At 51.5% G+C, this 57,671-nt stretch carries 48 protein-coding genes and 3 tRNA genes (2 of these 51 only partly in view); 18 read left to right on the forward strand and 33 right to left on the reverse strand.

Features of this window, described 5'->3' with window-relative positions; translation table 11 throughout:
- The 3 genes from HV352_RS14285 to HV352_RS14295 form a co-directional block, all read left to right on the forward strand.
- On the forward strand, positions 1 to 243 hold the 3' end of the coding sequence (locus HV352_RS14285) for an acyltransferase family protein (protein WP_181634825.1). 822 nt of this gene lie to the left of the window's left edge; 243 of the gene's 1,065 nt are visible here — the last part of the coding sequence; its start codon lies beyond the left edge, outside the window; the stop codon is at positions 241 to 243.
- Positions 244 to 360: 117 nt separating this feature from the next.
- On the forward strand, positions 361 to 3,807 hold the full coding sequence (gene mfd, locus HV352_RS14290) for a transcription-repair coupling factor (RefSeq protein ID WP_181634826.1): 3,447 nt from the start codon (positions 361 to 363) through the stop codon (positions 3,805 to 3,807).
- Positions 3,808 to 3,955: 148 nt separating this feature from the next.
- Positions 3,956 to 4,921: a L,D-transpeptidase family protein gene (locus tag HV352_RS14295; protein WP_016156209.1), complete on the forward strand. Its 966-nt coding sequence runs from the start codon at positions 3,956 to 3,958 to the stop codon at positions 4,919 to 4,921.
- A gap of 84 nt (positions 4,922 to 5,005) precedes the next feature.
- On the opposite strand, the gene bhsA is transcribed toward HV352_RS14295, so the two are convergent.
- Entirely contained in the window at positions 5,006 to 5,263 is a 258-nt protein-coding gene (gene bhsA, locus HV352_RS14300; RefSeq protein WP_029139491.1) for a multiple stress resistance protein BhsA, read from the reverse strand.
- Positions 5,264 to 5,506: 243 nt separating this feature from the next.
- Here bhsA and comR point away from each other — a divergent pair, with 243 nt between their 5' ends.
- A complete protein-coding gene (gene comR, locus HV352_RS14305) occupies positions 5,507 to 6,142 on the forward strand; it encodes a TetR family copper-responsive transcriptional repressor ComR (protein ID WP_016156207.1) in 636 nt (211 codons plus the stop codon).
- Between the two features lie 254 nt (positions 6,143 to 6,396).
- Positions 6,397 to 8,577, forward strand: coding sequence for a TonB-dependent siderophore receptor (locus HV352_RS14310; RefSeq protein ID WP_019076496.1), 2,181 nt, complete (start codon positions 6,397 to 6,399; stop codon positions 8,575 to 8,577).
- Between the two features lie 57 nt (positions 8,578 to 8,634).
- On the opposite strand, the gene HV352_RS14315 is transcribed toward HV352_RS14310, so the two are convergent.
- The 8 genes from HV352_RS14315 to hinT form a co-directional block, all read right to left on the reverse strand.
- Positions 8,635 to 9,174 carry a glycine zipper 2TM domain-containing protein gene (locus HV352_RS14315; protein WP_003030814.1) on the reverse strand — a complete coding sequence of 180 codons (540 nt, stop codon included), beginning with the start codon at positions 9,172 to 9,174 and terminating at the stop codon, positions 8,635 to 8,637.
- A 167-nt stretch (positions 9,175 to 9,341) separates the two neighbouring features.
- Entirely contained in the window at positions 9,342 to 10,646 is a 1,305-nt protein-coding gene (gene ndh / locus HV352_RS14320; RefSeq protein WP_016152676.1) for an NADH-quinone dehydrogenase, read from the reverse strand.
- 236 nt (positions 10,647 to 10,882) lie between these two features.
- Positions 10,883 to 11,425, reverse strand: a complete 543-nt coding sequence (gene ycfP, locus HV352_RS14325; protein ID WP_003030817.1) for an alpha/beta hydrolase YcfP — start codon at positions 11,423 to 11,425, stop codon at positions 10,883 to 10,885.
- A gap of 21 nt (positions 11,426 to 11,446) precedes the next feature.
- Positions 11,447 to 12,472, reverse strand: a complete 1,026-nt coding sequence (gene nagZ / locus HV352_RS14330; RefSeq protein WP_016152675.1) for a beta-N-acetylhexosaminidase — start codon at positions 12,470 to 12,472, stop codon at positions 11,447 to 11,449.
- Positions 12,473 to 12,482: 10 nt separating this feature from the next.
- Positions 12,483 to 13,307, reverse strand: a complete 825-nt coding sequence (gene thiK / locus HV352_RS14335; RefSeq protein WP_181634827.1) for a thiamine kinase — start codon at positions 13,305 to 13,307, stop codon at positions 12,483 to 12,485.
- Positions 13,288 to 13,929 (reverse strand): penicillin-binding protein activator LpoB, encoded by a 642-nt coding sequence (gene lpoB / locus HV352_RS14340; protein WP_016152673.1) that lies wholly within the window; start codon positions 13,927 to 13,929, stop codon positions 13,288 to 13,290. Before lpoB ends, thiK begins: the two co-directional genes overlap by 20 nt.
- 13 nt (positions 13,930 to 13,942) lie before the next feature.
- Positions 13,943 to 14,317, reverse strand: coding sequence for a YcfL family protein (locus HV352_RS14345; RefSeq protein WP_019076489.1), 375 nt, complete (start codon positions 14,315 to 14,317; stop codon positions 13,943 to 13,945).
- Positions 14,318 to 14,319: 2 nt separating this feature from the next.
- Positions 14,320 to 14,679 (reverse strand): purine nucleoside phosphoramidase, encoded by a 360-nt coding sequence (gene hinT / locus HV352_RS14350; RefSeq protein ID WP_016156204.1) that lies wholly within the window; start codon positions 14,677 to 14,679, stop codon positions 14,320 to 14,322.
- A gap of 348 nt (positions 14,680 to 15,027) precedes the next feature.
- Here hinT and fhuE point away from each other — a divergent pair, with 348 nt between their 5' ends.
- Positions 15,028 to 17,214, forward strand: coding sequence for a ferric-rhodotorulic acid/ferric-coprogen receptor FhuE (gene fhuE, locus HV352_RS14355; RefSeq protein WP_181634828.1), 2,187 nt, complete (start codon positions 15,028 to 15,030; stop codon positions 17,212 to 17,214).
- 98 nt (positions 17,215 to 17,312) lie between these two features.
- Here the strand turns inward: fhuE and HV352_RS14360 are convergent.
- Positions 17,313 to 17,388 (reverse strand) — tRNA-Asn (locus HV352_RS14360).
- Positions 17,389 to 17,548: 160 nt separating this feature from the next.
- Here HV352_RS14360 and HV352_RS14365 point away from each other — a divergent pair.
- Both HV352_RS14365 and HV352_RS14370 read left to right on the forward strand, forming a co-directional pair.
- Entirely contained in the window at positions 17,549 to 19,036 is a 1,488-nt protein-coding gene (locus tag HV352_RS14365) for an EmmdR/YeeO family multidrug/toxin efflux MATE transporter (RefSeq protein WP_283842397.1), read from the forward strand.
- A gap of 99 nt (positions 19,037 to 19,135) precedes the next feature.
- Positions 19,136 to 19,211: transfer RNA gene (locus HV352_RS14370), tRNA-Asn, on the forward strand.
- Positions 19,212 to 19,283: 72 nt separating this feature from the next.
- Here HV352_RS14370 and HV352_RS14375 read toward each other — a convergent pair.
- Together HV352_RS14375 and HV352_RS14380 are read right to left on the reverse strand one after the other, a co-directional pair.
- Positions 19,284 to 19,616 (reverse strand): type II toxin-antitoxin system PemK/MazF family toxin, encoded by a 333-nt coding sequence (locus HV352_RS14375; protein WP_049041157.1) that lies wholly within the window; start codon positions 19,614 to 19,616, stop codon positions 19,284 to 19,286.
- Positions 19,617 to 19,874 carry an antitoxin gene (locus HV352_RS14380; RefSeq protein ID WP_049041154.1) on the reverse strand — a complete coding sequence of 86 codons (258 nt, stop codon included), beginning with the start codon at positions 19,872 to 19,874 and terminating at the stop codon, positions 19,617 to 19,619.
- Positions 19,875 to 20,485: 611 nt separating this feature from the next.
- On the opposite strand from HV352_RS14380, the gene HV352_RS14385 reads away from it, so the two are divergent.
- The 3 genes from HV352_RS14385 (at position 20,486) to HV352_RS14395 (ending at position 27,112) form a co-directional block, all read left to right on the forward strand.
- Positions 20,486 to 24,385: a hypothetical protein gene (locus tag HV352_RS14385; protein ID WP_109017714.1), complete on the forward strand. Its 3,900-nt coding sequence runs from the start codon at positions 20,486 to 20,488 to the stop codon at positions 24,383 to 24,385.
- Positions 24,386 to 24,389: 4 nt separating this feature from the next.
- Entirely contained in the window at positions 24,390 to 26,849 is a 2,460-nt protein-coding gene (locus HV352_RS14390) for a hypothetical protein (RefSeq protein WP_159137057.1), read from the forward strand.
- 131 nt (positions 26,850 to 26,980) lie between these two features.
- Positions 26,981 to 27,112 (forward strand): AAA family ATPase, encoded by a 132-nt coding sequence (locus tag HV352_RS14395; RefSeq protein WP_223870083.1) that lies wholly within the window; start codon positions 26,981 to 26,983, stop codon positions 27,110 to 27,112.
- Between the two features lie 178 nt (positions 27,113 to 27,290).
- On the opposite strand, the gene cbl is transcribed toward HV352_RS14395, so the two are convergent.
- Together cbl and nac are read right to left on the reverse strand one after the other, a co-directional pair.
- Complete coding sequence (gene cbl, locus HV352_RS14400) at positions 27,291 to 28,241, reverse strand: HTH-type transcriptional regulator Cbl (protein ID WP_016152661.1); 951 nt, start codon at positions 28,239 to 28,241, stop codon at positions 27,291 to 27,293.
- A 101-nt stretch (positions 28,242 to 28,342) separates the two neighbouring features.
- On the reverse strand, positions 28,343 to 29,260 hold the full coding sequence (gene nac, locus HV352_RS14405) for a nitrogen assimilation transcriptional regulator NAC (RefSeq protein ID WP_016156200.1): 918 nt from the start codon (positions 29,258 to 29,260) through the stop codon (positions 28,343 to 28,345).
- Positions 29,261 to 29,319: 59 nt separating this feature from the next.
- Between nac and HV352_RS14410 the strand changes: the two genes are divergently transcribed.
- The 5 genes from HV352_RS14410 (at position 29,320) to HV352_RS14430 (ending at position 34,558) form a co-directional block, all read left to right on the forward strand.
- Positions 29,320 to 29,472: a hypothetical protein gene (locus HV352_RS14410; protein WP_165500029.1), complete on the forward strand. Its 153-nt coding sequence runs from the start codon at positions 29,320 to 29,322 to the stop codon at positions 29,470 to 29,472.
- A 113-nt stretch (positions 29,473 to 29,585) separates the two neighbouring features.
- Positions 29,586 to 29,661, forward strand: a tRNA-Asn gene (locus HV352_RS14415).
- Positions 29,662 to 29,874: 213 nt separating this feature from the next.
- Positions 29,875 to 31,191 carry a shikimate transporter gene (gene shiA, locus HV352_RS14420; RefSeq protein WP_181634830.1) on the forward strand — a complete coding sequence of 439 codons (1,317 nt, stop codon included), beginning with the start codon at positions 29,875 to 29,877 and terminating at the stop codon, positions 31,189 to 31,191.
- Positions 31,192 to 31,309: 118 nt separating this feature from the next.
- A complete protein-coding gene (locus tag HV352_RS14425) occupies positions 31,310 to 32,764 on the forward strand; it encodes an AMP nucleosidase (RefSeq protein WP_019076482.1) in 1,455 nt (484 codons plus the stop codon).
- Positions 32,765 to 32,779: 15 nt separating this feature from the next.
- Complete coding sequence (locus tag HV352_RS14430) at positions 32,780 to 34,558, forward strand: aminopeptidase P family protein (protein ID WP_181634831.1); 1,779 nt, start codon at positions 32,780 to 32,782, stop codon at positions 34,556 to 34,558.
- Positions 34,559 to 34,613: 55 nt separating this feature from the next.
- Here HV352_RS14430 and ptsG read toward each other — a convergent pair whose 3' ends face one another.
- The 14 genes from ptsG to yceD all read right to left on the reverse strand — a co-directional run bounded on the left by ptsG (position 34,614) and on the right by yceD (position 47,106).
- Positions 34,614 to 36,047: a PTS glucose transporter subunit IIBC gene (gene ptsG, locus HV352_RS14435; RefSeq protein WP_016152655.1), complete on the reverse strand. Its 1,434-nt coding sequence runs from the start codon at positions 36,045 to 36,047 to the stop codon at positions 34,614 to 34,616.
- 293 nt (positions 36,048 to 36,340) lie between these two features.
- Positions 36,341 to 37,138 carry a metal-dependent hydrolase gene (locus HV352_RS14440; RefSeq protein ID WP_016152654.1) on the reverse strand — a complete coding sequence of 266 codons (798 nt, stop codon included), beginning with the start codon at positions 37,136 to 37,138 and terminating at the stop codon, positions 36,341 to 36,343.
- 10 nt (positions 37,139 to 37,148) lie between these two features.
- Positions 37,149 to 38,153 (reverse strand): DNA polymerase III subunit delta', encoded by a 1,005-nt coding sequence (gene holB, locus HV352_RS14445; RefSeq protein ID WP_016152653.1) that lies wholly within the window; start codon positions 38,151 to 38,153, stop codon positions 37,149 to 37,151.
- A complete protein-coding gene (tmk, locus tag HV352_RS14450; RefSeq protein ID WP_016156195.1) occupies positions 38,150 to 38,791 on the reverse strand; it encodes a dTMP kinase in 642 nt (213 codons plus the stop codon). The genes holB and tmk overlap by 4 nt, the downstream gene beginning before the upstream one ends.
- Entirely contained in the window at positions 38,781 to 39,803 is a 1,023-nt protein-coding gene (gene yceG / locus HV352_RS14455; RefSeq protein ID WP_016156194.1) for a cell division protein YceG, read from the reverse strand. Before yceG ends, tmk begins: the two co-directional genes overlap by 11 nt.
- Positions 39,800 to 40,615 (reverse strand): aminodeoxychorismate lyase, encoded by an 816-nt coding sequence (gene pabC, locus HV352_RS14460; RefSeq protein WP_181634832.1) that lies wholly within the window; start codon positions 40,613 to 40,615, stop codon positions 39,800 to 39,802. The genes yceG and pabC overlap by 4 nt, the downstream gene beginning before the upstream one ends.
- Positions 40,616 to 40,750: 135 nt before the next feature.
- A complete protein-coding gene (gene fabF, locus HV352_RS14465) occupies positions 40,751 to 41,992 on the reverse strand; it encodes a beta-ketoacyl-ACP synthase II (protein WP_003036260.1) in 1,242 nt (413 codons plus the stop codon).
- Positions 41,993 to 42,077: 85 nt separating this feature from the next.
- Entirely contained in the window at positions 42,078 to 42,314 is a 237-nt protein-coding gene (acpP, locus tag HV352_RS14470) for an acyl carrier protein (protein ID WP_000103754.1), read from the reverse strand.
- A gap of 155 nt (positions 42,315 to 42,469) precedes the next feature.
- Positions 42,470 to 43,204, reverse strand: a complete 735-nt coding sequence (fabG, locus tag HV352_RS14475; protein WP_016152641.1) for a 3-oxoacyl-ACP reductase FabG — start codon at positions 43,202 to 43,204, stop codon at positions 42,470 to 42,472.
- Positions 43,205 to 43,216: 12 nt separating this feature from the next.
- Positions 43,217 to 44,146: an ACP S-malonyltransferase gene (gene fabD, locus HV352_RS14480; protein ID WP_131405806.1), complete on the reverse strand. Its 930-nt coding sequence runs from the start codon at positions 44,144 to 44,146 to the stop codon at positions 43,217 to 43,219.
- 15 nt (positions 44,147 to 44,161) lie between these two features.
- Positions 44,162 to 45,115, reverse strand: a complete 954-nt coding sequence (gene fabH / locus HV352_RS14485) for a beta-ketoacyl-ACP synthase III (protein ID WP_016152639.1) — start codon at positions 45,113 to 45,115, stop codon at positions 44,162 to 44,164.
- Positions 45,116 to 45,192: 77 nt separating this feature from the next.
- On the reverse strand, positions 45,193 to 46,272 hold the full coding sequence (gene plsX, locus HV352_RS14490; RefSeq protein WP_071601761.1) for a phosphate acyltransferase PlsX: 1,080 nt from the start codon (positions 46,270 to 46,272) through the stop codon (positions 45,193 to 45,195).
- Between the two features lie 122 nt (positions 46,273 to 46,394).
- Positions 46,395 to 46,568: a 50S ribosomal protein L32 gene (gene rpmF, locus HV352_RS14495; RefSeq protein WP_003036242.1), complete on the reverse strand. Its 174-nt coding sequence runs from the start codon at positions 46,566 to 46,568 to the stop codon at positions 46,395 to 46,397.
- Between the two features lie 16 nt (positions 46,569 to 46,584).
- A complete protein-coding gene (yceD, locus tag HV352_RS14500) occupies positions 46,585 to 47,106 on the reverse strand; it encodes a 23S rRNA accumulation protein YceD (RefSeq protein WP_003036239.1) in 522 nt (173 codons plus the stop codon).
- Positions 47,107 to 47,303: 197 nt separating this feature from the next.
- Between yceD and HV352_RS14505 the strand changes: the two genes are divergently transcribed.
- Entirely contained in the window at positions 47,304 to 47,888 is a 585-nt protein-coding gene (locus HV352_RS14505) for a nucleoside triphosphate pyrophosphatase (RefSeq protein WP_016152637.1), read from the forward strand.
- Between the two features lie 91 nt (positions 47,889 to 47,979).
- On the opposite strand, the gene rluC is transcribed toward HV352_RS14505, so the two are convergent.
- On the reverse strand, positions 47,980 to 48,933 hold the full coding sequence (gene rluC / locus HV352_RS14510) for a 23S rRNA pseudouridine(955/2504/2580) synthase RluC (protein WP_049259723.1): 954 nt from the start codon (positions 48,931 to 48,933) through the stop codon (positions 47,980 to 47,982).
- A 698-nt stretch (positions 48,934 to 49,631) separates the two neighbouring features.
- Between rluC and rne the strand changes: the two genes are divergently transcribed.
- A complete protein-coding gene (gene rne / locus HV352_RS14515; protein WP_181634833.1) occupies positions 49,632 to 52,862 on the forward strand; it encodes a ribonuclease E in 3,231 nt (1,076 codons plus the stop codon).
- Positions 52,863 to 53,104: 242 nt separating this feature from the next.
- Here the strand turns inward: rne and flgL are convergent, their stop codons facing one another.
- The 4 genes from flgL to HV352_RS14535 form a co-directional block, all read right to left on the reverse strand.
- On the reverse strand, positions 53,105 to 54,058 hold the full coding sequence (gene flgL, locus HV352_RS14520) for a flagellar hook-associated protein FlgL (protein WP_094761485.1): 954 nt from the start codon (positions 54,056 to 54,058) through the stop codon (positions 53,105 to 53,107).
- Positions 54,059 to 54,072: 14 nt separating this feature from the next.
- Positions 54,073 to 55,731 (reverse strand): flagellar hook-associated protein FlgK, encoded by a 1,659-nt coding sequence (gene flgK, locus HV352_RS14525; RefSeq protein WP_046274758.1) that lies wholly within the window; start codon positions 55,729 to 55,731, stop codon positions 54,073 to 54,075.
- Positions 55,732 to 55,795: 64 nt separating this feature from the next.
- Positions 55,796 to 56,746: a flagellar assembly peptidoglycan hydrolase FlgJ gene (gene flgJ / locus HV352_RS14530; RefSeq protein ID WP_016152632.1), complete on the reverse strand. Its 951-nt coding sequence runs from the start codon at positions 56,744 to 56,746 to the stop codon at positions 55,796 to 55,798.
- Positions 56,746 to 57,671, reverse strand: partial view of a flagellar basal body P-ring protein FlgI gene (locus HV352_RS14535; RefSeq protein ID WP_019076467.1) — the 3' portion only. It continues 151 nt past the right edge of the window; 926 of the gene's 1,077 nt are visible here — the last part of the coding sequence; its start codon lies beyond the right edge, outside the window; the stop codon is at positions 56,746 to 56,748. Before HV352_RS14535 ends, flgJ begins: the two co-directional genes overlap by 1 nt.

The raw sequence follows: 57,671 nt of genomic DNA on the forward strand, positions 1-57,671 counted from the left end.
GCCAATACCATTGCCATCTACACCACACACCGTATTCTGGTTGAGCTGTTCAGCTTAACGCTTATCCCCAAAATCAATCATGCCGCCTGGCCTGCATACGCGGAGCTGGCCCTGCTACTGGTGTATCCGTTCGCCTGTCTGCTGCTGTGCACCCTGTTTGGCCTGCTGGTGCGTAAGATTTCACAAAAAACCGTGGCCGATCTGCTCTTTTCCCCACCCTCTTTATCGCCCGCCTCTCGCTAACCCCTTCGCGCTTTTGCCCCCATTCGGGGGCGAATCAATTTGCTTATGAGAAACGATCACGGATAATAAAGAACATTGCTTATCAGATGTATATCTAAACGAGATCCTGACAACCGAATGCCTGAACAACATCGTTACACGCTCCCAACGGGCGCTTCCGATCAGCGCCAGTTGGGTGAGCTTACAGGTGCCGCCTGCGCAACGCTGGTCGCCGAAATCGCCGAACGTCACGCGGGTCCAGTGGTGCTGATCGCGCCGGACATGCAAAATGCTTTGCGTCTGCATGATGAAATTCGTCAGTTTACTGACCAGATGGTGATGAACCTGCCCGACTGGGAAACGCTTCCCTATGACAGCTTTTCTCCCCATCAGGAGATTATCTCCTCACGGCTCTCCACGCTGTATCAACTGCCCTCCATGCAGCGCGGCGTACTGATCGTTCCGGTAAATACGCTGATGCAGCGTGTCTGTCCGCACAGCTATCTGCACGGTCATGCGCTGGTCATGAAAAAAGGCCAGCGGCTTTCGCGCGACGCCCTGCGCGAACAGCTGGACAGTGCTGGCTATCGCCATGTTGATCAGGTCATGGAACACGGCGAATACGCCACGCGTGGCGCATTGTTAGATCTGTTCCCGATGGGCAGCGAATTGCCTTATCGTCTGGATTTCTTTGATGACGAAATCGACAGCCTGCGTCTGTTTGATACTGACACTCAGCGCACGCTGGAAGAAGTCGATGCCATTAATTTGCTGCCCGCACACGAATTCCCGACTGACAAAACGGCCATCGAGCTGTTCCGTAGTCAGTGGCGCGATACGTTTGAGGTGAAACGCGACGCCGAGCATATTTATCAACAGGTCAGCAAAGGCACGTTACCTACGGGGATTGAATACTGGCAGCCGCTGTTTTTCAGCGAGCCGCTGCCGCCGCTGTTCAGCTACTTCCCCGCCAATACGTTGTTGGTAAATACCGGCGATATCGAGACCAGCGCAGCACGCTTCCAGGCCGATACCCTGTCACGCTTTGAGAATCGCGGCGTTGATCCGATGCGCCCGCTTCTGCCACCGGAATCGCTGTGGCTGCGGGTTGATGAGCTGTTTTCTGAACTTAAACGCTGGCCGCGTGTTCAGCTGAAAACCGAGAGTCTGCCGAAGAAAGCGGCGAATACCAACCTCGGGTTCCAGAAGCTGCCAGATATCGCCGTTCAGGCACAGCAAAAAGCACCGTTAGATGCATTACGTAAATTCCTTGAAGGCTTTACCGGTCCGGTAATTTTCTCGGTGGAAAGTGAAGGACGCCGGGAAGCACTAGGCGAACTGCTCGCCCGCATCAAAGTCGCGCCGAAGCGGATATTGCGACTCGACGAAGCCGTAGACAACGGTCGTTATCTGATGATTGGCTCAGCCGAGCACGGCTTCATCGATAGCAAACGCAATCTGGCGCTGATTTGTGAAAGCGATCTGCTCGGTGAACGTGTGGCGCGTCGCCGCCAGGATTCTCGTCGCACCATCAACCCGGACACGTTAATTCGTAACCTCGCGGAGCTGCATCCCGGTCAGCCAGTGGTGCATCTGGAGCACGGCGTGGGTCGCTATGCCGGTATGACCACGCTGGAAGCGGGCGGCATCACCGGTGAATACCTGATGCTCACCTATGCCAACGACGCCAAACTGTATGTGCCGGTGTCGTCGCTGCATCTGATAAGCCGCTACGCCGGCGGCGCGGAAGAGAATGCGCCGCTGCATAAACTGGGCGGTGATGCCTGGTCACGCGCCCGACAGAAAGCCGCTGAGAAAGTCCGCGATGTCGCGGCTGAGCTGCTGGATATTTATGCCCAGCGCGCAGCGAAAGAAGGCTTTGCCTTTAAGCATGACCGTGAACAGTATCAGCTGTTTTGCGACAGCTTCCCATTTGAAACCACGCCGGACCAGGCGCAGGCGATCAACGCGGTACTCAGCGATATGTGTCAACCGCTGGCCATGGACCGCCTGGTGTGTGGCGATGTCGGCTTTGGTAAAACCGAAGTCGCGATGCGTGCCGCCTTCCTCGCCGTAGAGAATCACAAGCAGGTTGCCGTGTTGGTACCGACCACCCTGCTCGCTCAGCAGCACTTCGACAACTTCCGCGACCGCTTTGCCAACTGGCCGGTACGCATTGAGATGCTGTCCCGTTTCCGTAGCGCCAAAGAGCAAGCGCAGATTCTGGAGCAGGTTGCCGAAGGTAAAATCGATATTCTCATCGGCACTCACAAACTGCTGCAAGCGGATGTGAAGCTAAAAGATCTGGGGCTGCTGATTGTCGATGAAGAGCACCGTTTCGGCGTTCGCCACAAAGAACGTATCAAGGCAATGCGCGCGGATGTGGATATTCTGACTCTGACGGCAACGCCAATTCCGCGCACGCTCAACATGGCGATGAGCGGCATGCGCGATCTGTCGATCATCGCCACACCGCCCGCTCGTCGTCTGGCGGTCAAAACCTTTGTGCGCGAATATGACAACCTGGTGGTACGCGAGGCTATCCTGCGTGAAGTTATGCGCGGGGGACAAGTTTATTATCTCTTTAACGACGTCGAAAATATCCAGAAAACCGCTGACAGATTAGCGGAACTGGTGCCGGAAGCGCGCATTGGTATCGGCCACGGGCAAATGCGCGAGCGCGAGCTGGAACGCGTGATGAACGATTTCCACCACCAGCGTTTTAACGTGCTGGTGTGTACCACCATTATCGAAACCGGGATCGACATTCCCACTGCCAACACCATCATCATTGAACGAGCTGACCACTTCGGTTTAGCGCAATTGCATCAGCTACGGGGTCGTGTGGGACGCTCACACCATCAGGCATACGCCTGGCTGCTAACGCCGCATCCAAAAGCGATGACCACCGACGCACAAAAACGCCTGGAAGCCATCGCCTCACTGGAAGATTTAGGTGCAGGTTTTGCGCTGGCGACCCACGACCTCGAAATTCGCGGCGCAGGGGAACTGCTGGGCGAAGATCAAAGTGGCTCCATGGAAAGCATCGGTTTCTCACTGTATATGGAGCTGCTGGAAAACGCTGTCGATGCGCTCAAAGAAGGGCGTGAACCGTCGCTGGAAGATCTCACCAGCCAGCAAACCGAAGTCGAACTGCGCATGCCATCGCTTCTGCCGGATAACTATATCCCGGATGTCAACACGCGACTGTCGTTCTACAAGCGCATTGCCAGTGCGAAAGGCGAAACCGAGCTGGAAGAAATTAAGGTCGAGCTGATAGACCGTTTTGGCCTGCTGCCCGACCCGGCCCGGACGTTGCTGGATATTGCCCGTTTACGCCAGCAGGCGCAGAAACTGGGGATCAGAAAGCTCGAAGGCAATGAAAAAGGCGGTACTATTGAGTTTGCCGAGAAAAACCATGTTAACCCAGTCTGGCTAATTGGTTTACTGCAAAAACAACCGCAGCACTTCCGTCTGGATGGTCCAACACGCCTGAAATTCATGCAGGAATTGGGCGAGCGTAAAGCACGGATCGACTGGGTTCGCCAGTTTATGCGCCAGCTTGAAGAGAACGCCATAGCCTAGCGTCAAGCCAGGTGAGCCCTCCGCTCACCCGGCCTGATGAATTTACAAACTCTTTGCACTTCCCTGCACTTCCCGACACTGCAAACCGCCATAATTCTTGTTTACTTTTACATAATAAAAACCACGTAAAAACAATGGATTTATGGTGATGTTAAACAATAAACGACTCTCTCGCTGGTTAGCATTTTTTACGCTTGCCGCGACCTTCGCGTTAGCACTTCCGGCCCAGGCAAATACCTGGCCGCTGCCGCCACCGGGAAGCCGCGTGGTGGGTCAGAATGCCGTTCATGTTGTCGAAGACAATGGCGGTTCTCTGGAAGCGATTGCGAAAAAATACAATGTCGGCTTTCTGGCGCTGCTACAGGCCAACCCCGGCGTTGACCCTTACGTACCACGTCCGGGCAGCGTGCTGACTATTCCGTTACAAACTCTGCTGCCGGACGCGCCGCGCGAAGGCATTGTTATCAACCTCGCCGAACTGCGTCTTTATTATTACCAGCCAGGGACAAATTCGGTGACCGTGTATCCTATTGGTATTGGCCAGTTAGGCGGTGACACGCTGACGCCCACAATGGTAACCACCATCTCTGATAAACGTGCCAACCCGACCTGGACGCCTACGGCAAATATCCGCGCGCGATACAAAGCGAACGGGATCGACCTTCCTGCCGTGGTGCCTGCCGGGCCGGATAACCCGATGGGCCATCATGCCATTCGCTTAGCGGCATACGGCGGTGTGTACCTGCTGCACGGAACTAATGCTGACTTTGGCATCGGAATGCGCGTCAGTTCCGGCTGTATTCGTCTACGCGACGGTGATATCGAAACCCTGTTCCGTCAGGTGAAGCCAGGAACCAAGGTCAATATTATCAATACGCCAATCAAAGCATCTGTTGAACCTAACGGCGTGCGCCTGGTTGAAGTGCACCAGCCGTTGTCCGAAAAAATCAATGACGACCCGCAATTGCTGCCGATCGTGCTGAACGCATCCATGCAGACGTTTAAGAATGCGGCGCAAACGGACTCTGCCGTCATGGAACATGCGATGGAGATTCGCTCAGGCATGCCGGTCGATGTCACCCGTCATCACGACGTTGCTCAACAACCGCTGTAAACTCAGCGCATAAAAAACCCCCGCTGGATTTTATTCCGCGGGGGTTTTTATTTAACTCGCAGTGGCATTGCGATGGGTTAAATCTTATTTGTAGATAACTGCAGTCCCGTGGAGGGTGTTAGGACCGGTAACAGAAGTAATACGGAAAGACTTCGCCCCCATCTCATCCGCTTTCTGCGCCAGTTGATCTTCCAGAGAACCTAAGTTAGTCCCCGCATTCGCAGAAATAGTACCGACTTTCTGTTGGCCCGCAGGTGTGGCCTGAACTTCAACGGCAGCAAAGCTTGCAAATGAGAGTGAGCTAAGAACAGCAGCAACAAACAGAGTTTTTACGTTTTTCATGATAGTGACCTTTAGCAGATGAATGTGTGTCGCAAATATTAACTTAACGATCGATAGGTAAATCATAGATGTGATCCAGGTCACACGTCAACATTTTTTTATAATGATCGTTATATAAAATACAAAGACCTTATTTTTCATATCAATAGCGTTAAATTATTTTTATCGCTAATCCGCTGGAGTGTGCAGTCGAATATTTTTATAATGGTTATTCAATAAACCCAACAAAGGTACATCGGCGCCATGACAACTGAAATGACAGGTTGTGCTAAAAAAAGCCGTGGCCGACCAAAAGTGTTCGACAGGGAAGCCGCGCTTGATAAGGCCATGACACTCTTCTGGCAGCACGGGTATGAAGCGACATCGCTCGCCGATCTCGTAGAAGCAACCGGCGCAAAAGCGCCCACGCTGTATGCGGAGTTCACCAATAAAGAGGGGTTGTTTCGTGCCGTACTGGACCGCTACATCACCCGCTTCGCGGCGAAACATGAAGCCCAGTTATTTTGTGAAGAAAAAAGTCTTGAGTGCGCGCTGGAAGACTATTTCACCGCAATAGCGACCTGCTTTACCAGTAAAGACACCCCGGCGGGATGTTTCATGATTAACACATCCGCGACACTGGCGGCCTCCTCCCGGGATATTGCGCACACGGTGAAATCCCGCCATGCCATGCAGGAACAGACGCTTACCCAGTTCCTTCACCAGCGCCAGCAACGAGGCGAAATTCCGGCCCATTGCGATGTACAAAAACTGGCCGAATACCTGAACTGTATTTTACAGGGTATGTCGATCAGCGCCCGTGAAGGCGCAACGTTTGAAAAACTGATGCAGATCGCACACACGACTCTGCGACTGTGGCCTGAACTTATCAAAGTTTAACCCTTTCCCGCTATTTCCCCGCAGTACTGACACCACCGGGAGCTGATCAAGCCCCCGGTTAGATTCCCGCGGATTACCCCTACATTATTCAGTGTTTTCATCATCTTATCCGATCATTTTTTGTAAAATGTATTGATAACAACAATTATTATCAGCAATATTCGCATTTGTTTTAACGCCTGTTTCACAATGTAACTATCGGTTTCTCTACCGCCATAACAAAAACAGATCGACTCTTTTTAAAAGGAATACAAATGCATAAGCGTCTCTGGGTGCTCAATCCTCTCTTGTTGTCTTTAACTCTCCCAGCCATCGCGGCTGAGGAAGATAACCTCATCGTCAGTGCCAACCGTAGTCAACGCACCGTGGCAGAAATGGCGCAAACGACCTGGGTTATTGAAGGAAGTGAGATTGAACAGCAGGTTCAGGGGGGGAAAGAGTTCAAAGATGTTCTTGCTCAGTTAATCCCAGGAATCGATGTCAGCAGCCAGGGGCGCACAAACTACGGCATGAATATGCGCGGTCGTGCCATCGTAGTACTGATAGACGGTGTCCGTCTGAACTCCTCGCGTACTGACAGTCGTCAACTTGATTCTATTGATCCGTTTAACATCGCACACATTGAAGTCATCTCAGGTGCAACCTCACTATATGGCGGCGGCAGTACCGGTGGGTTAATCAACATTGTCACCAAAAAAGGCCAGCCGGAGCGTGAAGTTGAACTCGAACTGGGGAGTAAAAGCGGCTTCAATAACAGTAACGATCATGATGAACGCGTTGCCGCGGCGGTGAGCGGAGGAACCGATCGCGCTTCCGGGCGCATGTCCGTCGCGTATCAACGGTTTGGCGGCTGGTATGACGGCAATCACGATGCCCTGCTGCTGGATAACACCCAAACCGGCCTGCAGCACTCCGATCGTCTGGACGTGATGGGCACCGGAACGATTGAGCTTGACGACAACCGTCAGTTACAACTGGTTACGCAGTATTATAAGAGCCAGGGGGACGATGATTACGGACTGGATCTTGGCGAGAACATGTCCGCCGTGACGGGAAACGGTAAGGCTTATACCAGCAGCGGACTGAATTCCGATCGTATTCCCGGCACTGAGCGTCATCTGATCAGCCTGCAGTATTCAGACGCGGATTTCTTCGGCCAGAACCTGGTCAGCCAAATCTATTACCGTGACGAATCGCTGAAATTCTACCCCTTCCCTACGCTGAGCAAAGGCAAGGTCACCAGTTTCTCCGCATCCCAGCAGGACACAGACCAGTTTGGTGCCAAAATCACCCTCAACAGCCAGCTGATGGATAACTGGGAGCTGACGTGGGGTGTCGATGCCGATCACGAAACCTTCGATTCCAATCAGAAATTCTTCGATCTGGCCTGGTCCCTGCCCTCCGGCGGTATGGACAACCGAACCGCTTATACCACCGGGCGTTACCCCGGTTACAGCATCACCAACTTCGCGCCTTTCCTGCAGAACAGCTATGACATTAACGACATTTTTACCCTCAGCGGCGGTGTGCGCTATCAATGGACCGAAAACAGGGTGGATGATTTCGTTGGCTATGCCCAACAACAGGGAATTGCCACCGGCCTGGCAAACTCCGCCGATACCATTCCTGGCGGTAAAACCGATTACGATAATTTCCTGTTTAACGCCGGTATTCTCGCCCACCTGACCGACCGTCAGCAGACATGGTTTAACTTCTCTCAGGGCGTGGAGCTTCCGGACCCGGGGAAATATTACGGTAACGGCACCTATTCCCTGGTTGGCGATCATTACCAGCTCCAGCGCAGCGTCAACGTGGCGGACTCACGCCTGGAGGGGATTAAAGTTAACTCCTACGAACTGGGATGGCGCTACACTGGCGACAGTCTGCGCACGCAGCTGGCCGCTTACTACTCTACTTCGGATAAATCGATCGTTATCAATCGCAGCGATATGACCATTAACGTCCAGCCCGACGATCGCCGTATTTATGGCCTTGAAGGTGCGGTGGATTATTTCATTGCGGATACGGACTGGAGTCTGGGCGGCAACTTCAACGTCATTAAATCGGAAGTGAAGCAAAACGGTAAGTGGCAGAAATGGGATGTCACCCTGGCTTCCCCGTCCAAAGCCACCGCGTGGGTCGGCTGGGCACCTGAACCGTGGACATTGCGCGTACAGAGCCAGCAAACATTTGATCTGACGGACGCCAGCGGCAATAAGCTGGACGGCTATAACACGATGGACTTTATCGGCAGCTATCAGCTCCCGTTGGGTAAACTGACCTTTAGCGTGGAAAACCTGCTGAATGAAGAATACACCACGCTGTGGGGACAACGTGCGCCACTGCTGTACAGCCCAACCTACGGTAGCCCGTCACTGTATGAATACAAGGGCCGGGGCCGCACGTTTGGTCTGAACTACGCCTTAACCTTCTGATAAAAAAAGCCCCCCAGCCTGAGCGAATGGGGGGCTAATGTTCAGGATAATGCTATTTTACGCTTTGTTATTTAGTACCAACTGTCCGTTGTTATCCAACGGAATTTGCGCGCCGGGGTCCTTATCCATACGGATTTTCCCCTGCTGATCGCCAATTTTGTACGTCACGTCGTAGCCCAGCATTTTTTCAGATTTGTCATACACCGTTTTACAACGCTGCTGCGTAGTAGTGTACGTATCATTTTCTTGCATCGAACCCTGGATCTGGTTACCTGCATAACCGCCGCCTAAAGCACCGGCCACGGTAGCAATATCTTTACCGCGTCCGCCGCCAAACTGATGGCCGATAACGCCACCAGCAACCGCACCCAGCACGGAACCCGCGATACGGTTTTCATCTTGTACCGGCTTACGGTGCGTGACCGTCACATTCCGACACTCCTGGCGCGGTGTTTTTACCGACTCTTTAATCGGTGTTGCAGAGACAACTTGTGCATACTGTGGGCCACGCTCGAAAACGTTAAGACTGGCCACCGCTGCAACACCCAGCGCAGCAGCTACGCCAATCCCTATACCCGCCAACATAGATTTATTCACGGGACTTCCTCCTTTTTTGCTATTAGCAACAACTTTGCAACAGAAGGTAAGGAATGCCAATCAGATTACGGATGAAAATAGCACGAGGAGGAGCGAAGGCAGGATGATTCGGAGAACTCTGAAGGAAGGCGCCGGATAAGTACAAACATCCGACGCCATAAGCCGTATTAATGCAGTTTCAGACGCGGGCGGATCACCCGGTTAATGCTGCCAACCAGCATCATCAGACCGGTTTTAAAGTAACCGTGCAGAGCAATCTGGTGCATGCGGTACAGTGAGATGTACACAAAGCGCGCAATACGCCCTTCTACCATCATCGAACCACGGGTCAAGTTACCCATCAGGCTACCCACGGTAGAGAAGTTAGAAAGTGAAACCAGAGAGCCGTGGTCTTTGTACTGATACGCTTTCAGCGGCTTGCCGTTCATCTGCGCCAAAATGTTGTTCATTGCGCAGCTTGCCATCTGGTGCGCAGCCTGAGCGCGCGGCGGCACAAAACCACCTTCCGGGCGAGCGCAGGAAGCGCAGTCGCCAATCGCGTACACGTCGGGATCGCGCGTGGTCTGCAGAGTCGGCTCAACCACCAGTTGGTTAATACGATTGGTTTCCAGACCGCCAATGTCTTTCATAAAGTCTGGCGCTTTGATCCCCGCAGCCCACACCATCAGATCGGCTTCAATGTACTCGCCATCCTTGGTATGCAGTCCGCCTTCATCAGCGCTGGTTACCATCGTCTGGGTCAGTACGCGTACGCCCAGTTTGGTTAACTCATTATGCGCAGCACTGGAAATACGCGGCGGCAACGCAGGCAGAATACGCTCCCCGGCTTCTACCAGCGTAACGTTCAGCGCTTCGTTGGTCAGCCCTTTGTAACCATAGCTGTGCAGCTGTTTTACCGCATTGTGCAGCTCGGCTGAGAGTTCAACCCCCGTCGCACCGCCGCCGACAATGGCGATATTTACTTTGCCATTAGCGCCCAGATTCGCGGAATACTTCAGGAACAGATTCAGCATCTCCTGGTGGAAACGACGCGCCTGATGCGGGTTATCCAGGAAAATGCAGTTTTCTTTGACGCCCGGCGTATTGAAATCGTTGGAGGTACTACCCAACGCCATCACCAGCGTGTCATACGGGACTTTGCGCTCAGGAACCAGCAGCTCGCCCTTCTCATCGCGCAGCTCGGCAAGAGTAATGGTTTTCGCTTCGCGATCGATATCCACCACCGAACCCAACTGAAACTGGAAACCGTGGTTACGGGCATGCGCCAGATAGCTCAGCGCATCCACGCCTTCGTCCAGGGAACCCGTCGCGACTTCATGCAGTAACGGTTTCCATAAATGGCTGTGGTTTCTGTCCACCAGCGTGATTTTGGCCTTTTTCTTGCGCCCCAGCTTTTTACCCAGCTGCGTCGCCATTTCCAGTCCGCCAGCACCGCCGCCGACAATCACGATTCTTTTTAATGGTGTAGTCAACCTGACCCCCTTAAATTTATTAACCAATTGTTAATTAAAAGTTATAGGCATAGCCTTTAATTAACAACAAGTTACGATAATGAAAATGTTCTTCGAGAGTGAGAATAACACGAACGGTGCATTGGTCATACCAAAATTGATGTGTATCAAGTTTTGATGCTGAAAAGATAGACAACACGAACTTTAAGAACAAAAAAACCAGCCCGAAGGCTGGTTTTTTACACGTTCATTGAGGATTAACCTAACGTCTTGAACGCTTTGATGCGCTGCAAATGCGGGGAGATATTCTTAAACTTGTGCGTCTGCTCTTCGTCCCAGACTATCTCGTAAAAATGATGCAGCTCTTCTGACGAACGCTGACTATTGAGCGCTTCATCATGACGTGACAGGATCACCAGGCAGCGATCGCGATTCTTTTCGCGGAAATTGGTCACGCATTTTGTCGCGATATCGGCATACTCTTCAGGCCTGTCGATTTTTCCTTCCATGTTCTCATACGGGAACAGGTTGGGATTAAACACTACCTGACGAATATCACACAGGAAACCAATCCGTTCAGCCCAATATCCCCCGAGCCCCACGCCACAAATCAGCGGACGGTCGTCCACATTAAGCTGCAGCATTTTGTCCACTTCTTTCAGTAGATGCTGCATGTCATGTTTAGGATGCCGCGTACTGTAGCTAATCAGCCTGACATCCGGGTCGATGAACTGTAGCTGCAACACCTTTTCGTGGTTGCCCGGGCTGTTAGAGTCAAAACCGTGTAAATAGATAATCATCGCATCCTCGCCAAACTTGCGTTAATGACCTGCTTTCTCTTCCTGCCAGCGCTCATGAAGCTGGTTGAGCTGGGCGCTTACCGTCTTCCAGCGTGCCGAGTCCATCAGTTCCTGACGTGAAAATGAACCTTTATGATACAAACGTGTAACACGTTCTGCATTGATCGGCGACAGATTATCTAACACACTGACCGCGCCTTTACGATTATTGCAGACCAGGATCATATCGCAACCCGCATCCAGCGATGCCTGACCACGCTCCGCATAGCTTCCCATAATCGCCGCCCCTTCCATCGACAAATCATCGGAGAAAATGACGCCATCGAAACCAAGCTCCTGACGCAGCACCGTTTTCAGCCAGTGTGGCGAACCGCTCGCCGGACGCGGGTCCACGTCACTGTAGATGACATGCGCAGGCATAATGGCATCGAGTTTGTTTTCCGTAATCAATGTCTGGAACACGGACATATCTTTTGCACGAATTTCGGCTTCTGAACGTGGATCGGTTGGGGTTTCTTTATGCGAATCCGCCGTCACTGCCCCATGACCGGGGAAATGTTTACCGGTAGTTTTCATGCCAGCAGCATGCATACCGTCAATGAAGCGGGTCGCCATAGCCAGCGCTTTCCGCGGATCGGCATGGTAAGAGCGTTCCCCAATCGCCGCGCTGATATGCCCCACATCCAGCACCGGCGCAAAACTGATATCTATATCCATTGCGATCATTTCGCTGGCCATTAGCCATCCGGCGTCCTGAGCCAGATTGCCGCCGTCTTCCAGACCGTGCAGCGCAGCAAAGGATTGGGCCGCGGGCAGACGCGTAAATCCTTCGCGAAAACGCTGTACCCTGCCGCCTTCCTGATCTACCGCCACCACCAGATGATTGCGTGATGCCGCGCGAATCTGGCGCACTAATTCACGCAACTGTTCCGGGTCATGATAATTTCGGGTAAAGAGGATCAACCCACCTACCAGCGGATGCGCCAGAATCTCACGCTCTTCAGCGTCCAGCTCATACCCTTCGACATCCAACATTACTGGGCCCACACTGCTCTCCTTATCCTTTCATTATTAGCTGCCGCCAGGTTTCATCGGCCAGCCTGATAAATTGTCGATCGCCGGTTTGTCGCCAGCGATACTCAAACCACCCCGCTTTCAGCATTATGACCCAGGGCCGCCATCGTCTGACCTGCCGCCACAGCGCGTTTTGTTCAATGTGCGCTCGTTGGGCGTAGGCGCTAACCAGCCGTTGGTGCTGAGATTCGTCGTTGACCCATACCGCCGCCAGCTCCAGAGCGATATCACCGTCTCCGGCATATTCCCAGTCAATCAGCCGCAGCCCTGATGCTGTACGTACGATGTTGTCACCGTGGACATCCATATGCAGAGGCCCCAGACGTAAAGGTCGAGGCTCACCGCTTTTCCTGAGTCGCTTCAACGCTCGCAACCAGCATGGCGTGCGACGCGCCGGATCGCCACACTGCCAGTACTGTTCGAGTAGCGGCAGCAGACTGATTCGCCAGCCCAATTGGGGTTGTTGGTGCAGATGATACAATAAGCCAGCGAGTTCGTCGGCGTCCGGCAATCTGGATTCTACCTTACCGTGAAAAAAGTCGACCGCCATCCACCCTCGTATATAAAAGCGGGGGCGCGGCGCAAGGCTTTCAGGCAGATGCTTTAACGCGTGATAGTGGCGTAAGAAATGCGATTCCGGCGCGTCAGGGTCGTGATGACAGCGCAACACTAAGCGGTGGGTATCGTGTTCGATGATGCAGCTCCCGCCGCTCAGGCCGCTCTGGTTGGCTACGACGGGATGATACTGCGGGAAATAGCGCGACAACACCTCGTCGCGCCTTAGCCGGTTATTGTTGCTGTACGGCACCTTTACCTGACCAGATTATCTCGCCAGTTTGTACCAGCATTAATTGCATTTGCAGGGCCGGCGAATTGACGTTGCCGGAGGCACTGGAATAGAGCACATACTGTGCGCCAACGTTACGGGCGATACCAATCGCTTTGCTGCGCGTTCCCAGACTGTCGTTCGGCGACAGACCTAACTGCTGTTTGGCGACAGCCAACTGCTGGGCGGAAACCAGAGTAAACTTGCCGTTATTCGCCAGCGCGTTCCTCAAGGTCTCGGTGGCTTCACCGGCATTCAACGAGCCGTTGGTCCGGTTATTCACGCTATCAACCAGCAGAACGCCTCCCGCTTTGACGCCGTCAGCCTGCAGCATTTTACCGACCATCGGCTGCATAGCCCCGTTCCAGTCATAGTGACGTTGACGTGGCGTCGGCTGCGCCGTTTGGTCCTCGTGCTCAATCGGACCCGGCTGCTGCGGTATGCTTGGCACCGTTGGTACAACCGGCACCGGCTGTTGCGGCTGCGCGGGCTGTTCCGGCACCGGCTTCACTTCCTCTACGGGTGCGGGCTCACGTTGCGCCACACAGCCAGAGAGAAACATCGCCAGCGCGGCAATCAGTGCGTAGCGATTCATTTTGATCATCAAGATTCACCCCTTACAAATAAAGATAAAGTCTAACCTTGTGCGCCCCCAAAAAATTGGCGCTGCCGTACAGCGTCACCGACGAATGAGCCGGGATAGTCACGCTGCGTGGCGCTTCCAGAGGATGCATTTCCAGTCCTCTGGCGTCATACCAGTAAAACCGATAATGAACGGTAACGGGTTCTTGTCTTTCGTTATAAAGTCGCGAGGATGCTGAGGCCTGAATATCAGACGTGGTTAACGTCGGCTGTTCTGCTGTAATGCCCGACGCCAGAATCGTTGATTCCATCACCAGCGACTGTTCATCACTTACCGGAATTTCAGGATGTGCCCGACAGCCAGCCAGTAGCAGCAAGCTCAGTGAAAGTGCAATGCATCCTCTGGTCATGCTTACAGACCTTTATGCGCAAGCATTGGACCAAGCGCCCGCCCGCCCAGCAGGTGCATATGAATGTGATACACCTCCTGACCGCCGTGACGATTGGTATTCATGATTAAACGATACCCATCCGCAGCAATGCCTTCCTGCTCGGCGATTTTCGCCGCTACGGTGATCATGCGACCCAACGCCTGCTCGTGTTCCGCCGTCACATCGTTGACGGTCGGGATCAGGACGTTAGGAATGATCAGAATGTGCGTAGGTGCCTGAGGGGAAATATCACGAAACGCAGTGACCAGTTCATCCTGGTACACGATATCTGACGGAATTTCACGACGGATAATTTTGCTGAATATAGTTTCTTCTGCCACGACGTTTTCCTTTTTCATTAACAGCCCAAGCGTTATGCCATGCTACGCCGGGTCACTCTGCGAGTATAGAGTATGAGCGAGTTACTCACGCTCTTTCAACTTTAACCCTCGATTTTTTAAGCAAAAAGCCCTGCCACTGCTGTTCTTATAACCATTTCCCGTCGCTATTGCTTAAGCATAGTACTGAAACAACATTTCACTTATGCCGTAGCATCTGTTTACACATTGAATGTGAATGCGTATATTTCGCATTTGTATTCGCGTGTGAACTTAATAATTTACAACCAAAGGGTTCATCACAACCTCAGTGATTCGAACTTAATATTAATAATTATCAAGGACTTTTCGATGTCTTTCACAACACACAACGGGGATGACCAACGCCAACCGGGGCTTGCCCCTTCTGTACTAGCAGCCTGCATCACGTTAGCACTATTGCCTTCCACCAGCCTCGCAGCCCCTGCTGAAGAGACGGTTATCGTTGAAGGCTCTGCTCCAGCTACATCCAGCGAGGAGCAGGATTACAGCGTTAAATCAACGACTGCTGGCACCAAAATGCAGATGACGCAGCGCGATATTCCGCAATCAGTCAGCATTATCAGTCAGCAGCGCATGGAAGATCAGCAACTGCAAACGCTGGGCGATGTGATGGACAACACGTTGGGGATAAGCAGAAGTCAGGCGGATTCAGATCGCAGTAGCTATTACTCTCGCGGATTTCAGATTGATAACTATATGGTCGATGGGATTCCGACCTATTTTGAATCCCGCTGGAATCTCGGTGATGCCCTTTCCGACACGGCCCTTTTTGAGCGTGTCGAAGTTGTCCGTGGCGCAAACGGGCTAATGACCGGGACGGGTAACCCCTCAGCCTCGATTAATATGATCCGTAAGCATGCCACCAGCCGCGAGTTCACCGGTAATGTTTCTGCGGAATATGGCAGTTGGAATAAACAACGATATGTGACCGATCTGCAAAGCCCGCTCACGGCAGACGGCAACGTGCGCGGGCGCATCGTGGCGGGCTACCAGAATAACGACGCCTGGCTTGATCGCTACAATAGCGAAAAAATGTTCTTCTCCGGGATTGTCGATGCCGATCTGGGCGACACCACCAGCCTGTCTGCGGGTTATGAATACCAGCGCATTGATATCAACAGCCCAACCTGGGGTGGATTGCCGCGCTGGAATACCGACGGCAGCAAAAACAGCTATGACCGCTCGCGCAGCACTGCGCCGGACTGGGCGTACAACGATAAAGACTTCAACAAAGTGTTTGTCACCATCAAGCAACGTTTTGCCGATACCTGGCAGGCGACCATGAATGCCACCCACTCCGAGGTCAAGTTTGACAGTAAAATGATGTACGTCGATGCCTATGTCAATAAAGCCGATGGTACGCTGATTGGCCCGTATGGCAGCTATGGTCCGGGCTATGACTACGTCGGAGGTACCGGCTGGAACAGCGGCAAGCGTAAGGTAGATGCCGTCGATCTGTTCGCCGACGGCGGTTACGACCTGTTTGGTCGTCAGCATAATCTGATGCTGGGCGGCAGCTACAGCAAACAGAATAACCGTTACGAAAGCGCGTGGGCGAACGTATTCCCCAACGAAATCGGCAGCTTCTATACCTTCGATGGTAACTTCCCGGAAACCAACTGGAACCCGCAGTCATTGGCCCAGGACGATACCACGCACATGAAATCGCTCTACGCCGCAACACGTATTTCGCTGGCCGACCCACTGCATTTGATTGTCGGCGCGCGTTATACCAACTGGCGTATCGACACCCTCGCCTACAGCATGGAACAAAACCACACCACGCCGTATGCGGGCCTGGTGTATGACATTGACGATAACTGGTCTACCTACGCCAGCTACACCTCAATCTTCCAGCCGCAGAACAAGCGCGACAGTTCCGGTAAATATCTCTCCCCAATTACCGGCAATAACTATGAACTTGGCCTGAAGTCCGACTGGATGAACAGCCGTTTAACCACCACCCTCGCGGTGTTCCGCATTGAACAGGATAACGTGGGCCAATCAACCGGCGTACCAATTGCCGGTAGCAATGGCGACACGGCCTATAGAGCTATGGATGGAACGGTCAGCAAAGGGGTCGAATTCGAAGTTAACGGTGCGATCACCGATAACTGGCAGATGACGTTCGGCGCGACACGCTATGTTGCTGAAGACAACGAAGGCAATGCGGTAAACCCGAACCTACCGCGTACCACAGTAAAACTGTTTACCCGTTATCGCCTGCCAGCCATGCCGGAACTGACCGTGGGCGGTGGGGTTAACTGGCAGAATCGTGTATATAGCGATACGGTCACGCCGTTTGGCACATTCCGTGCGGAACAGGGAAGCTACGCCCTGGTCGATTTATTCACCCGCTATCAGGTGACGAAAAACGTCTCTGTGCAGGGTAACCTCAATAACCTGTTCGATAAAACCTACGACACCAATGTCGACGGATCTATCGTCTATGGCGAGCCGCGCAACGTCAGCGTCACCGCCAGCTATCAGTTCTGATTCGAAACACATCACGCTCCACCTGCTCGTCAGGTGGATGCACTGGACTGAGAAAACAAAAAGCCCGCTTAAGTTTCCTTAAGCGGGCTTCTTAAATATGGCTCCTCTGACTGGACTCGAACCAGTGACATACGGATTAACAGTCCGCCGTTCTACCGACTGAACTACAGAGGAATCGTTGTGGAGGCTTATCTTAGCGGCGAAAAAATTTTTGTCAAACCCCATTTCCCCGAATAAGTTTCAATTGATGTTTCTCTCGACAGTTTGTTGCATTTCCAGACATTTTAAATGGAAAAAACTTTGCAGCTTTTTGGATTCTCCCTCATCATTTGAAATGAGGTTTCAACTTTCTTCTTTAAGGTCCACTTTGAACGTCTCCGCTGCCTTACGCCAGGTCGCTTCCCGCACGCCCTGGTATGCTAAACGCAAGAGTTATAAGGTTCTCTTTTGGCGCGAAATCACTCCGCTTGCGGTCCCCATTTTTCTGGAAAACACCTGTGTACTGTTGATGGGCGTACTGAGTACCTTCCTTGTTAGCTGGTTGGGAAAAGAAGCAATGGCTGGCGTTGGTCTCGCCGACAGTTTCAATATGGTCATCATGGCGTTTTTTGCCGCCATCGATCTGGGAACCACGGTGGTGGTAGCATTTAGCCTGGGAAAACGAGATCGTCGACGGGCAAGGGCAGCAGCCAGACAATCGCTGGTGATCATGACGATTTTTGCTACCGTGCTGGCAGCGGTCATTCACTATTTTGGTGAACAGATTATTGACGTTGTCGCCGGTGAAGCAACCCCCGATGTTAAGGCCTTGGCACTCACCTATCTGGAACTAACGGTGCTCAGCTACCCGGCGGCAGCCATTGCTTTGATCGGTAGCGGCGCACTTCGCGGAGCCGGAAATACCAAAATTCCGCTGTTGATTAATGGCGGTATGAATATCCTAAATATCATCATCAGCAGCATCCTGATCTACGGGGTCTTTTCCTGGCAAGGGCTGGGATTTGTGGGGGCAGGACTCGGGCTGACCATTTCACGCTACATCGGTGCGTTCGCCATTATCTGGGTGCTGATGATTGGTTTTAATCCGGCGCTGCGAATTCCCTTCAAAAGCTATTTTAAGCCGCTCAATCTCGCCATTATCTGGGAAGTTATGGGGATCGGTATTCCGGCAAGTATTGAGTCAGTGCTATTTAATGGCGGTAAACTGTTAACGCAAATGTTTGTCTCCGGCATGGGAACCAGCGTAATTGCCGGAAACTTCATTGCCTTTTCTATCGCCGCGCTCATCAACCTGCCGGGGAATGCTTTAGGCTCCGCGTCGACAATCATTACCGGCAGGCGTCTGGGAAATGGTCAGATTGCCCAAGCGGAAATCCAGTTACGCCATATATTCTGGCTATCAACAATCGGCTTAACCGCCATCGCCTGGCTAACCGCCCCCTTTGCCGGCGTTATGGCCTCATTTTATACCCACGATCAGGATGTAAAAGAGGTCATAGTCATCCTAATTTGGCTCAACGCAGCGTTTATGCCGATATGGGCGGCATCCTGGGTGCTACCATCAGGGTTTAAGGGCGCACGTGATGTGCGTTTTGCGATGTGGGTATCGATGTTGGGCATGTGGGGCTGTCGCGTTGTGGCGGGTTACACCTTGGGAATCGTATTAGGATGGGGTGTAGTCGGCGTTTGGTTAGGGATGTTCTTCGACTGGGCCGTGCGCGCCGCGTTATTTTACTGGCGTATGGTTACAGGCCGCTGGTTATGGAAATACCCTCGTCCCGAGCGTGAAAAGTGCATAAAACGACCGGTTGCGTCTGAATAAGCGGCGAAATGGGGAATATTTCAGCAAACGATCGCATTTATCTATTCAGGCTTTGACAACGCTGAGTGGCATCGCTAATATTCGCCTCGTTCACACGATTCCTCTGTAGTTCAGTCGGTAGAACGGCGGACTGTTAATCCGTATGTCACTGGTTCGAGTCCAGTCAGAGGAGCCATATTTAAGAAGCCTGCTTAGGAAACTAAGCAGGCTTTTTGCTTTTCTACGTTTGTTAATCACACCGAAAGCCTCAGCTTAGAATGGCTTCCAGTCGGGCCAGCACTTCATTTACGACAGCTTCGGGTATACGTTCCAGACACTTACCGTTCCGGGCCCCCATATCAATCGTTCTGGGTTGGTCGCAGCGAATAACGCCCGTTGTTTTTGTTCCCACACCGTCCAGGGAGACGGTAAAACCGGCTGCGCGGGCAAAGTTTCCGCCGCTGGTGACGGGAACGACAACGGGTAGCCGGGTGAACTTATTAAATGATGCAGGAGAAACGATAAGCACCGGACGTTTTCCGCTTTGTTCATGTCCGGCTGTAGGATCCAGTGAGACGAGCCAGATTTCTCCTCTGTCCATTTACAGGATCTCCTTGCCCACTGCAGGCGCATCAATCCATTCCCTATCCTCATCACTCATTTCAGCGTGCGGATCGCACTGCGCCAGCAGTTCCTCAAGCGAATAACGAGGTCGTTTCTGGGGTTCAATAATCAGGCAGCCATTATCAATGGTCATACCCACTTCGCTGTCAGTCGACAGCGCCAGCGTTTTCAGCACGGCGGGAGGAACCGCCAGCATGATGGATCCGCCGACCTTTTTCAGGCGAGTGGTATACATAGAACACCTCCGAATATTATATTTTAATATAACATCAATGGTGGATGGTGCGCAATTTTTAGTCAGATTCATTCTTATTTCCTTAGCGTGGATAAGCGTGAAGGAGGCCTTAATCCGTCCTAAGACAGATCCGGCAGTTTTCAAAGGCTGCATTATCGGTAAAACGGCAACTATCCCTGATACATCAGGCTCTTCTTTCAGGTCATGAAGCATTTTATGCAGGTGGGAGCTTAGTTCGTGGTAAGAAGACCGATAATAGAAAACTATGTTTGCGGTTCAAAGGATTATGGCGGATCAGATAAACGAAATGCGGCGCAGCTTCCGGCACGGACCTTCTCCGGAGAAGTATCAGCGATAGTGCAAAGGTCAAATTAGTTCAGATGTGACACCCGGCAATTAGGCAAGAGAAAAAGAACGAACACGCGTTTACAGAGAACATATGACCTAAAGTAACAATATGACATCAAGACTAATCATAACTTTACAAAATATATCATGCTCATTGATTTATAAAGAAAAATTAACCACAACTATTGCAATGTCATCCGAGCGGCGTAACATAAATTGTTGAAATATTAGTCGTCGAAAAGTCGAGATAGATGAGGTGATATGTGAATTCCCCTTTACTGCGTTCCTATAATGCCGTTATCGAACATACGTTATCCCAAGCAAAAAAATCCAGAACAACGAAACACATTGCCGGTTTTTGTCAGTTACAGGGGCCCACGGGCAGTGGAAAAACTAGCGCTCTCTACCGTTCTGGCTTCGCCGATAACGTCCCTCCGGCGTTGGAAACAATAAAAAAGTCAGGCTCTCAGGCCATTCTGGTTACCCATCGCTGGAATATACTCCACGACATTTACGAAAAAACAGGTTCGCATGAAGACAGCAATGGAAAACCATTTAACGTTAGTGTGCTTTATGCGCAGGATGAACAAATTGTTTCTGCAATCGAGGTTACGCCACTACCTCATGAGAAAGATATTTCCGCAGATTCACTCCCGGATCCCTTTAATTCCATCAACGAACTTGAGGGAAAAAACTTATTTGTCGACCCAGATATTGCAGACAAACTGCGTAAGAATTGCAGGAATATCCTATATATCAATAAATTATTGAAAGGATACCCGGCACATTTACGTGCAGCTATCGCCAGTGAAAAAGAGGCGTTAATAAGATCATGTGCGGCAGTTGAGATATCGTTAATTCAAAATATCAAATTGCTGGAAAAAGAAGCCAGGAAGCAAAAAGAAAAATATGGTGAAGAACATGAACTCTTGCAGGCCGCCAAGCAACGAGTTGATGACTTCCGTCGTCATGCCTGGGTCAGACGCATTCTGCCCGCCATCGCCTGGCGCGACGAAAAACAACACCTGCTGATTATGACAACCCAAAAACTCGTTTCATCATTTTACGATGGGCGGCGCAAAGTACGAATGTCCAGCAAAGAGCTGCGCAATTATGTCATTTTTATTGATGAATTTGATTATCAGGCTGAGGTACTACAGGAATATCTGGCGCAAGCCCAATGGGTTCAGGAACCACCTGAATGCTTGGGGCAGTTACTCGAGGGGGGACGCAGATTACTGCAACGAATGCAGTATGTTGAAACAGCACCTGCACCGATGATCCGTGAACGTCTTGGGACATTTCTTAACGAACTGGATGAGGCCTTAAAAGGAAAAAAAATTGATTTAACTCATGCCAGATCGCTAGTAATTCCTCTGCAAAGATATCTGGATAATAAACCCTTCGGTGAACATTATTTATTTCGCTCCGATCAACTGGTAAGCAGTGAGCGCCTTATCATGCGACAAGCTGAACATGGCTACGAAATTATCAGACCAGATTCCTCATTTCAGGATAACGATCAGGCTATCGATATCAGTGATTTTTTGCGCCTGATGGAAAAGTTTATTCGAAAGTTCAGTCTGATGTTAACGGACCTGACAGCCAGCGAAGATGAAACGTATGAATACATCAAAAAGTTAACCCGACTTCTGTTCGACCCGGTTAATGACTACAGACCGTCATATTATGGTTCAACCCTGCCAAATATGTCTCGGTTTTTGTTGCCACGTACCGATCTGCCTGAACTGCGGGAACTAAGAAAAAGTAATATTTTGCCCAATACACATGCCAGTATTTTTGGGTTAACTAACTGGTTACTGAAACAAAATGTTGTGGATACCGATATCGATCCATTACGAATACAGATCAAGCGTGCGTTCTTGCCAACAACAGCAGAAGGTTTACTACTGTCACTAGCCAGCCGTAATCTCGTTTTTGCACTGTCGGCCACATCATATATTGAAAGAGCCTGCAACCACTTTGATGTCCGGTGGATAAACTCAGCCTTACGCTATATTGCAGAAGCACGTAACCCTACAGTTACGGAAAGCTTTCTCGGAACTACTTTTGAAAACCGACCTGATTCCTGGTTTAAAGAACCGATGCCCTACGTTCAGACCGATGATGACCTTCAGTTACAAAATACCGCGATTGAAGAAATCAATAGCAGCAAGGAAAGCATCAGAAAGACACAACTGAATACTGAGATTCATGATTTTAATAGAACAAAGAACAGCCCGCATTCAGCCGATCTTCTCGCTTCTCTGCCCCCCGATTTTTTCCAGAATGATGATGAACCTTCAACAGATTTCGAATCAGAGTATCGCCAGAATATTCTACTTAAACTGCTTGATGTGCTGGATCTAGCAGGAAAAAGGCCTCAGCACCGAGGGCATCTGGCTTTTGTTAATTCCATATCTTATTTAAGAAAATGGCTAACCGCTGCAATAGCGACACAAAGCAGAGATTGCCTCACATGGTTAAAGCTGGATCCGCCTTTATCCGACAATCTTCTGCTAAAGAATTTTACTGATGTATTTATCCCGTTGACTATACATAACGAGCCCGCACTAATCTGTCTGTTAACCGCAGAATGTCAGAAAAAAAAGGGCTTCAGTGATGCCTATCAGGCTGCATTTGCTTCCCGACGTATTGTTATTGTGCTGACACAAACTGCCTCTGCTACCAACGGTATAAATCTAGATTTCAGCCTGCCTGAATCCGGCAAAAATATGGATTTGACCTGTTTATATTTACTGGAATCACGGCATTTTTACTTTTCCGCTTTCCAGACCAGTGCAGATAGCAATGATGATATGGCACATGCAGGCTTCCAGTTACGCAATCTGGAAAAACTACTACGAGCAGGGGAAATTTCACGTAAACAGCATCAGCGCTTCATCCTGCCACTGATGTTGAACAGGAAGAACGAAATCTCCCGGTTAAACGGAGAGTATAAGAGAACCAGCGATTATATAAAAAATACGGCAGCCAATGTTCAACAGCAGGTTGGTCGTATTGAGAGAGCCTGGTGCGAAGTACCCAACGCTGAGATTCACCTTGATGCTGAACTAGCAAAAGACCTGTCCCGCTTTGCTTCATTACCTATCTATACATCAAATCGTCGACAGCTTTCGGCACTCAATCGTCAATTACTGGATACACTTCGGGAGCGTGATGAACTGACACAGAATAATTTCTTCAGCCAGCTCATGACGCCGACACAGCCTGGAAAACTAGCAGTGGATTATATCGATCAGCGACTAGTTCCGGCTATTCGATTGTTACGGGAACAGTCAACACCAAGAGATGACATCCCATTACTCTGGCGACAACTCGGTAAAGCAGTACTTCAACATGATTTAGCCTGGAAACCGGGAAAAAACGCTTTCGACATTGATCTTGAATTATATAAATGGGCTTGCTTTGAAAAGCCGAAATTAGCTAATACTGACGGCAAAATCTGGTACTCCCCACAGACATGGCAGTTTTTTGACAAAACAGCAGAAGGGCTGCGCCAATACAACCCTCAGAAACTGTATCAGTATATCCAACGTCATCCTGTCATTACTGACTGGTTCAACCGTAAGGGTTACAGAACGTCTATTATGCCCTTCGCGAACGATTTGGAAGAGCGTTACGCATTCCATCCACTAGTTATACAACGCCTACTGATGGGACGTCTGGGAGAAGAAGCTATCCGGGCACTTCTTTATTCAGAGAGCATCATTACCACCAGCCAAGTGAGCAATCACCGGCTTTTTGAGCAGTATGATTTCAGCATAAAAAATTCTGATTATCGTGTGGATGCTAAGTTTTGGAGACAAGATACTCTCGATAAGGCAGATGAAGAATATCAACAATGGTTGGCATCTGGCGCAAATCAAGAGCATACCCCTCTGGGTCTGAGTAAAAAACTGGCACAAATTCGCGCTATCGAGGGTAATAAAACCAAATTGGTTATCGCCAACTTTGTTGCTCCACATGCTGATAGTCAATTACTGGGTTTCTCTCACCAATTAACCCCTGTTCAAAATCCTTATGAGGCGGACATTCTGATTCTCGGCGGATGCGTGACCCCAGACACCATTTCAGTGGAAACACCCGGATTCGGGCAACTCAAAAAAATCATCAATCAAAACATTATGGAAAGAGCATAACATCATGGCGAAACGTAATGACGAAATAATCCGTTCTCTCCCTCTTTCACACATGATTTACCGGGACAACGAGATCGATCGGGAGAAAGCTGAAAAACTAGTTGTCTATCATTATCCGTTAAGTAAAAACTATCGCTGGAATGAATGGCAAAGCCGAATTGATGATGAGTTAGGCAGTCGTTATTATCCTTATTTGATGAAATCTCATAAGGATCAATTTGGACTATACGTTGCTTTGGACTCAGAGCAAGACAAGCCACCAATAATAAAAAATGGTGATGGGATTATTGTTGAGCCAACGCGTGTCCATTACGAGGCTATGCTGAATCCAGTATGGATCCGACTTATCATGCGTAAAGTCTCCGCCTTTGGTTCACATTGCAAAGGTAGCCATACACTGGGATGCCCATTACTACAGACTGACGTCTGGAAAAGTAAGAATAGTTGCGGTATCAATGCAATTAGTCTGGACTGTCGCACTCAACAAAGAAGCGATAAAAATATCACTGAGGTTATATTATTTCATAAAAATGTCCCACTACGTCCAGTCGATATAAAAGACGAATTATTTAATATTCATCAACCATTATGGATTTATGATAAAAATAATGTTCTTGCCCGTTGGAAAGCGGAAAAAACGACAAAACCTAAATCTCAAATTTACCGGGAAGTAGCCAAAAATAAAGATAAACGCAAGCTACGCCCTTTTCTCGACCTTTCGTCTTCAACCTCACTCAAAAATAGCTGGCCTTGGATTCTTCAACCCGTTCAAAATGAATTTATTGAGCAAGCAAGAAAATTTGGCTTCGGATTATCTCCAGTAGTACTTAAGTTACGCCCTTTACCGCTTAAAACAAAATTCAAAACAGCTGACAAGGCTAAATTCCCAAGTGTACAGCTTGATAAAGAGATAAAGGTTCTTGATCTACGTTTTTCGAAAAATGTATCCCCACAATACATTGTTAATAACATTCAATCCCTGCTGAATGAAAAATATCCTGATGCACGCATGTCATTACTACCTGATATAGAACCGGATCAGATTGTGAACATAAAAATTGATGGATCACAGTGTCTACTTGTTTTGCTGGATCAGACTCCGGGTATCATTGACGATCGCTATCCATTGACACAAATATTAAGAACAAAAGCTGCCTGCCAGCATATTAATGTTAATCCTTTTGATCTCACAGTCGACCCAATTACGGATAACTTACTAATAGAACAGTCTACCCCTGACGGTGACACGAGGCTTATTCCTGCCACAGATTCTCGTTACTATGATTATAGTATCAGTGATTTTGAGAAAAAAGCGGTTCAAGAATCTTTGGCACGTAATGTTGAAATTGTATATAAAGAATTAGCCCTGAAGCATTTGCTGCTATGCAATGAGACCAAAATTAGTGTGACGCTTCCGCAGCAGAAGGATCTACTCACTAGCAGTCTCGCTGTAATCACTAATGGCTGTTTGTTTACTGTTAAACAAGACCGCCCAATAATATTACCTTTCCACCCAGCTATGCCAGATGCTGTTTCAGCCTGTGATGATATACTCTGTTCATTTGATACCTCTGTAACAGCACTACTCGCTTTGCTTAACGAAAAGTGGCCTTACCATTATCGCCCCCAAGATATTACACAAGGGATTTGGAATGAAGCAGAGAAGTTGACCCGATTTATTAATCGGTTGACGGTGATAATTCACAAAACGGAAGAAGTGACTATCCTCCTTCAGGATCCACAATATGGAGCACCTCATATGCTTCCGGAGAAATTAAACGATTTAATGACTATTCTGGATTCTCAACGGCAACAACTCCCTCTTAATAAATGGTTATTACCTGAAATGGATGAACTAATGTTTCATATAGACCAACTTACTGAAGAAGGTGAATTATCCGATACAAATAAAAATACGTTACTTCGTGAACTCGAGTTGTTGTGTGACCTATGGAAATGTGCTTTAAGAAAATATTATTCCGACAATGAATTCAATGTCACTTATGATGTTTTAAAAAATTATGTTTTTTCCCAATGGCCTGAAAAGAAAAATGCGCTTATGGTGGAATTCGCTAAAAAATCAGTTAAAAGAGCCAGTACATCATTAATAGCATCATGGAATAAATTATTATCTCGTGTCTTCGATTTACCTTTAGGCGATCCTCGCAACTGGCTCAAGAACGTACCAGGTATTACACGACTCTGGCATGATCCAGAGCAAAATTACGTCATTGTTGGCAGTCTTTCCTCCCCTCAACCTATTATTCAACGTCAACCCAGTATTCGCCAATGGCATGCATTGCAGGGTGAACTTAATTCCGAACTTCTTGCCGGACTAGTTGATGTTGATTGGGTCAGAATGAATCAACTAGCGGGCAATCCCTGTGTGGCTACGCTTGTGCGTCGATGGAAGGAATGTCAGGTTCAGCTGGATGATGTGCGTGATGTATCACTGACAGAGTAAAGTTTCAATGCCTCAGGTAATAATATAGGACCTGAGGCATTGTGAACAACTAAGCTATTAGAAGAATGAAGTTTACATGCAATGTAATAACATCAGCTTTGTCGATATCCTATACACAGATTGAGGGACGTATGCGCATTCATCAGGTTCAAATAAAGAATTTCCGACTTTTAGCTGACGTGGAGCTTGTATTAGAGGAACAGACAACAGTCATTGTTGGTCGAAACAACAGTGGGAAAACTGAATCGCCACGGATAATCTAGACACTTCCGAGCCGTTGTGGACTGCCCCCACCCCGGTAGACGATCCTGCTCTATAGTTGTGGGGGCAGTCCAGTTTTAATAACTGGCCCAAAGCTGAAAGCTTTCCGGAACCCCCAGCCTAGCTGGGGGTTTTCTGTGCACAAAAAGCCTGCTTAGGAAACTAAGCAGGCTTTTTGCATTATATCTGATAATCAATCACGGCTTCATCTGGCTCCATCGCCTGGCGCTTGATTTCATCGACGGATAACCCTGCGTTGCATAGCTCAATAAATCGCCAGACATAGTTGCGCTGCAGTTGCCCGCGTTTCAGGCCCAGCCAGACGGTATTTGCATCAAATAAGTGCCGGGTATCCAGACGTGTTAAGCTCCCCTCCTCCTGCTCTCCACTGGATTGTTCTGCCACCAGCCCGATTCCCAGCCCCAGCGACACATAGGTTTTAATCACATCCGAGTCCTGGGCGCTGAGGATAATATCCGGCACTAACCCTTTACGGGCAAATGCCTCATCGATACGGGAACGCCCCGTAATCCCCTGACGATACGTAATTAATGGCCAGTGGGCGATAGATTCCAGTGTGAGAGGAGACGTTTTCACCAAGGGATGGTCGTGAGGTACAAGCAGGCTGTGGTGCCAACGGAACCAGGGAAAAGCTACCAACAGCGGATCGCTGCTCAGTCGCTCGCTGGCAATCCCGATGTCTGCCCCACCGTTTTGCAACAGTACGTCAATCTCCTGCGGTGTACCCTGGATCAGTTCCAGACGCACCTCAGGGAAGAGCTCACGAAAGGCTTTAATCACCGCGGGCAGACTATAGCGTGCCTGTGTATGCGTGGTGGCAATCGTCAGTACACCGGACGTGTCATTGGTAAACAGATCCGCCAGTCTGCGAACGTTGCTGGCCTCATTCAGAATACGCTCGGCAATAACCAGCAAGGCTTTGCCCGGTTCGGTCATGCCCAGCAGGCGTTTACCGCGACGGATAAAAATCTCAATGCCAAGTTCATCTTCAAGTTCACGAATATGTCGGCTGACTCCCGACTGCGAGGTGTACAGTATATTCGCGACTTCCGTCAGGTTGTAATCCTGACGGGCCGCCTCGCGGATTATTTTAAGTTGCTGGAAATTCACTTTTCGCTCCGGGCGCATCAGACATTACGCTATTGTTAAAGTCTGATGCCCGGCATAACAAATAATAAAAACCCGCATCTTATTCCTGAAGGGAATAAGGTTTAGCTGACCAGCTGTAGTTCGCGGTTTTCCAGTGCCGGACGGCTTACCAGCGACAACAGGATCTCCTTCACGGCCTGTGCCTGCGGCGATAAGCTCCCTCTGGCTGAGACGTTCAACGATAATGGCAGATTCATCGACGGGGTTGTTATCCGCGCCATCCAGCCGTTAGCGGCATTACATAATGAACGGGCTGCCGACTCAGGCAACACTGTGACGCCCATCCCGCTGGCGATGGCAGCCGTTAAGGTGGCGATAGATTCAATTTCGCCAATCACTTTGGCCGTCAGGCGACGTAGCGAAAAAGCTTCATCTACACGCAGGCGAACTGCGCTGTAATCCCGTGGCAAAAACAGATTCATCTGCGCCACCGCGGCTAAATCGACGCTTTGCCCCGGGCAATCACGCGTCCCGACCAGGTACAGATCCTCTTTAAGCAACGGTTGACTGCTGATACCCGCCACGGGTGAGCGCTCGTAGAGCACCGCCATGTCTAAATGCCCGCTGAGCAGCTTGTCATTCAGCACCGCCCCACTGTTTTCATGCAAATAGACCAGCACATCGGGCAGCTCTGCTCGTACTGTCTGTAATAACGGCATAGTGATGGCTGACGCCGCCGTCCCCGGTGCCAGGCCAATAGAGACCTGTCCCCCCAGGGTCTGACCCACGTTATTGACCGCAAGTTGCGCCTGCTCGCACTGACGTAAAATCGTCCGCGCATGGGCATACAACACTTTCCCCGCTTCCGTCGGTGTGACGCCGCGTTTGGTGCGAATCAGCAGTTGCTGATCCAGTTCGCCTTCCAGCGTAGCAACCTGCTGGCTCAGCGCGGGTTGCGCGATATGCAACACTTCCGCTGCCTGGGTCAGGCTACCAATATCGACGATTTTCACGAAATATTTCAGTCGTCTGAAGTTCATTTTGCCTCCTGTCGGAATACCAGAACCCGTGCTGGCAGTCATTAATTCAGGATTGCAAGATGCTTGCCAGTTTAGTCAGCAGCCGTGTTTTACGGTTAAAACCGCGTAAAGTCAGGCTCAAAGGTGAAGAATGGACTTTTTGCACACCTGAACCTCTCATTCTGGCTGCCCTGGAAGAGGTAGACGCGCACCAGAATGGGGCAAAAGCATAAAAAGACGGAAAGATCGCCGCTTTGCTGATTTTGTCAGCAAACGAACGCACAAATGTATTTCCCCCTTTGACAAGCCTCATCGCCCTCGCTAATATGCGCCTCGTTCAAACGATTCCTCTGTAGTTCAGTCGGTAGAACGGCGGACTGTTAATCCGTATGTCACTGGTTCGAGTCCAGTCAGAGGAGCCAAATTTAAGAAGCCTGCTTAGGAAACTAAGCAGGCTTTTTGCTTTTCTGTTTTTCATTCGTCTTATTTTTCATGTAGCCCTCTGGTGAGGGAGATAATCGTTTTCTCTTCCCGTCTGTCGCGGTAATCTCATAACGGTCGTTAATATATCGACTGCAATGTGTGTAGCCCAATTCAAATACTAATAACTAAAAGACAGTACAGACAGGATAACTATGGATTCCACTCTCACCTCCGCGGGTCCCCAAGAGGACGTCTCTTCGCTTCATCGTGCCCGACGCGCTGCGCTTGGTAGCTTCGCTGGCGCCGTGGTCGACTGGTATGATTTTCTGCTTTATGGCATCACCGCCGCACTGGTCTTTAATCGCGAGTTCTTCCCGCAGGTTAGCCCGGCAATGGGAACACTTGCCGCATTTGCCACCTTTGGCGTCGGATTTTTGTTCCGTCCGTTAGGCGGGGTTATCTTCGGCCACTTTGGCGATCTCCTTGGCCGTAAACGCATGCTGATGCTCACCGTCTGGATGATGGGGATTGCCACTGCGCTGATAGGGATTATTCCTTCTTTTGACACTATTGGCTGGTGGGCCCCTGTGCTGCTGGTGACGCTACGCGCCATTCAGGGATTCGCCGTTGGTGGTGAATGGGGCGGCGCGGCGTTGCTCTCGGTCGAAAGCGCGCCGAAAAATAAAAAAGCCTTCTACAGCAGTGGCGTTCAGGTCGGTTACGGCGTCGGACTGCTGCTTTCTACCGGTCTGGTATCACTGATTAGCTCGCAAACCACCGATGAGCAGTTCCTGAGCTGGGGCTGGCGTATTCCGTTCCTGTTCAGCATCGTACTGGTTTTGGGCGCGTTGTGGATGCGTAACAGAATGGATGAATCAGCCGAATTCGAACAGCAGCAACAGGCAGCGCAACCAGAGAAAAAGCGGTTACCGGTGGTCGAGGCGTTAATCCGCCATCCGGGCGCATTCTTAAAAATTATCGGCTTGCGCTTATGTGAACTACTGACGATGTATATCGTCACCGCGTTTGCCCTTAATTACTCTACGCAGAACCTGGGCCTACCCCGCGAGCTGTTTCTGAATATCGGTTTGTTAGTGGGAGGACTGAGCTGTCTGACCATCCCCTGCTTTGCCTGGCTTGCCGACCGCTTTGGTCGACGGCGCGTGTACATTACCGGTGCACTGGTCGGTACGCTGAGCGCCTTCCCGTTCTTTATGGCGCTGGAAGCACAGTCTATTTTCTGGATCGTGTTCTTCGCGATTATGTTGGCCAATATTGCGCACGATATGGTGGTCTGCGTACAACAGCCTATGTTTACCGGTTTGTTTGGCGCAAGTTATCGCTACAGCGGCGCAGGCGTTGGCTATCAGGTGGCAAGTGTGGTTGGCGGTGGTTTTACCCCCTTCATTGCTGCGGCACTGGTGACATTCTCTGGAGGAGAATGGCACAGCGTGGCCATTTATCTGATGGCCGGGTGTCTTATTTCCGCCGCCACTGCATTGCTGATGCGGGATAAGCAGCACAGTTAAGCCCTGATGCGAAGGTCATTCGACCTTCGCACAATCTTCCTCTACGTCTGACTTTTGTTTCATATTCCTGTGACATACTATCGGGAGAGCAGTACATCTGTGGAACAAGGAGACAGACATGAACAATAAGGGCTCCAGCCTGACCCCAACTCAGGCACTGGATAAACTGGACGCGCTGTACGAGCAGTCGGTTAAAGCACTGCGTAGCGCCATTGGTAAGTACATTGAAACAGGGACGCTCCCTGACATAATCGCCCGCCATAATGGTCTTTTTGTTTACCCATCGCTTTGTGTCACCTGGGATGGCAGCGCCACCAATCCCCCGAAAACCCGTGCCTATGGCCGTTTTACCCATGCGGGCAGCTATACCACTACGATCACCCGTCCGTCGCTTTTTCGTCCCTATCTTGAAGAACAACTCACGCTGCTGTATCAGGATTATGATGCGCATATCTCCGTCGATCCGTCGCAGCATGAAATCCCTTATCCCTATGTGATCGACGGTTCTGAACTGACGCTCGACCGCTCAATGAGCGCCGGATTAACGCGCCATTTCCCCACTACCGAGTTGTCACAAATCGGCGACGAAACAGCCGACGGTACCTATCATCCGGCGGAATTCTCCCCGCTGTCGCACTTCGACGCCCGACGAGTAGATTTTTCGCTCGCACGACTGCGTCACTACACGGGAACGCCGGTTGAACATTTCCAGCCATTTGTGCTGTTCACCAACTACACCCGCTATGTCGATGAGTTCGTGCGCTGGGGCTGCAGCCAGATCCTCGATCCGAACAGCCCCTATATCGCGCTGTCATGCGCAGGCGGGATCTGGATCACCGCTGAAACGGAAGCTCCGGAAGAGGCCATCTCCGATCTCGCCTGGAAGAAACATCAGATGCCCGCCTGGCATTTAATCACCGCCGACGGTCAGGGGATCACGCTGGTCAATATCGGCGTTGGCCCGTCTAACGCTAAAACCATTTGTGATCATCTGGCCGTACTGCGCCCTGACGTCTGGCTGATGATTGGACACTGTGGCGGCCTGCGCGAAAGTCAGGCGATTGGCGACTATGTTCTGGCCCACGCTTATCTGCGTGACGACCATGTGCTGGATGCCGTACTACCACCGGATATTCCGATTCCGAGCATTGCGGAAGTACAACGCGCACTGTATGACGCCACCAAAGAAGTCAGCGGCATGCCCGGCGAGGAGGTGAAACAGCGCCTGCGTACCGGTACCGTCGTCACCACCGACGATCGCAACTGGGAGTTACGTTATTCCGCTTCTGCGCTGCGTTTTAACCTCAGTCGCGCGGTGGCTATTGATATGGAAAGCGCCACCATCGCCGCCCAGGGTTACCGCTTCCGCGTCCCTTACGGCACACTGCTGTGCGTTTCCGATAAACCGCTGCACGGCGAGATCAAACTGCCTGGTCAGGCCAACCGTTTTTATGAAGGTGCCATTTCCGAGCACCTGCAAATAGGTATCCGGGCAATCGATCGTCTGCGTGCTGAAGGCGATCGACTGCACTCCCGTAAATTACGTACGTTCAACGAACCGCCGTTCCGTTAAGGCCTGAAGGTAACTATGCACAACTCAACTCCTCTTTCCGCTCTGCGCAACCTGCTGTTAGCGCAAGGGCTGGATGGCATGATTGTTCCGCGCGCCGACGCTCACCAAAGCGAAGATTGTACACCGCATGACAATAAGCTGGCCTGGCTGACCGGTTTTAGCGGCTCCGCTGGTCTCGCGTTGGTCCTGCGCGACCGCGCATTAATGTTTGTCGATGGACGCTATCAGGTCCAGGTGCGCAATGAAGTCTCGCTGGATGATTTTGAAATTCACCATTTACATGACGAACCGCTGGCCGATTATTTGCAGTCTCACGTTGCTGCCGGCGCGCGTATCGGCTTTGAACCGTTGCTGATGGTCAACAGCCAGTTTGAAGCACTGTCGGCGACCCATTGCGAGCTGGTATCTCTTGAGCAAGATCCTTTCGACCAGGTATGGCTTGACCGCCCGGCTGCACCCTGCGGCATCATTCGTGAAATGCCCATTGAAATCAGCGGGGAAAGCAGCACACAAAAACGAACCCGCGTCGTGGATCTGCTCACGCAACAACAGGCCGACGTTCTGGCGATCACGTTGCCGGATAACATTGCCTGGCTGCTGAATGTGCGCGGTTCCGATCTGCCAATGGTGCCAGTGCCGTTTTCGTTCGCCCTGCTCCATCGCAGCGGCGAGCTGGAATGGTTTGTGGATAGCAACAAAACACAGCAGCTCCCTGCTGCACTGCTGAATACGCTCACGCTGGCCCCACAAGAGAGTTTTCTTGCCCGCTGCCAGCAGTTGGCCAAAGGGAAACGCTTTTTGGTCGATAAAGACTACGCCCCGGTCGCGCTGCGTTTTGCCATTATAGAACACGGTGGCGAAGTCTTATGGGCACCCGATCCCATCACCTTGATGAAAGCGCACAAGAATGACGTTGAACTGGCGGGCTATCGGGAATGCCATGAACAAGATGGCGCGGCCTGGGTTAACTTTCTGGCATGGCTTACGCATGAAGTTCCCTTGCGCGAAGCGGCAGGCAATCCGGTCACTGAGCTGGAAGCGCAGGCCAGGCAACTGGAATTTCGCCAGCAGCAGCCGGGATTTATCGAGCAAAGCTTCAACACGATTTCGGCCTCAGCCAGCAATGCCGCAATGTGCCATTACCATTCCAGCGAAAAAACCAATACGCCCATTACCTCTCAGGCCATGTATCTGAATGATTCCGGCGGCCAGTACCATAATGGTACAACGGATACAACTCGCACCCTCGCGTTTGGTCCACAGGATCCGCAGCGTCGTCTGCATTACACCGCTGTGTTGAAAGGCTTTTTGTCGCTTATCTCGCTGCAATTTCCCAGCGGCACTCAGGGTCATCAACTGGATGCCTTTAGCCGTCGGGCGCTGTGGGATCTGGGTCTGGATTTTGATCACGGTACGGGACACGGCGTAGGCCATCAGCTCCTGATCCATGAGCAGCCCCATCGCATTGCCAAAAAAGTAAACCCCTGGCCTCTGGTTGCGGGCAATATCATTACCATCGAGCCGGGTTATTATCTGGCCGGAGAATATGGGATCCGTATTGAGAATCAGGTGGAGATTATCAACAGTCGTCCTGGCTTCTGTCGCTTCTCAACGCTGACGCTGGTGCCGATTGATTTAAGTCTGGTTGAACTGCATCTGCTAAGTGAGGCAGAAAAACAGTGGATTGATGATTACCACCAGCAGGTCAGAGAGACGTTATCCCCACGCGTGAACGCAGAGGCTCGTCCGTGGTTGTTTGCCGCCACTGCGCCGATTCGCGTTCAGGCCAATTAATGCATTAAAAAAGGCAGCCCGCAGGCTGCCTTAATTCTCCCCAACTTTTTACTGCTTAGCTGTGACGGATGTACTCATCCATTTCAGTTTTCAGGTTATCGGACTTAGTACCGAAGATAGCCTGAACACCGGAACCCGCCACTACAACGCCCGCTGCACCCAGTTTCTTCAGGCCAGCCTGATCCACTTTGGCAACGTCAGCGACGCTGACACGCAGACGAGTGATGCACGCATCGAGGTTAGTGATGTTTTCTTTACCGCCGAATGCCGCAACCAGGGCCGGAGCCATTTCGCCGGACGCACCCGCTTTGGTGTCTTCGGTAGCATCTTCACGACCCGGAGTTTTCAGGTCCAGCGCTTTGATCAGCACACGGAAGATGGTGTAGTAAACAATCGCATAACCGATACCGACAATCGGGAACAGCCACAGTTTGCTGCTGTTACCGGACAGAACGATAAAGTCGATCAGACCGTGGGAGAACGACGTACCGTCACGCATACCCAACAGGATACAGATCGGGAATGCCAGACCAGCCAGAATTGCGTGGATGATGTACAGGATCGGTGCCACGAACATGAACGAGAACTCGATCGGTTCGGTAATACCGGTCAGGAACGAGGTCAGCGCCGCGGAGATCATGATACCGCCCACTTTCGCGCGGTTTTCTGGTTTAGCAGAGTGCCAGATAGCGATAGCGGCAGCCGGCAGACCGTACATTTTGAACAGGAAGCCACCAGACAGTTTGCCCGCAGTCGGGTCACCCGCCATATAGCGAGGGATATCGCCGTGGAATACCTGGCCCGCAGCGTTGGTGTATTCACCGATCTGCATCTGGAATGGAACGTTCCAGATATGGTGCAGACCAAACGGCACCAGGCAGCGTTCAATGAAGCCATAGATACCGAACGCTACGACCGGGTTCTGGTATGCAGCCCACTGGGAAAACGTCTGAATAGCAGTCCCGATCGGCGGCCAAATGAAGGACAGAACCACACCGGTGAAGATAGCGGCCAGACCAGAAATGATAGGAACGAAGCGCTTACCCGCAAAGAAGCCAAGATACTCAGGCAATTTGATACGGTAGAAACGGTTGAACATATACGCTGCAATCGCACCGGAGATAATCCCCCCGAGAACACCCGTATCAGCAAGGTGTTTAGCTGCGATCTCTTCAGCAGGTAAATGCAGAACCAGCGGCGCAACAACAGCCATGGTCTTAACCATAATGCCGTAGGCAACAACGGATGCCAGTGCAGATACGCCGTCGTTATTGGTGAAGCCTAACGCGACACCGATGGCAAAAATCAGCGGCATGTTTGCAAAAACAGAACCGCCTGCTTCTGCCATTACGTGCGATACAACGGCTGGCAGCCAGCTGAAGTTAGCGGAACCGACACCCAGCAGGATACCTGCAATCGGGAGTACGGATACCGGCAGCATCAGCGATTTACCGACCTTTTGCAGGTTAGCAAATGCATTCTTAAACATAATTGAGAGTGCTCCTGAGTATTTGTGCTTTTCTACGTTCTCACGCATTAGCGAGGGGGGAGAACCTCGCCGTGTACAGGGCATCTAAGTACCCTTTATTTATTACACAGAGTAAAATAATTCAGTTTGTTTTTGTTTGACGGCTATCACAATTCAGTCGTGGATGGCCGTAAAATCCGCACATTCCGATAAAATGCGTTTCTGAATGTGTCAAACCGGTTATTCACCGCCCATTTTGAGGCGGTGAACTTTACTCGCTTTGCTTATTAATTACGAGCTTTAAAAAAAGTCAGTTAACGAACGGATTGCAGGCGAGAAGCGTCGATGTGAAACAGGCGGGCAAAGTTATCAGTGGTTGCCTGCGCCAGTTCTTCAACGGCAACACCTTTCACTACGGCCATATACTCCGCAACGTCACGGGTCATGGCGGGCTGGTTCTCTTTTCCACGATGCGGTACAGGCGCAAGGTAGGGAGAATCCGTCTCAACCAGCAACCGATCCAGAGGAACATAGCGGGCGGCATCACGGAGCTGATCTGCGTTACGGAACGTGACGATGCCGGAAAACGAGATATAAAATCCGAGGTCCAGCAATTTGCCCGCCGTTTCTCTGTCTTCTGTAAAACAGTGTAGTACGCCACCACAATCCGTCACTTTTTCTTCGCGCAGAATAGACAGCGTATCGGCTCGCGCATCGCGGGTATGCACGATAACTGGCTTTTGTAACTCACGGCCAATCTGAATATGATGGATAAAAGATTCCTGCTGGCGCACCTTTGTTTCCGGCGTATAGAAATAGTCCAGCCCAGTTTCCCCCATCGCCACAACGCCCTCTTCAGCGGCAAAACGGCGCAAGTCTTCAACATCATAGACTTCATCCTGATTTAACGGATGCACGCCGCAGGAGAACACCACATTGTCACGTTCACCGACCAGTTCACGCATACTGCGGTATCCTGGCAGAGTGGTCGCGACGGCAAGACAGAATTTCACATCGCGTGCGGCAGCTTTCGCCAGCACGTCATCCACGTCCTTATGCAGAGATTGATAATCCAGGCCATCAAGATGGCAGTGTGAGTCGACTAAAAACATAATGTCTCTCTCAAAGATGGGGAACAGGCAGTACGGTGCCTGGTTGCAGGTAATGCTCAATACGCAGGATAAGATCGGTTAACACCAGTTCACGGTTTACGCCTGTTACGTTCAGCAACTGCTGACGGCAATGACAAACGTCACCGAGTATCGCCTGTATCCGGGCGACGGATAACCGTTCTGCGATAGAAGATATCAGGTCCAGCGCATCAGGATTGGTTAAATGGGAAACCCCATACGGACGCTTCAAGGCATCCGTCAACAACGTTGCCAGCCAGTGTAAACGGGCGGCGGCCTGATCGTGGTTTAACGCCGCGAGCAGGATATACCAGTCACCTGCGTTTAATGTGTTTGCCAGTGCCGCACAAAAATCTGTGCGATGCGCCCAGCTTTCAGCCTGTAACAACGAGAGTGCCGCACCAGGCGAACCCGCGCTCAGGCGTAATGCGCTCAACAGCGCTTCTGGAGATGCGGTCACTTCGCGGGCGAGCCAGGAGATTGCGTACGACTCAGCCGGCGGCGCAAGATGGTGTAACCGGCAGCGGCTGCGCAATGTCGCCAGCAATCGCGCAGGCTCTGTGCTGGCGAGGAAAAACCAGGTTTGTGCTGGCGGTTCTTCCAGCGTTTTTAGCAGAGCATTGGCAGCAGCATCAGTTAACTGGGCAGCATCAGGGATCCACACCACTTTCGCACCGCCAAGGCGTGAATGCTCGTACAGTTTTTCACTCACTTCACGTACCGCATCAACCCCCAGCGTGCTTTTGCCTTTTTCCGGCAGCAGCGAATAGTAGTCAGGATGCGTCCCCGCCTGCATCAGCTGACAGCCCCGGCAGTGTCCGCAGCTTTTATGCCCTTCCGGCTGCTGGCACATTAAATAGCGACTGAGCGCGTAAATCAGCGCGTCGTCACCCATTCCGGGTAATGCCTGAATCAGTAACGCATGGTGACCACGACCCGCCTGGTAGCTGGCTACCAGTTTTTCAAAATCTGGCCGTAACCATGGGTACCATTTCATGCGCCCTGCTCCTGCACCCACTGGGTGATGGTATTGCGGATATCAGCCATCACAGCTTCCAGCGGCTGCGTAGCGTCGATGGTACGAATGCTGGCATCTTTGGCAGCCAGTTCAAGATAGCGCGCGCGGGTGCGATTAAAGAAATCGAAAGATTCCTGCTCAATACGATCCAGCTCGCCGCGCGCACGGGCACGCTTCAATCCGACTTCTGGAGTCACGTCCAGATAGAGCGTCAGGTCCGGGCGAAAATCACCGAGCACAGCATCGCGCAGGGTTGCCAGCATGTTTTGATCGATGCCGCGTCCGCCCCCCTGATACGCCTGGGTCGACAAATCGTGACGGTCGCCAATTACCCATGCGCCTTTTGCCAGCGCAGGTTTAATAACGGTTTCGACCAGCTGTACGCGCGCGGCGTAAAACATCAGAACTTCAGCTTTGTCAGTGATGACCTCGTCACCCACCGACTTAATGTCCAGCACCAGACTTCTTAGTTTCTCCGCGAGCTGAGTTCCCCCCGGTTCGCGGGTAAAAACCATGTCACGAATACCGAGTTGCTCAAGTGTCTCTACCACCACGTTACGCGCAGTGGTTTTTCCGGCGCCTTCCAGGCCCTCGATGACGATATAGTTACTGCCCATTTTTTTCCTTAAGCACTTTCAGGTAATCCTGCACGGACCGGTTGTGGCTGGCAAGATTGGTGTTAAACGTGTGACCGCCTTTACCGTCAGCCACGAAATAGAGGTACGGCGTTTTTGCCGGATGCGCCGCGGCCTGCAATGAGGCCTCTCCCGGCATGGCAATCGGGCCAGGCGGCAACCCCGTAATGGTATAGGTGTTATAGGCGGTCGGGGTATCTAAATCCACACGCGACAGCTTGCCATTATACCGTGACCCCATCCCGTAAATCACCGTCGGATCGGTCTGTAAACGCATGCCAATCCGTAAGCGGTTAATAAAGACGGAAGCCACCTGGTCACGCTCGCTGGCAACCGCAGTCTCTTTTTCGATAATAGAGGCCATGGTTACCAGCTGATTTTTGTCCTGATAAGGCAGGCCTTCAGCGCGCCCTTCCCAGACCGAGTCTACCGCTTTAACCATTTTCTGATGTGCGCGTTTTAGTAACGCCACGTCAGTTGTATTGGCGGTATACATCCAGGTATCTGGCCAGAACCAGCCTTCCACCCATTGCGGGTTTTCCAGCTTCAGCGCCTGTGCAACGGTCTCGTAATTATCATCGCTCAGCGTATGTTTGATGTACGGGGCGTCACGCAGCTGTTTGAGGTAGTCGCTCAGACGCATCCCTTCAACCAGACGTAACGGGAACTGCGCCTCTTTACCGCTTTCCAGCAGTTGCAACATGTCCCGTACCGTCATGTCGGGCGTAAAACGGTAGGTTCCGGCTTTAAAATGCGACAGTTCGGGTTCCACACGCAGCAGCCACTGGAATACACGCGGACGATTGATAACGTTGTCCGCATACAACTGTTCACCGAGAACCAGACGGCCCGTACCCGCTTTCAGCGTAAAAATCGTCTCTTCTTTAATCAATAACTTACTGTCCGCCAGATGGCGAACTTTCCACATTCCCACTCCCGCAGCTATGCCCAGCACAACCAGCAATAACAGGACAACAAGTAACAGTTTTTTCATGACGAATTCGGGTGCTCACAAAGTGGGGCTAAAAAATCGAACAACATACGTGCAGACAGCAGCGTGTCGCCACAGGTGCGTACGGGAATAACAGGCATTAACGCATTACAGACGACGATTTCATCGGCCTGCATAACCTCTTCCAACCCGGCATACACTTCGACAATGCTGAACGACGATTGTGCCAGCATCCGGATACAGAATTGTCGCATAATGCCGTTCACTCCGGCCTGATCCAGCCGGGGAGTGTAAACCACATCCCCCTTACGCCAGAACAAATTAGCCGCACAGCATTCCGTAACCCATCCCTCACTGTCAAGAACCAGTGCTTCATCAGCTGCCGTCTGCTCAAGATGAGAGCGAATCAACACCTGTTCCAGTCTATTCAGGTGCTTAAGTCCGGCAAGCAACGGATTACGCCCCAGACGCACTGGACTTAACGCCAGCGTTATCCCCTCCAGTCGCCAACGATCGTAATGATCGGGCCAGGCTGAAACAGAGAGAATACGTGTGGCACTGCGACAGTTTGCGCCGCTGTAACCACGGCCACCGCTACCACGGCTGATAATCACTTTTAACACGCCCCGCGCATGCCCTTGCGCCAGCATTTTCATTTCACTTTGCAGCTCTGACCAATCTTCGAAAGAGATCAGCAATTTTTGGCAGGCGTCTTGTAAACGCGCAAGATGCGCTGCAAAGAGGCAAATTTCGCCGTCAATAATACGCGCAGTGGTAAAACAGCCATCACCGAATTGGGTCGCTCGATCGCTTGCGGCCAGCATATTCTGCTCGCAGCCATTAATTAAGAACATGGTGGCTCCTTATTTCTGGTCCGCTAGTTTGGCAGGATGAACAACACAGGACAAGGGTGGAAAACCGAATAAAAAAAGGCCCGACAAGCGGACCTTTTTAAATTGCTATCGATGCTAACGCACCACCTGGCAGACTTAAATCTTTTTAAAGATCAACGAACCGTTAGTCCCGCCAAAGCCGAAGGAGTTACACAGTGCGTACTCCAGACCACTAACCTGACGCGCTTCGTGAGGTACGAAGTCCAGGTCACAACCTTCATCCGGGTTATCCAGGTTGATGGTTGGCGGAATAGCCTGATCGCGCAGCGCCAGGATAGAGAAAATAGACTCTACCGCGCCCGCCGCACCCAACAGGTGTCCGGTCATGGATTTAGTGGAGCTTACCATCACACGGCTTGCCGCATCGCCAAAGACAGATTTCACTGCCTGGGTTTCGGCTTTATCGCCAGCAGGAGTAGACGTGCCATGCGCGTTGACATAGCCGATCTGACCCGCTTCGATAGCCGCATCGCGTAGTGCGTTGACCATTGCCAGCGCAGCGCCCGCACCGTTTTCAGGTGGTGACGTCATGTGGTAAGCATCGCTGCTCATGCCAAAACCAACGACTTCAGCATAGATTTTTGCACCGCGCGCTTTCGCATGCTCGTACTCTTCCAGTACCACCATGCCTGCACCGTCGCCCAGCACAAAGCCATCACGTTCTTTATCCCACGGACGGCTTGCCGCTTGCGGGTTATCATTACGTGTAGACAGCGCACGTGCCGCGCCAAAACCACCCACACCCAGCGGGGTACTGGCTTTTTCTGCACCACCCGCAACCATCGCGTCTGCATCGCCGTATGCAATGATACGTGCTGCATGACCAATGTTATGCACACCTGAAGTACAGGCGGTCGCAATGGAGATGCTTGGCCCTTGCAGGCCGTACATGATGGTCAGGTGACCTGCCACCATGTTAACAATCGTCGACGGAACGAAGAACGGGCTGATCTTACGTGGACCGCCATTCACCAAAGAGGTGTGGTTTTCTTCGATCAATCCGAGACCGCCAATACCAGAGCCGATAGCGGCGCCAATACGGTGAGCGTTCTCTTCCGTAATTTCGAGACCAGAATCCTGCATGGCCTGAACGCCAGCGACAATTCCATATTGAATGAAAGCATCCATCTTACGCTGTTCTTTGCGCGAGATAATGTCTTCACAGTTAAAATCCTTTACTAAGCCAGCAAATTTCGTTGCATAGGCGCTAGTATCGAAATGGTCGATCAGGCTGATGCCACTCTGACCGGCAAGGAGAGCTTTCCAGGTAGACTCTACGGTATTGCCGACAGGAGACAACATGCCCAGTCCGGTCACAACTACACGACGCTTAGACACGGTTGTCCTCCAGGGAGGGAAAATAATTCAAGTGGGATAAAAAGATAAAACTCAGGCGGTCGAATGACCGCCTGGAGATGTTCACTTACGCCTGGTGGCCGTTGATGTAATCAATGGCAGCCTGAACGGTAGTGATTTTCTCAGCTTCTTCGTCCGGAATCTCAGTATCAAACTCTTCTTCCAGAGCCATTACCAGCTCAACGGTGTCAAGAGAATCTGCGCCCAGGTCTTCAACGAAGGAAGCATTGTTGGTTACTTCTTCCTGCTTAACGCCCAGCTGTTCGCCGATAATTTTCTTAACGCGTTCTTCGATAGTGCTCATACTCTTAAATTTCCTATCAAAACTCGCTTTCGCGATGGTTTTCGTAGTGTATAAAATGTTGAAAAATTTGCAACTAAATCCCGGCAGGTCTTACCACGATTTTACGTTATTTTGAGGGCATTCACCCTAATAACGCAAATTTTTTTATCTCGTGGTTAAACCATGTACATCCCGCCGTTGACGTGCAAAGTCTCACCAGTGATGTAACTTGCTTCGTCAGAAGCTAAAAATGCAACCGCACTGGCGATTTCCTGAGCGCCGCCAAGGCGACCCGCAGGAACCTGCGCCAGAATACCCGCACGCTGATCATCAGACAGCGCACGCGTCATGTCCGTTTCAATAAAGCCCGGAGCAACAACGTTTACAGTAATGCCACGAGACGCAACTTCGCGCGCCAGTGATTTACTGAAGCCGATCAGACCCGCTTTCGCCGCAGCGTAGTTAGCCTGACCCGCATTTCCCATGGTACCAACCACAGAACCGATAGTGATAATACGCCCATGACGCTTTTTCATCATAGCTCGCATTACCGCTTTTGACAGACGGAAAACAGATGACAGGTTGGTTTCGATGATATCGTTCCACTCGTCATCTTTCATGCGCATTAACAGGTTATCACGAGTAATCCCGGCATTATTGACCAGGATATCGACTTCACCAAATTCTGCGCGAATATTTCCCAGAACAGATTCGATAGATGCCGGATCGGTCACATTCAACATCAGACCTTTACCATTTGCACCTAAGTAATCGCTAATGGCCTGCGCACCGCTTTCGCTGGTTGCAGTACCGATAACTTTCGCGCCACGGGCAACGAGTGTTTCAGCAATTGCGCGGCCAATGCCACGGCTTGCACCGGTAACCAGCGCGACTTTTCCTTCAAAACTCATGGTCTTCCTCTTTTATTGCTCTAGCGCCGCAGAAAATGCCGCCGGCTCATTCAGTGCCGAAGCAGTCAGGGTGTCAACAATACGTTTCGTCAAACCGGTCAGAACTTTGCCCGGACCAACTTCATACAGGTGCTCTACGCCCTGGGACGCCATAAATTCAACGGTTTTAGTCCATTGAACCGGGCTGTACAGCTGGCGAACCAGCGCATCGCGAATAGCGTCTGCATCTGTCTCGCACTTCACGTCGACGTTGTTCACAACCGGAACAGTCGGCGCGTTAAAAGTGATTTTTTGCAGTTCAACAGCCAGTTTCTCAGCAGCAGGCTTCATCAGCGCGCAGTGAGAAGGAACGCTGACCGGCAGTGGCAGAGCACGCTTAGCGCCAGCCGCTTTACAGGCTACGCCGGCACGTTCTACGGCTTCTTTGTGCCCGGCAATAACCACCTGACCTGGTGAGTTAAAGTTTACCGGTGAAACCACCTGGCCTTCGGCAGACTCTTCACACGCTTTAGCGATAGCAGCGTCGTCCAGACCGATAATAGCAGACATGCCGCCAGTGCCTTCCGGTACCGCTTCCTGCATGAATTTGCCACGCAGTTCAACCAGACGTACGGCATCGGCAAAACCGATAACACCCGCACATACCAGCGCAGAGTATTCGCCCAGGCTGTGACCAGCCATCAGCGCAGGTGTTTTACCACCCTGCTGCTGCCATACGCGATAAAGCGCAACAGAGGCAGTCAACAGTGCTGGCTGCGTCTGCCAGGTTTTATTCAGCTCTTCGGCCGGTCCCTGCTGAGTCAACGCCCACAGATCATAGCCCAGCGCAGCTGATGCTTCAGCAAAAGTTTCTTCAACAATTGGGTAGTTTGCTGCCATTTCAGACAACATCCCAACGGTCTGGGAACCCTGCCCCGGGAACACAAATGCAAATTGCGTCATGTTTAAATCCTTATACTAGAAACGAATCAGCGCAGAGCCCCAGGTGAATCCACCCCCAAAGGCTTCAAGCAATATCAACTGCCCAGCTTTAATACGCCCGTCGCGGACGGCTTCGTCCAGCGCGCACGGTACGGAGGCCGCGGAGGTATTGCCATGTCTGTCGAGCGTCACGACAACATTATCCATCGACATACCCAGCTTTTTCGCGGTTGCGCTAATAATGCGGAGGTTTGCCTGATGCGGTACCAGCCAGTCCAGTGCAGAACGATCGAGATTATTTGCTTCCAGCGTTTCATCAACGATATGTGCAAGCTCGGTCACCGCGACTTTAAATACTTCGTTACCCGCCATCGTCAGGTGGATCGGGTTTTCCGGGTTCACGCGATCGGCATTAGGCAGCGTCAACAGTTCGCCATAGCGACCATCAGCGTGCAGATGCGTAGAAAGAATGCCGGGCTCTTCTGATGCGCTCAGTACAACCGCACCTGCGCCATCACCGAAAATAATGATCGTCCCGCGATCGGTTGGATCACAGGTACGAGCGAGGACATCTGAGCCAACCACCAGAGCATGCTTCACTGCGCCAGACTTAACGTACTGGTCGGCAACGCTCAGGGCGTAGGTGAAACCGGCACAAGCGGCTGCAACGTCAAACGCCGGACAGCCTTTGATCCCCAGCATACTTTGGATCTGGCATGCCGCACTTGGAAATGCGTGTGTGGATGATGTGGTGGCAACCACAATCAGGCCAATTTGTTCTTTGTCGATGCCCGCCATTTCAATTGCACGGTTTGCGGCGGCAAAGCCCATCGTCGCAACTGTTTCATTTGGCGCTGCAATATGGCGTTCACGGATACCTGTGCGAGTGACGATCCACTCATCAGATGTCTCAACCATTTTTTCCAAATCGGCGTTAGTACGCACTTGTTCAGGCAGATAGCTGCCAGTACCAATAATCTTCGTATACATGTACGCTCAGTCACTTTTTGGTTATATACCGCCACGAGCAAATCGCTGATACGTTGGCAGCATTCACAAACGCACCGTTATCTGTGTGCTCGCGAGTTTGCGTTTTCGCCACCGTCCAGCAGTTCGAATCCAGCTGGGTATACAGATTCCAGGCGAGCGGCAATTCGCTGAGGAACTTGTCGCTGCACCGCCTGCACTGCCTGTTCAATCGCGACTTCAAATGCTCGCTGATTGGCCGCACCATGACTCTTAATCACCGTGCCGCGCAATCCTAACAGACAGGCGCCATTATACTGGTCGGGGTTGAGGTGACTAAATCGCCTTGTCAGGCTTTTTTGTAACCAACGTTTTAATAACAGCAGCCACCACGACCGTTTTTTGCCCTCACCCTGAGACTTCAGCAGTGAAAGGAACATTCTGACAACACCTTCCATCGTCTTTAATGTGACATTACCTGTAAAGCCGTCACAGACCAACACATCAGTTTTGCCAGTCAGTAACTCATTGGCTTCAAGATAGCCGATATAATTGATAGAAGGGATTGTTTTTAGCACTGCAGAAGCATCCCGAATACTGTCGAGACCCTTGGTTTCTTCTTCACCGATATTGAGCAACGCAACACGGGGATTGGCAATTCCAACCACCTCTTCTGCCAGCACGGAACCCATGACGGCAAATTGCACCAACATCGTGCTATCACAATCCACGTTGGCGCCCAAATCCAGCACCACCGTTTTGCCCTTTTGCTGATGGGGTAAAACCGTCACCAGCGCAGGACGCTCAATCCCCTCAAGGGGTTTGAGCAATAACTTCGCAAGACCCATTAGCGCACCTGTATTACCGGCGCTCACACAGGCTTCCGCTCGTCCTTCTTTCACGAGCTCCAGGGCAACACGCATTGAGCTTCCACGACTGGCGCGAATAGCTTGCGAGGGCCGGGCATCACTGGCAATAACTGACTGAGCAGGGATAATCTGCAGACGTGAACGTTGTTCGAAGTCAGCTTTGGCAAGTAATGGCGTGATTGTATCGGGATCCCCGACTAAAAGAAGTGTGAGTTGCGAATTAGAATTCAGTGCCTGCAATGCTGCAGGCACTGTCACGGTAGGGCCAAAATCACCCCCCATGACATCTAACGCCAGGGTTAGACGTGTCAAGGTATCGTCGCTGCCCGGTTAGGTGTTTCCCCAGTTACCTGGGGAAAGCCTCACTAAGCTTCATCACGCGTGTACTCTTTGTCTTTCTCACCGTAGCGGGAAAGCCATTGAGTCATGCGTGATTACTTAGCGATTACCTTACGGCCACGGTAAAAACCGTCGGCAGTGATGTGGTGACGCAGGTGTTGTTCACCAGAAGTTTTGTCTACAGACAGGCTGGTGACTGCGGTCAGAGCGTCATGAGAACGACGCATGCCACGTTTGGAACGGGTTGGTTTATTCTGTTGTACGGCCATGGACCTTACTCCTCAATTACTTACGCTTTAAGCTGGCTAATACGGCAAATGGGTTTGGTTTTTGCGCTTCATCAGGCAATTCGCCAAAGACCATGTCCGCCTCGGACACTTCACAGTGTTCAGAATCATGCACCGGAACTACCGGCAAGGAGAGGATAATCTCATCTTCAACCATTGCAAGCAGATCGATTTCACCGAATTCGTTAACCTCAATCGGCTCATACGCTTCCGGGAGTGCTTCAGCCTGCTCGTCAGAACGGACAGGACTAAAACAATATGTTGTGTGAACATGAAGTGGGAACGGTTTCCCGCAACGCTGACATTCGAGCGTAACCGACACTTTTGCATCACCGGTTATGACGGCAAGGCGCTGGTTATCGATAGCGAACGACATGGAGCATTCCACATCACTGTCCACACTGACTACAGAATCGGCGACACGCTCAACCAGATCAGAAGTATAGATACCTTCATAATCGAGGCGTTTCTGAGCCGTACGAACCGGATCAAGAGTCAGGGGTAATTTTACCTTTTGCATAGGGCGCGCATATTAACTTTGTAACGTCATATAGTCAAAGAAAAAGGCAGCCTATGGTTGCCTTTTGCCAATAATTCGCACACATTGCGGGTCATCGACTTAAAATCGCTCAACACAAGCCATTACAGCCAGCTTGTAGGACGAAGTCCATAGTTTAAAATGGCTCTCATCAATACGCTATATGCGAGGGAAAAAATATGCCTCAACTTATTCTTGCTTCTACCTCTCCCTGGCGTCGCGCTTTACTAGAAAAACTGGCAATCCCGTTCGAATGCGCAGCACCAGAGGTTGATGAAACGCCGTTACCGGGCGAAGCCCCCCGGCACTTAGTCTTGCGACTGGCGCAGAAAAAAGCGCAATCTCTCGCCCACCGTTATCCATCGCACCTTATTATTGGTTCCGATCAAATTTGTGTTCTCGATGGTGAAATAACTGGCAAACCGTTAACAGAAGAAAATGCACGCCAGCAGTTACTCAAAGCCCGTGGCAATATTGTGACGTTTTATACCGGACTGGCGCTGTATAATTCTGCGACCGGACATTTACAAACTGAAGTTGAACCGTTCGACGTCCATTTTCGTCACTTAAGCGAAACGGAAATTGAAGATTACGTGCGCAAAGAGCGCCCGCTGCATTGTGCCGGTAGTTTTAAAAGCGAAGGATTGGGCATTGCACTTTTTGAGCGTCTGGAAGGCCGCGACCCAAATACTTTAATCGGTTTGCCGCTAATCGCACTGTGTCAAATGCTGCGACGAGAAGATATGAACCCGCTAAAAGCCTGACGGGTTGACGGTTGTACAGGCCTAATTCTGTAGGCCTGATAGGCACAGCGCCTTCAGGCCTACAGGTAATGCGCGATAAAATCAATGCGCATCAGCCTTTACTGCGTAACACCTCGAGGCAGCGCTTCAACTGCTTATCCATTGGCGCTTCAATACGCATTACTTCACCCGTCCCAGGATGAGTAAATTTCAACGCAGCGGCGTGCAAAAAGAGCCTGCTCAGCCCGGTATCCGCCAGTTGCTTATCGAACTCACGATCGCCATAGCGGTCGTCAAAGGCAATCGGATGTCCGGCATATTGTGTATGCACGCGAATCTGGTGCGTTCGTCCAGTCACGGGACTGCAGCGCACAAGCGTAGCGAACGCATAACGCTCTTCCACTTTAAAGCGTGTTTCCGATGGTTTGCCTTCCTGATTCACCCGCACAATGCGCTCGCCGCTTTGCAGAATGTTCTTTAACAGCGGGGCCTGCACGGTTTTGACATGGGACTGCCACTGGCCGCGTACCAACGCGAGGTAGTCTTTCTGCATGCCTTTTTCACGCAGTTGTTCATGCAACGAACGCAAGGCAGATCGTTTTTTGGCCACCAGCAGCACGCCGGAGGTATCCCGGTCAAGGCGATGCACCAGCTCAAGGAAACGCGCTTCCGGGCGCAGCGCACGTAAGCCTTCAATGACGCCAAAGCTTAAGCCGCTTCCACCATGCACGGCCGTACCTGAAGGCTTGTTAAGCACCAGAATGTGGTCATCTTCATATAAAATGACATCGGTCAGCGCCGCGACCTTCTGCAAATTCGGTGAAATGGCCTCTTCTTCACGTTCAGCGACACGTACAGGTGGAATACGCACAATGTCCCCGTCTTCGAGTTTGTACTCGGGTTTAATGCGTTTTTTGTTCACCCGCACTTCGCCTTTACGCAAAATGCGATAAATCATACTTTTCGGCACGCCCTTGAGCTGGGTGCGCAAAAAGTTGTCGATGCGTTGCCCTGCTTCGTCGGCAGTAATGGCAACTGTTTTTACGGCTGGAGTCTCTGTTTTCATGGGGGCCGATTTTAAATAGCCATCAAGATTCGCGCCACACATTTTTCTATGCTTATATTAACTGCTATACCTTATTACTTAAGTTTGACATAGCCGATTTGGTGGTTATTAAAGCAATCACTACGCGGAAGTGAAAAAACTGTGAGTAACCGGGTGATAAATGGCAAAAGTCATCTTGCTATAACAAGGTTAGCAGTGGAATAATGAGGTTGTTTCCGTGTTGAATCTTGTTAAAACAAGAACTTTTCCGGAATGACCCAATTTTGCCCGACCGATCATCAACGCAGCAATGGCGTAAGACGTATTGATCTTTCAGGCAGTTAGCGGGCTGCGGGTTGCAGTCCTTACCGGTAAGTGCTCTATAGATTTCGCGTTGTAGGAAGGCGGCAAGTCTGGGAACCCCAGGTGCTTACTCCTGTAAGTGGTTGGGGTAAGAAGATGAAGCCAACGCACCCACAGCGTGAAAGACGATAAGCACAATGGAAGCTTCTCTGGAGAGTAACACCCAGACTGTTCCCCTGATAATTGCGCTGTGTTTCCGTATGAAATACAGGCAACCGACACTCTGCGCCTCTTTGAGCTGACGATAACCGTGAGGTTGGCGACGCGAATAGACACGAGGCCATCGGTTCACACCCGGAAAGGCATTACTCTGCCCGCAGCTTAGTCGTCAATGTAAGAATAATGAGTAAGTTACGATGAAAAGAATGTTAATTAACGCGACTCAGCAGGAAGAGTTGCGTGTCGCCCTTGTAGATGGGCAGCGTCTGTACGATCTGGATATCGAAAGTCCTGGACACGAACAGAAAAAAGCCAACATCTATAAAGGCAAAATTACCCGTATTGAACCGAGTCTGGAAGCTGCTTTTGTTGATTACGGCGCTGAACGTCACGGTTTCCTCCCGTTAAAAGAAATTGCCCGCGAATACTTCCCCGCTAGCTACAACTCCCATGGTCGTCCCAACATTAAAGACGTGTTGCGCGAAGGTCAGGAAGTCATTGTTCAGATCGATAAAGAAGAACGCGGCAATAAAGGTGCTGCGCTGACCACCTTTATCAGCCTGGCAGGTAGTTATCTGGTTCTGATGCCGAACAACCCGCGCGCGGGCGGCATCTCCCGTCGCATTGAAGGCGACGACCGTACCGAATTAAAAGAAGCGCTGGCAAGCCTGGAACTGCCTGATGGCATGGGGCTTATCGTGCGTACCGCAGGTGTCGGCAAATCTGCCGAAGCGCTGCAGTGGGACCTGAGTTTCCGCCTGAAGCACTGGGAAGCGATTCAAAAAGCCGCTGACAGCCGCCCTGCTCCGTTCCTGATCCATCAGGAAAGCAACGTTATCGTTCGCGCATTCCGTGACTATTTACGTCAGGACATCGGCGAAATCCTCATCGACAACCCGAAAGTTATGGAGATGGCGCGTCAGCACATCGCCGCGCTGGGTCGTCCGGATTTCAGCAGCAAAATCAAACTGTACACCGGTGAAATCCCGCTGTTCAGCCACTATCAAATCGAATCTCAAATTGAGTCCGCGTTCCAGCGCGAAGTGCGTCTGCCGTCCGGCGGCTCAATCGTTATCGACAGCACAGAAGCGCTGACCGCCATCGATATCAACTCCGCACGCGCGACCCGCGGCGGCGACATCGAAGAAACTGCGTTCAACACCAACCTTGAAGCAGCCGATGAAATTGCTCGTCAGTTGCGTCTGCGCGACCTCGGCGGCCTGATCGTAATCGACTTCATTGATATGACGCCGGTTCGTCACCAGCGTGCGGTTGAAAACCGTCTGCGTGAAGCCGTGCGTCAGGACAGAGCGCGTATTCAGATCAGCCATATTTCTCGCTTCGGCCTGCTGGAGATGTCCCGCCAGCGTCTGAGCCCGTCGCTGGGTGAATCCAGCCATCACGTATGCCCACGCTGCTCCGGCACGGGTACCGTACGTGATAACGAATCACTGTCGCTGTCTATTCTGCGTCTGATCGAAGAAGAAGCGCTGAAAGAAAATACGCAGGAAGTTCACGCTATTGTTCCTGTGCCGATCGCATCCTACCTGCTCAACGAAAAACGTACCGCGGTAAATGCCATCGAGACGCGTCAGAATGGCGTGCGCTGTGTGATTGTGCCAAACGATCAGATGGAAACTCCGCATTACTCCGTGCTGCGCGTACGCAAAGGGGAAGAAACACCAACCCTGAGCTACCTGCTGCCGAAACTGCATGAAGAAGCGATGGCATTGCCGACGGAAGAAGAGTTCGTCGAGCGTAAACAGCCAGAGCAGCCGGCATTGGCCACCTTTGCTATGCCAGAGGTGCCGCCAGCCCCTGCTTTGCAGGAACCTACTGCGAAGGCCGCCGCGCCTAAAGCCGCAGCAGCGACCGCGGCCGTCGCCGCGCAGCCAGGTTTGATTAGCCGTTTCTTCGGCGCACTGAAGTCCATCTTCAGCGGTAGCGAAGAAGTGAAACCGGTTGAACAACCTGCGCCGAAAGCTGAAGAGAAAACCGATCGCCAGCAGGATCGTCGTAAACCGCGTCAGAACAATCGTCGCGACCGTAACGATCGTCGTGATAATCGCGACAACCGTGGCGAGCGTGATAACCGTAACGAGCGTTCAGAAAGCGGTGAAAACCGTGAAGATAACCGCCGTAACCGCCGTCAGTCGCAGCAGCAAAATGCGGAAGCACGCGATAACCGCCAGCAGTCTACTGACGTCGCCGACAAAGCGAAATCCGGTGATGACCAGCAGGCTCCGCGTCGCGAGCGCAACCGCCGTCGCAACGATGATAAGCGTCAGGCGCAGCAGGAAGTTAAAGAGCTGAACCTGGCAGAACAACCTGCGCAGGATACCGAGCAGGAAGAGCGCGTTCGTCAGCCTCAGACTCGCCGTAAACAGCGTCAGCTGACTCAGAAAGTTCGTTACACAGACAGCCCGGCTGTTGAAGCCGAAGTCGCGACTGCCGAGGTGGTCACTGAAACGGCTGTCGCTCAACCAACTGAACAGTCCGTACCGGCACAGCGTACAGAACTGGCGAAAGTTGATCTGCCTGCCGTCGTTGCGACTGAGCAGGAAGACAACAGCGAAGCGCGTGACTCTAATGGTATGCCGCGTCGTTCCCGTCGCTCACCTCGCCATCTGCGCGTCAGTGGACAACGCCGTCGTCGCTATCGTGACGAGCGTTACCCGGTTCAGTCGCCGATGCCGTTAATGGTTGCCTGCGCATCTCCAGAATTAGCGTCCGGTAAAGTCTGGATCCGCTACCCTGTTGCTCGTCCTCAGGATCAGCAGGTTGCAGAGCAGCGCGAGCAGGAAACGCCAGTCGCCGTAGAGCCTCAGGTTGCTGCAGCTGCCGTTGAGCATATTGTGAACGCCCCTGCGTCGGTTGAAACCGTACAGCCAGAGGTGGTCATTGCTGAACCTCAGGCTACCGTCGTTGAAACCACGCATCCGGAAGTCATCGCTACTCCGGTCGAGGAACAACCGCAAATTATCGCTGAATCTGACGCGCCTGTTGCTGAGGATACCGCGGCGAAAGCCGAACCTGTCGCTGAAATTGTGGCTGCGCCGGTTGTCGAAGAATCTGCGGAGGTTGTTATTTCTCAGCCTGAAGTGGCTGAAGAGATTGCCGAGGTTGTGGAAACAGCGCCAGTGGCTGAAGAAGTTGCCGCGCCGCAAGAGGTTGTTGCCGCACCTGTCGTCGAAGACACAGTCGCTAAGGCTGAAGTTGTCGCAACCCGCATTGACGCAGAACATCTTCACAGCCACGCGGCCGCCCCGATGACCCGTGCTCCGGCACCAGAGTATGTGCCTGAAGCGCCGCGTCATAGTGACTGGCAACGCCCGGAATTCGCCTTTGAAGGTAAAGGTGCCGCAGGTGGACACAGCGCCACGCACCAGGCGACTGCGCCAGCAACGCGCCCGCAGCCCATTGAGTAAGTCATAATCAACATCAAAGCCGACCTTCGGGTCGGCTTTTTTTTATCTCTGCTCTACGCACTGGCAAACTGAGAAGGCGTGGTTACGCTGGCAATCTTTAGCGGTGCGATTGCGTGGGAAATAAGATTAACGGGGAATCTGTCGCTGAGAAAATAACAGTGGCCTAAAAAAATGCCCGCTCCGGGGTGTTAAAGGAGCGGGCAGACAAACATATCCAGTTTCATGATATGTTCAAAAAGGTGTTACCGGTTCAGTTGAAATAGCGACATTCCCTGCATATCGGTAAACGTTTTGTACGATGCCTGCAGTGCGGCCTGCTGCATCACGTAGGACGAAATCGCTGCGTTCCAGTCAACATCCACCAGATTGCTCATCTGCTGAGTCTGGCCCAATGCGCGATCGGCGCCCAGTGAATCCAGTGAACTTAACTCGCTGAGCTGAGTCCCTAATTCTGCACGAACAGAAAGCACGTTATTCAATGAATTTTTCAGGCCACGACTGGTTTTATCAATGGCTGCAGCGGCGGTAGCTTTTGCCGCGTCATTGCCCTCAATAGGGGTTTTGAGCGCATCAATAGCGGTATCCAGCATTTTGAACAGGTTCTTTTCCTGAGTACCGCCGCCTGGTTCCGGTACGGCATTACTGGTCAGATTAACAAATACTTTATCGCCAGTATGACCAATAACCATGGTACGGGAGGCATCGACCTGCTGGGTCACATTTGTTGTACCGCCACTGTAAGCGCCATCTGCCTGAGCAAATGGTGCAGATTCTGTTTTATATCCGCCAAAAATATAGCGTCCATTACCGTCGGTGCTGTTCGCCAGGTTCATCAGTTGATCGCGGATCCCCTGCAGGTCGGTGGCCAGCGATGCACGGTCGTCATCGCTTAACGTGCCATTCGCAGCATAGACAATTTTTTCCTGCGCGGTCTGAATTGCCGTCGTTACCTGACTCAGTACGTTCTCTTCCAGCGATACTTTTTGCGTCGCAAATGAACGCGCCAGCGTATATTGGCTGTTCTGCGCCTGTGCTTGAGAAAGCACCACGGCCTGCGAGGCGGCGATCGGATCGTCAGATGGGTTAATCACACGTTTGCCCGTTGACATCTGCTCGCCGAACTTCATCCATTCAGCCTGAGAGTTAGTGATGCCACGCATATTCTGCTGGTACATCATCTGGGTGCTGATACGCATTGTGTCCCTCTCCCTTAGCGAATATTAATCAGTGCATCAAACAGCGCATTTGCGGTTTGCAGCACTTGCGCATTAGCCAGGTAATACTGTTGATAGCGCTGTAAGTTACCGTATTCTTCGTCGAGGTTGACGCCGGAAATAGACTGCTGCTGCTTATAAAGCTGCGTTACCACGTTGTTCTGGGTAATGGCGCTGGTTTTCAGCGTCGCGGTTTTGTTCCCGACATCGCTTACCAGCGTGGCATAAGCATCGTTGAAGGTCTTATTACCCACGGTAGCTTTGGTCTGCAGATCCAGCAGTTTCTGACCGTTACGGTTATCGCTTTTTCCCTTATCAATATCCGGGTCCGGATCATTTTTTGAGACCTGGGCCATGGCGATTTTCGACTCATCGGTCACCATGACTTTCATATCAACAACGGCGTTACTGACAGGTTTCACTGTGAAGCTGTCATTTGCTTTTGCGCCAGCATTTACGGTGATTTCCATCCCGTCAAAGGACATCTTCCCACCGGTAACGGTAGCTTTGAAGCTGGTATTATCCGCCAGGCGAGTTACCTGCCAGTCCGTCCCGTCATAAACGATTTTATAATCGGTCGCCTGTACAGCAGAGCTGTCGGTAATCTTCGCGCTTAACGATCCTGTTCCTGTATTTTTAGCGTTGTTGAATACTGCCGGGCTACCGATAGCAAAGAAATCCTTACCCTGATCGCCGTTCGCGTCAAAACCCTCTTTATGCTGGGTGTTAAACGCATCGGCAAACGCCAACGCCAGTTGGCCCAGCGTATTACGCGTCTGGTCAAGCTCTTGAGAACGGAAGGTCAACAGCCCGCCCAGTGAACCGGTATTCAACAGTTTTTCGGGAATTTCAACCTCGCCGGCAACCCCGTCGACGTAGGCCACTGTGGTTCGATTGGGATCGTCACTGGAGGGCACAGCCGCCAGCTGGCGTGCATTGCTGCCCTGCACCAGTGAATAGCCGTTCGCCATGGTTATGTTGTAAGTCCCGCCGTCCTGAACGCTGACTTCAACACCGACAATCTGGTTCAGTTCACTGACCAGTTGGTCGCGCTGGTCGAGTAAATCGTTAGGCGATGCGCCCGCGCCGACGCCGGTCAGACGGGAAATCTGATCGTTGAGGCTGGCAATCTGTTTTGAATAGTTGTTGATCTGGTCAACGCTGGCCTTGATCGCAGTATTAACCTGCTTGTCTTGATCGCGCAGATACTGGTCAGTTGTTCTGAACTGGTTGACTAAACCATCAGCTTTACCGATCAGCGCCTGGCGCGCCGCCGGGTCTTCCGCGTTACTGACAAGCGTTTGCAGGCTGGTAAAAAAGTCCTGCATTGAGGTCGAAATGGAACTGGTTTTGCTGGAGAGCAGATTGTCGATTTTCGACATTTGTTCATAGCGCGTTGTCAGGCCGCTGCTTTGGTTCTGCGCGGCACGTAACTGATTCGTGATAAAGGAGTCATACTCGCGCTGTACGCCAGAAACATAGACGCCATTGCCAACCCAGCCCCCCGCACCCAGCGTGCTGTTCGCTTGCGCCATAATTGTCGTTTGACGGGTGTATCCGGCAACGTTATAGCTGGAGATGTTATTACTGGCAGAATTCAACGCGGCCTGCGCTGCGGCGAGTCCACTCATCGCGTTATTAATCAAGCTGGACATGGAGGTTCCTTGTAATCCTTCAATACTCGTTATTATCGGCAGCAGGTTGGTAGACTTGAGCTATTTAAAAGAGATTATCGATATTCGTACTGTAGGTTTTGCTCACTTTTTCGCTCATCGATTTCAACTGCTGGATCATGCTGGTTAATTTACGCGCATAGTTAGGGTCGGTCGCGTAACCAGCATTCTGCAAAGCCTGTGCCCCCTGCTCGGCGGTAGCAGCGGCGGTTACCGCCGCATAGCGCGGGTTACGCGATATCAGACCGACATAATCCGACAGTGCCTCAAGGTAAGAGCTATAGACGCGGAATCGGGCTTTCACCTTTTTCGCCTCGCCGTTTTCATATTCGGTGGTGGTGATTTCGGTGGTTGGGCCTTTCCAGCTTCCCGAAGCCTTCACGCCAAAAATGTTAAAGCTCGGTTCACCGTTCTCACGGCGGATTTGTCGCTGGCCCCATCCGGACTCCAGCGCCGCCTGCGCCAGAATCAGATGATGCGGAACCCCGCTTTGCTGACTTGCCAGCTTAGCCGGCAGCGATAGCTGGGCGAGGAAGTCTTTGCTGTCACCTGACAGCGGCTCATCATTGCTTTCCGTCGCGCGGGGAATGGCTTTACGGACCAGTTGCGTCAGCGCCTGGTTTTGATAGCTGGTCACCGTTTCCAGAGAGAACTTCATTGGCACCTGCGGCGCATCGTCTGCGGGTTGCGCCTGCCCTTCAGTCATCTGCTTAACCATCATTTCAGCCAGTCCCAGACCTTTACCTGCGGTCATCTGCTGCGCAATTTGTTGGTCATACATGCTGGTATACAAACGTGTTGAATCACTGCTAAAAACGCCATCTTTCGGCAGCGCTTCACGCATGCTTTTCAGCATCATTTGTACGAACATCCCTTCAACCTGACGGGCAACCGGGCGGATATTCGCCGCCGGGTCCTGACCCGCTTTCGCTTTCAGTTCGTTCAGTGATTGCGCATCCCAGGCGGCACTGGTCAGCAGTTTGCTGTCACCAATCATTAGATGATTTCCAGTTTGGCGCGTAAGCATCCCGCACTCTGCATCGATTGCAGAATGGACATCAGATCCATCGGCGTTGCCCCTAGCGCATTAAGCGCACGCACAACATTGTTCAGGTTGGCGCTGGAACGCACGCTTTGCAGCGAACCGCCGCTCTGGCGCAGATCGATCTGGGTTTGAGGTGTCACCACGGTCTGTCCACCGCCAAACGGTGTATCCGGCTGGCTGACGTTCGCCTGGCGGTTTACTGTTATCGACAAGTTGCCTTGCGCGACGGCACAGCTATCTAGTGTGACTTCACGGTTCATAACGACGGATCCAGTGCGCGAGTTGATAATCACTTTCGCATCCTGCGGCGTGACGTTCACCTCCATATTCTGGATGTCAGCAAGGAAACGCACCTGCGAACTGTTGCCGCTTGGCACGCGTACCTGAATCGTCCGGGCGTCCAGCGCAGTAGCGCTACCAAAGCCGCGCGAACGGTTAATGGTGTCGGTTATCTGCTGCGCCATAGTGAAATCTTCATTATTGAGCTGCAGATTAATGGTGTTACCGCCGCCGAACTGGCTGGGTAATTCACGTTCGATGGTCGCGCCGTTGGTAATACGTCCGCCATTGAGCTGGTTTACCTGCACGCTGCTGCCACCCGCAGCCGCGCCTGCACCGCCTACCAGAATATTCCCCTGCGCCAGCGCATATACCTGGCTATCGACCCCTTTCAGCGGGGTCATCAGCAACGTTCCGCCGCGCAGGCTTTTGGCGTTCCCCATGGAAGAGACCACCACGTCAATGGTTTGCCCCTGACGACCAAAGGCCGGGAATTGCGCGGTCACCATCACCGCCGCCACGTTTTTCAGTTGCATATTGGTGCCGGTTGGCACGGTAATTCCCAACTGCGAAAGCATGTTGTTGAGCGTTTGCGTAG

This window comes from Citrobacter sp. RHBSTW-01044 (assembly GCF_013781945.1).
Classification (GTDB): Bacteria; Pseudomonadota; Gammaproteobacteria; order Enterobacterales; family Enterobacteriaceae; genus Citrobacter; species Citrobacter braakii.

Bases quoted from the DNA above. Each gene is read 5' to 3' on its own strand.
- HV352_RS14365 (WP_283842397.1), top strand. From the start codon at position 17,549: ATGAGGTTTCAACTTTCTTCTTTAAGGTCCACTTTGAACGTCTCCGCT.
- fhuE (WP_181634828.1), top strand. From the start codon at position 15,028: ATGTCTTTCACAACACACAACGGGGATGACCAACGCCAACCGGGGCTT.
- HV352_RS14440 (WP_016152654.1), bottom strand. From the start codon at position 37,138: ATGTTTTTAGTCGACTCACACTGCCATCTTGATGGCCTGGATTATCAA.
- pabC (WP_181634832.1), bottom strand. From the start codon at position 40,615: ATGTTCTTAATTAATGGCTGCGAGCAGAATATGCTGGCCGCAAGCGAT.
- yceG (WP_016156194.1), bottom strand. From the start codon at position 39,803: ATGAAAAAACTGTTACTTGTTGTCCTGTTATTGCTGGTTGTGCTGGGC.
- ycfP (WP_003030817.1), bottom strand. From the start codon at position 11,425: ATGATTATCTATTTACACGGTTTTGACTCTAACAGCCCGGGCAACCAC.
- bhsA (WP_029139491.1), bottom strand. From the start codon at position 5,263: ATGAAAAACGTAAAAACTCTGTTTGTTGCTGCTGTTCTTAGCTCACTC.
- rluC (WP_049259723.1), bottom strand. From the start codon at position 48,933: ATGAAAACAGAGACTCCAGCCGTAAAAACAGTTGCCATTACTGCCGAC.
- comR (WP_016156207.1), top strand. From the start codon at position 5,507: ATGACAACTGAAATGACAGGTTGTGCTAAAAAAAGCCGTGGCCGACCA.
- acpP (WP_000103754.1), bottom strand. From the start codon at position 42,314: ATGAGCACTATCGAAGAACGCGTTAAGAAAATTATCGGCGAACAGCTG.
- HV352_RS14380 (WP_049041154.1), bottom strand. From the start codon at position 19,874: ATGTATACCACTCGCCTGAAAAAGGTCGGCGGATCCATCATGCTGGCG.
- yceD (WP_003036239.1), bottom strand. From the start codon at position 47,106: ATGCAAAAGGTAAAATTACCCCTGACTCTTGATCCGGTTCGTACGGCT.
- HV352_RS14395 (WP_223870083.1), top strand. From the start codon at position 26,981: ATGCGCATTCATCAGGTTCAAATAAAGAATTTCCGACTTTTAGCTGAC.
- fabD (WP_131405806.1), bottom strand. From the start codon at position 44,146: ATGACGCAATTTGCATTTGTGTTCCCGGGGCAGGGTTCCCAGACCGTT.
- flgJ (WP_016152632.1), bottom strand. From the start codon at position 56,746: ATGATTGGTGACAGCAAACTGCTGACCAGTGCCGCCTGGGATGCGCAA.
- lpoB (WP_016152673.1), bottom strand. From the start codon at position 13,929: ATGATCAAAATGAATCGCTACGCACTGATTGCCGCGCTGGCGATGTTT.
- HV352_RS14295 (WP_016156209.1), top strand. From the start codon at position 3,956: ATGTTAAACAATAAACGACTCTCTCGCTGGTTAGCATTTTTTACGCTT.
- HV352_RS14430 (WP_181634831.1), top strand. From the start codon at position 32,780: ATGCACAACTCAACTCCTCTTTCCGCTCTGCGCAACCTGCTGTTAGCG.
- HV352_RS14390 (WP_159137057.1), top strand. From the start codon at position 24,390: ATGGCGAAACGTAATGACGAAATAATCCGTTCTCTCCCTCTTTCACAC.
- HV352_RS14310 (WP_019076496.1), top strand. From the start codon at position 6,397: ATGCATAAGCGTCTCTGGGTGCTCAATCCTCTCTTGTTGTCTTTAACT.
- fabH (WP_016152639.1), bottom strand. From the start codon at position 45,115: ATGTATACGAAGATTATTGGTACTGGCAGCTATCTGCCTGAACAAGTG.
- flgL (WP_094761485.1), bottom strand. From the start codon at position 54,058: ATGCGTATCAGCACCCAGATGATGTACCAGCAGAATATGCGTGGCATC.
- rpmF (WP_003036242.1), bottom strand. From the start codon at position 46,568: ATGGCCGTACAACAGAATAAACCAACCCGTTCCAAACGTGGCATGCGT.
- tmk (WP_016156195.1), bottom strand. From the start codon at position 38,791: ATGGGCAGTAACTATATCGTCATCGAGGGCCTGGAAGGCGCCGGAAAA.
- nac (WP_016156200.1), bottom strand. From the start codon at position 29,260: ATGAACTTCAGACGACTGAAATATTTCGTGAAAATCGTCGATATTGGT.
- fabG (WP_016152641.1), bottom strand. From the start codon at position 43,204: ATGAGTTTTGAAGGAAAAGTCGCGCTGGTTACCGGTGCAAGCCGTGGC.
- rne (WP_181634833.1), top strand. From the start codon at position 49,632: ATGAAAAGAATGTTAATTAACGCGACTCAGCAGGAAGAGTTGCGTGTC.
- HV352_RS14410 (WP_165500029.1), top strand. From the start codon at position 29,320: ATGCTTGCCAGTTTAGTCAGCAGCCGTGTTTTACGGTTAAAACCGCGT.
- HV352_RS14375 (WP_049041157.1), bottom strand. From the start codon at position 19,616: ATGGACAGAGGAGAAATCTGGCTCGTCTCACTGGATCCTACAGCCGGA.
- shiA (WP_181634830.1), top strand. From the start codon at position 29,875: ATGGATTCCACTCTCACCTCCGCGGGTCCCCAAGAGGACGTCTCTTCG.
- flgK (WP_046274758.1), bottom strand. From the start codon at position 55,731: ATGTCCAGCTTGATTAATAACGCGATGAGTGGACTCGCCGCAGCGCAG.
- ptsG (WP_016152655.1), bottom strand. From the start codon at position 36,047: ATGTTTAAGAATGCATTTGCTAACCTGCAAAAGGTCGGTAAATCGCTG.
- HV352_RS14345 (WP_019076489.1), bottom strand. From the start codon at position 14,317: ATGACCAGAGGATGCATTGCACTTTCACTGAGCTTGCTGCTACTGGCT.
- mfd (WP_181634826.1), top strand. From the start codon at position 361: ATGCCTGAACAACATCGTTACACGCTCCCAACGGGCGCTTCCGATCAG.
- HV352_RS14425 (WP_019076482.1), top strand. From the start codon at position 31,310: ATGAACAATAAGGGCTCCAGCCTGACCCCAACTCAGGCACTGGATAAA.
- holB (WP_016152653.1), bottom strand. From the start codon at position 38,153: ATGAAATGGTACCCATGGTTACGGCCAGATTTTGAAAAACTGGTAGCC.
- HV352_RS14505 (WP_016152637.1), top strand. From the start codon at position 47,304: ATGCCTCAACTTATTCTTGCTTCTACCTCTCCCTGGCGTCGCGCTTTA.